Below are 54815 nucleotides of genomic sequence, written 5' to 3'. Positions count from 1 at the left end.
GTCGCCCAGCCCCTCGTCCTCGGCCGCACCCTCGACCTGCTGCTGGGCGGGGGCGACGCCGGTCCCTGGATCGCGGCGAGCGTCGCACTGCTCGTCGGCGAGATCCTGCTCGACTGTCTCACCGCGTTCCTGACCGGCCGGTGCACCGCCGACTGGACCGCCGCCATCCGCTCCCGCGCACTGCGCGGGCTCCTGCACGCCGTGCCGGACACGGTCCGCACGCACCCTCCCGGGGACGTCGCGACCCGGCTCACCCTCAACGCCTCGGACGCGGGAGCCGCACCGGCGGCCGGGGCGGCTCTTGCGGCCTCACTCGTCACACCGGCCGGCGCCCTGGTCGCGCTGGCCGTCGTCGATGTGTGGGTCGCCGTCTGCGTCCTCGTCGGGTTGCCGGCCCTGGCTCTGTTGCTGAGGGCGTTCGCGCGGGACACCGGGGTGTCGGTCGGGGCCTACCAGCGGGTGCAGTCGGACATCGCTTCCCGGCTGCTGGAGGCCGTCGAGGGCGCGGAGACCATCGCCGCCGCGGGCACCGCCGCCCGTGAACGCGACCGCGTGCTGCGCCCGCTGACCGAACTGGGTGCGCTCGGCGAGCGCATGTGGAGACTGCACGGGCGGGCGCTGGCCACCGGTGGTGTCCTCGTTCCGCTGCTGACCGTGGCCGCCACCGCCGTGGGCGGCCTCCGGCTCGGCGCGGGCGCGCTCAGTGCCGGCGACCTGCTGGCGGTGATCCGGTACGCCCAACTGGCCGCGGGGATCGGCGGCGCGGCCACGCTGGTCGGCGCGGTGGCCCGGGGCCGCTCGGCGCGGGAACGCACCCGGACCCTGGAGGAGCTGCCCGCTCTCTCCTACGGAACCCGCACGCTGCGCCCGGGAGGGCCCGGGACGCTGGAGTTGCGCGGGGTACGGGTGTCACGAGGCGGTGCGGAAGTCCTGCGGGCGGACCGGGTGACGGTGCCGGGCGGCCGCACCGCCGCGGTCGTCGGCCGCAGCGGCTCCGGCAAGTCGGTCCTGGCCGCGGTGGCCGGCCGGCTGACCGATCCCGACCGGGGGCGGGTCCTGCTGGACGGCACGCCTCTCGACGCGCTGACCCGGCCGAGTCTCCGCGCCGAGGTGGGCTTCGCCTTCGCCCGTCCGGAACTGGGCGACCGCACCGTCGCGGAGGCCGTGGCCGCCGGCCCTCGCGCCGTCTCCCCCGACCAGGTCCGGTCGGCCGTCCGCCTCGCCGGTGCCGACGCCTTCGTCGACCGGCTGCCGCAGGGGTACGACACACCGCTCGCCGAGGCGCCGCTGTCCGGCGGGGAGTACCAGCGCCTGGGGCTGGCGCGGGCGTTCGCGCACGCGGGCCGGGTGCTGGTCATGGACGACGCCACCTCCAGCCTCGACACCGCCACGGAGCACGCGGTGGAACGGGCTCAGCGGCGCTCCCCCTCCGTCGTCACCCGCCTGGTGGTCACGCACCGCCCGTCGGTGGCGGCACGGGCGGATCTGGTGATCTGGCTGGAGGACGGAGCGGTCCGGGCGGTCGGCCCCCATCGGCTGTTGTGGCGGGAAGCCGCCTACCGGGCGGTGTTCGGCGCGCGGGAGGAAGGCGGCGGAGCGTCCACCGGCGAAGGGACCGCTCAGGGGCGGGCCGGCGCCTTGGACAGGGAGGCACGGCCGTGACGCCCGCCGAGGAACGGGAGGACACGGCGGACTCCCGCCGCGGCCCGGGAGCCGAGCACCGGCTCGGGCCGTCCGCCCGTCGTTTCCTCGCCGGACGCAAGGGCGTGCTCGCGCGGCTCGCGGCGTGGTCGGTGGCGGAGTCGGTGCAGACCTTCCTGGTCGGCTACGGCGTGGCGCAGGCCCTCGACCGCGGATTCCTCGCCGGTGACACCGCCGTGGGCCTCGGCTGGCTGGCGGTCGCCGCCTGTGCGGTGGTGCTGGGAGCCCCGGTGATCAGAGGGGTCTTCGCCGGGCTGGCCGGGCTGACGGAACCGCTGCGGGACCGTCTCGTGCGCCGCGCGGTGGACCGGTCGCTGGCCCGCGCCCTGTCCCGGCCCGGGGGCGGGGACCGCGCGGCCGTCTCACGGCTCACCAACCAGGTGGAGATGGTGCGGGACAGCTTCGCCGGTCTCGTGCTCACTCTGCGCTCCTTCGTCTTCACGGCGGCCGGGGCACTGGCCGGACTGCTCTCGTTGCACCCGGCTCTCGTCCTGGTCGTCCTGCCACCGCTGGCCGGGGGCGTGGCCCTGTTCCTGCTGACGCTGCGTCCGATGGCGGCGGCCCAGCGTCGGGCCCTCGCCGCGGACGAGGCGCTGGGCGACCACGCCGCGCGCGTCCGGAAGGGGCTGCGCGACGTCACCGCGTGCGGAATCCTGCCGGAGACGTCACGGGACGGGGAACGCCTCGTCGCACATGCCGCGGCGACCTCCCGTGTGCTCGCCCGCTGGGCCGCGGTACGGGCCCTGGCGCTCGGGGCCTCGGCCCAGCTGCCCGTGCTGCTCCTGCTGGTGACCGTGCCGTGGCTGCGCGCGCGGGGCGTCACCACGGGCGCTCTGCTGGGGGCGTTCACCTACCTCGCGCAGGCGCTGCTGCCCGCGGTGCACTCCCTGGTGACCGCCATCGGCGCGGCGGGGAGCAGGCTGCTCGTCGTCCTCGAACGGTTCACCGGCCCCGAGGCGAGCCCGCCCGTCGTCGCCGTGCCCCCGCTCGGGCGGCGGCCGGGCCTCCCTCTCCCTCCGGCTCCGGCACGGTCGCGGGCGGCCGCCGCGGTGGAGCTGTGCTCGGTGACCGTACGGTACGGCGCTCGGGCGGAGCCGGTCCTCGACGCGCTGGACCTGCGTGTGGAGGAGGGCGAGCACGTGGCCGTCGTCGGCCCCAGCGGCATCGGCAAGTCGACCCTCACCCGGCTGGTCGCCGGCCTGTGCGTGCCGCAGACCGGTACCGTGCGGGTCGCGGGCCGGGAGGTCACCGGCCGCCCTCCGGCGGAACTCCGCGCGCTGCGGGTCCTGGCCCCCCAGCAGGCGTACGTGTTCACCGGGACGGTCCGCGACAACCTGACGTACCTGCGGCCCGGCGCCTGTCGGGCCGACATCGAGGCCGCCGCCCTGGACCTCGGCGCGGCGCCCCTCGTCGAGCGGCTGGGCGGGCTCGACGCGGGGCTGCGGCCCGACGAGCTGTCGCAGGGCGAGCGTCAGCTGATCGTCCTGGCGCGCGCGTATCTGTCCACGGCCCGGCTGCTCCTGCTCGACGAGGCGACCTGCCACCTGGACGCCGCGTCGGAGGAGCGCGCCGAGCAGGCGCTCGCACGACGCCCGGGAACGCTGCTCGTCGTGGCCCACCGTATGTCCTCGGCGGTCCGGGCCGACCGGGTCCTCCTCCTGGACGGCGTCCGGGCGGCGTTCGGCACGCACGAGGAACTGCTCGGACGCTCCCCCCTCTACCGCGATCTGGTGGGGCACTGGAGCCGCACCTGAGCGTGCGGGGGGGTACTCGTCCGCCCCGCCCACCGTCACAACCAGCCGGCGCTCTGGACGATGCGGATCGCGTCCACGCGGTTGCGTGCCCCGACCTTCCGGATCGCGCCCGCCAGGTAGTTGCGGACGGTTCCCCGGGACAGGTGCAGGCCGACGGCGATCTCGGCGACGGACGAGCCCCGTGCGGCCTCGGCCAGGACGCTCAGTTCGCGGGCCGTCAGCGGCATCTGCGACGCCCGCAGCAACGCGACCGTGAGCCGCTCGTCGAGGAAGCGTTCCCCCTTGGCCACCGTGTGCACGGCGTCGACCAGCCGCCGCGCGGACGCGTCCTTGTCCACGAAGCCGAGCACTCCCGCGTCGAAGGCCCTGCGCAGCACCCCCGGCCGCTCGGGCGCGGCGAGGACGACGAGGCGCGCCCCGCACCGGTCCCAGAAGGAGGCGCGGGCGACTTCCTCCCGCGGCCCCTCCAGACAGTCCCCGTCGACCACGCAGACGTCCACGGGTAAGTCGTGGTCGTCCGGTTCGTCGCCGCGGGCCGGCATGGACGACACCTCGAGTCCGTCGGCGGACCGCAGCAACTGCACCAACGCCGACCGCAGCAGCGTGGCGTCGTGCACCACGAGAACACGGACCATGTACAACCCCCTGCCTTCCCCGGCTGCCCCTGCGGACCACCGGGCTCGTCCCCCAGTCCCCCAGCCGTCTGCCCCTGGGCACCGCCCGAGAAGCACGGAGTCTGTCGCGTCGGGGCCGAAGCGATGCCAACGCGCCGTTCCCGGCGCCCGGGAGGCGGCTCCGGGCGACGCGGGATCCGGCCGGAACACGTCCGTGGCACACCAGGCTGTCCCGGCGCGTCCGACGGGCGGGGTGCGCCTTAGCTGCTCCGGTCGGATGCCGTGGCGGCGGGTGCCCGGCGGGCGGGGCGGCGCTGTGCGCCGGGCCGTTGTTACCGGAGCGTCACAGACTCAAAACAGGCGAAGTGAATGTGGCTCGAATGGCCCGCCCGCTCCGGCTCGCGGGGGGGGTGCGCCGGTATGGCCGCCGTGTCACTCGATCAGCGCGTCCGCGGCGATGACCACGAGCCCGATCAGCATGTCCGCGACTCCTGCCCGGCAGGAGGCCGGCCAGCCGAGCCCGGCGGTGCGGGCCGCCGAGACCCCCAGGCCGAACAGGGCGACGGTGTTGAACAGCAGGGCCACTTCGGCGGCCGTGTCCTCGCTCCACCACTGAGCCTCGGCGCCGAGCAGGAGCAGCACGGTGGGCAGTACGGCGGCGACCAGCGGCCACTCGGCGAGCACCGCCCGCGTCCTGCCGTGCCTCGCCGCTCCTTCCGTGGCGGCACGCTGGGCGATGACGTGCGCGTACCCGTGGGCGGCGCCCGCGGCCAGCGCGGTCAGGAGTACCCACAGCGCGTCCTGTCCGGGATCGGCCTCCTCACCCGGCACATCCAGCGCGGCCACCAGTGCGCTGGCCAGCACCAGGCCGTAGATGCCCCGGAACAGCCACCGTTCCGCCAGTCGAGGCCGCAGGCCGCCCCTCGGTGCGGTGGCCTCGGGAGGGAGGTGGTCGGCACGGTCGGGCATCGCATCGCCTCGGTACGGGTGGGAGCACTGGGTCGCTCCATGCTCACCCGGCTCGTCCTCGGCAGGCGTGATGCCACGCGGGCCGGACACTCACCGGTGTCCGCCGGTCGGATACCGAACGGTGGGAGGGGGCGTCGTCCGGCCGGACGGCCAGGCCCTTGACGGTGGCTGAACAGCCTTCCATACTGACGGCCAAATCGATTTGGCCAAATCGATTTGGCTCCCCGTCCGGGGCCGGATCGCGGCTGAAACCCGAGCGTTGTGCCCGTACGCCCGAACGGAGCCCGAGCGTGTCCGATCCCCGCAAGAGCCGGCCCGGAGCCGGCCAACCGCCCGTACCCGGCCAGACGACGGCCACCCAGCCGACCGGCCCGACCGTCACCGCCGACCCCACCGAAACCGATCACTCCGGCGAGGCCCGGGCCTCGGCCGGGACCGGCGCCCGGCCGGCGCCCCACCCGGTCGACGAGTCGCGTCCGCTCCTGCGGATCGTGCTCTTCGGCATCCAGCACGTCCTCGTCATGGCCGCGACCCCGATCTCGGCGATGTTCCTCATGAGCGCCACCCTCGGGCTCGGCGCCGAACTGACCGTCCAGCTGCTCTCCGCCGCCTTCGTGCTGTCCGGCGTCGGATCGCTGATCCAGTCGCTGGGGCCCTGGAAGTTCGGGCCGCGGCTGCCGTTCGTCATGCTGCCGGGCGGGGCGCCGCTCATCCTGTTCCTCTCGATCGCCGACCAGCACGGGCTGCGTACCGCCACCGGCGCGGTGATCCTGACGGCGGCGTTCTACTTCGTCGTGCTGCCGGTCTTCTCCCGGCTGCTGAGGTTCTTCCCCGCCCTGGTCATCGGCACCATGATCGTCATCGTGGGTGTCAATCTGGTGAAGGTCGGCGCGGTGCTCGTCACCGGACAACCCGGCACACCCGGCTTCGCCGACCCCTCCAACCTCGGTCTCGGCATGGCGACGATCGGGTTCACCGTCGCCTTCTACCTGGTCTTCACCGGCATCCTGCGCCAGCTCGCCGTGATGATGGGCCTGCTCGCCGGTACCGCCCTCGCCGGTGTGCTGGGGGCGATCGACGCCGGGAGCGCCGGGGGCGGCGGTCTGTTCAGCGTGCCGGAGCCGATGCCGTTCGGCTCGCCGGTCTTCAACCTCGTCGCCGCGCTGCCGCTGATGCTCTACAGCCTGGCCTCCATGGCCGAGGCCACCGGGCAGACCGTCATCAACGCCGAGGCCGTCGGCAAGGACATCGACGCGCGGACCGACGTACCCAAGACCGTCCGCGGTGACGCCTTCACCTCCCTCCTGGGCGGCTGCTTCGGGCTGCCGCTCATGGTCACCAGCGGGGAGAACATCGGCATCGTCCGCGTCACCGGCGTCCGCAGCCGGTTCGTCACCGCCGCGGCCGGGGTCGTCCTCATCGTGATCGGGTTCCTCGCGCCCGTCAGCCGCGCGATCAGCGTGATCCCGTCCGCGGTCGTCGGCGGCACCGCCATGGTCGTCTTCGCCGTCATCACCGTGCTCGGCATCCAGATGCTGGGCCGCTCCGACCTCGACAAGCACACCAGCACGTTCATCTGCGCCGTCGCCCTGGCCCTGGGGCTGCTGCCGATCCTCGTGCCCGGGGTGTACGGCGGGTTCCCTCCGAACGTCCGCATCCTCCTGGAGAGCGGCGTCGCTGTCGGCGCGTTCGTCGCCGCCGTCCTCAACATCCTCTTCCACCACATCCGTCCGGGCCTCGCGGCCCGGCTGACCGCAGCACGCACAGAAAGCGACCGATGACCCACTCCGAACGCGATCTCCTCGCCGCCCCCGGCCCGCTGCTCCTCGTACCGGACAAGCTCCTGCTCCCCGAAGGGCCCGTCGACGGCTGGTCCGTCGTGGTCCGCGACGGCCGTTTCGAGGCCGTCGGTCCGGCGGAGGAGGTGCGGCGCGCCCATCCCGGGCTGCGGGCCGTGCGGTTGCCCGGCCGGCTGCTGATGCCCGGTTTCGTCGACGCCCACCATCACCTGACGCAGAGTTTCGGCGCCGCGCTCGCCTTCGGTGAGCCGTCGGAGATCTTCCGCCGGGTCTGGGTGCCGCTGGAGGGCGCGCTGGACGAGGAGTCGGCGTACACGGCGGCCAAGCTGGCCGCGCTGGAGGCGCTGCGCGGGGGCTTCACCACCGTCGCCGACGCCGGCACCCGCGCCGGCGTGGACGTCGACGTGGTCGCCTCGGCGGCGCGCGACGCCGGGATCCGCTGCGTCCTCGGCCTCGTCTGCAACGACGCCGACGAGGCCGGCGGCGGTGACGGCTCTCCTGCCGTCCTGGAGCGGGCCGAGAAGCACCTCGCCCGTTACGACGGCGACCCGCTCGTCCACGCGTCCCTGGCCGTCTCCATCCCCGAGGCGGCCACCGAGCGGACCCTGCGGGCGACCGCCCGCCTGGCCGCCGAGGCCGGGGCCGTCGTCCAGATCCACGTCAACGAGCACCTGGCGGGCGTGGAACGCTCCCTGGTACGGCACGGGTCGCGGCCCCTGGAGCACCTGCACGCCGTCGGCGCGCTCGGCCCGCAGCTGCTCGCCGCGCACGCCACGCTCCTCACCCCCCGCGAGCTGACCCTGCTCGCCGACACGGGCACCGCCGTCAGTTACAACCCGGTGGCGAGCGCGTGGAAGGGCAACGCGGTCGCGCCCGCCACCGCGATGGCCGAGCGCGGCATCCGCTTCGGGCTCGGCACCGACGGCACCCGCGGCGACGGCTTCCGGCTCGCGGAGGCGGCCGAGTTCGCCCAGCGGCTGGCGTACGGTCTCGTCAACGGGGACTCCTCGTGCGGTGCCGGCTGGACCTGGCTGGAGCACGCCACCAGCGGTGGCGCCGACGCCGTCGGTCTCGGTGCCCGCACCGGCACCATCGCCCCGGACATGGCGGCCGACTTCCTCCTCGTCGACGTCGACACCCCGGAACTGGCGCTCTCCTGGGACCTGCCCTGGGAGCTCGTCCGGCGCGGCAACCGGGACCAGATAGCGGCCGTATTCGTCGCCGGGCGGCTGCGTCTGTGGCACGGCATGCCCGTCGACTGGGACGGTCCCGCGCTGGTGCGGCGCGCGACCGAACTCGCCCGCGCCGCCGTGGACCGGGCCGACGTGACCCGGGTGCACCCCACCTCCACGGCGGCACGCGCACTGCACGAGGCAGGGGAACGGGGCGCGGCACGGTGACGTTCGCAACACTGGCGGTGCTCGCCGTCACGGTGGCCGTGGCCGCGTTCGTCCAGGGCAGCAGCGGCCTCGGCTTCGCGCTGATCGTCGCCCCCGTGGCCGGCATCATCGATCCCCACCTGGTCCCGGTCTTCGTCCTGGCGTCGATGATCCCGCTCAACCTGTACGTCGCCTGGCGGGAACGGGCGTCGCTCGACCTGCGGGGCGCGGGCTGGATCACCGGCGCGCGGCTCGCCGCCACGCCGGCCGGGCTGGCGGTGCTCTGGCTGATCCCGGAGCGCAGCCTCGGTGTGTTCGTCGGCGTGGCCACCGTGCTCGCGGCCGTCGTGAGCCTGGCCGCGCCCGCGTTCACGCCCGGCCGGGCCGCCTATGTCGGCGCGGGCGCGGTGACCGGGCTGACCGAGACCGCGACCGGCGTCGGCGGGCCTCCGCTGGCGCTGGTCTACCAGCACCGGCCGCCCGCCGAGCTGCGCTCCACCGTCGCCGCCTGCTTCCTCGTCGGCGAAGTGGCCTCCCTGGCCCTGCTGTTCGGCACGGGGGAGGCGCAGGCCGCGGAGCTCGGCCAGGCCGTCGTACTGCTGCCGGCGATCGCCCTGGGCGCATGGCTCAGCCGTCTGGTGCACCACCGGCTGGACGCCCGCAGGACGCGCCTGTTCGTCCTGGTCTTCGCACTGGTCTCGGGGCTCGTGCTGATGCTGGGAGTGTGACGGGCCGGTACCGCCCGGGTTCAGGCCCGGGCGGTACGCAGCGACGACGCGCGGGCGATCACCCGTGGCTCGGGTGACACCGCCACCGAGGGTGCGGCGGTGTCCCCGCGCAGCCGTCCCAGCAGCAGTTCCACGGCGTCCGACGCCGCGCGGTCCAGGTGCAGGTCGACGGCCGTGAGCGGTGGTTCGCAGGTGCGGGCGCGCAGGCCGTCGTAGCGGGTGACGACCATGACATCGTCCGGTACGGCACGCCCGCTGTCGCGGATCGCCCGGACGGCGCCCACCGCGAAGGCGTCGACCAGCGCGCAGACGGCGTCGGTGCCGGGGTGCTCGGCGAGCAGGGCGGCGCAGCACTCGTACCCGGCCTGCTCACCGCCCGACTCCGGCACCCTCGTCACGACCGGCGGCCAGCCGTGCTCCTTCGCGTGCGCCTCGTAGGCGGCGACCGCCTCCACGGACGAGTGCCGGGAGCCGGCGCCCACGATCAGCGCCGGACGGACGGCGCCCTGCTCGCGCAGGTGGTCCAGGAGCAGGTCCGCGACCAGGTGGCCGCGCAGGTCGACGTACGGGGCGTCCTCCTCGGGCGACACGGGCCGGCCGAGCGCCACGTACGGCAGTCCGCGCTCGCGCAGTTGGGCGGCGGCCGCGTCCTCGACGTCCGGTTCGACCACGATGGCCCCGTCGATGTCGACGGAGTACAGCGCCGAGCCCGACTGCACGGGCGGCACGAGCACGAGTGCGTAGTCGTGGAGCAGGGCGCTCTCCGCGGCGGCGGCGGCGACCTCCATGTAGAACCCGAGCCGGGACGGCCCGCCCGCCACGGCGAACGGCATCGAGGAGGCGAGCGCGATGGCCTTCGCCTGCCCGCGCCGCAGCCGCTGCGCCCGCAGATTGGGCCGGTAACCGAGCTCCGTCGCGACCTGCCGGATGCGCTCGCGCGTGCGGGGGTCGACCTTGCCCAGCCCGTTGAGGGCGTGCGACACGGTCGTACGGGAGACCCCTGCGACGCGTGCGACGTCCGTGATCGTGGGCGGCCTCGGAACCGAGGCGGACGGAGCCATGTGGAACGGACACCCCTCACCGGCAGTTGTGGCTGACCCAGCCATCTTCGCCGATCAGCCTACGGCCACTGGTCGCGGGTGGGGGGCGGGAGTTCCCAGGGCGCCGCCTCCTCCAGCTGCGCCGCGAGGGCGAGCAGCACTCCCTCCCCGCCGAGGGGCGCGGCGAACTGGACGCCGAGCGGCAGGCCCTGGGTGTCGTGGCCGAAGGGGACGGACATCGCCGGCATCCCGGTGACGTTGTGGACGCTGGTGAAGGCGGAGTACACGGAGGCGTGCCGGTAGATCGACTCCGGGTCGGACGTGTCCAGGGTGCCGAGCGGGGGTGTCGGCTGTGCGAGCGTCGGGCTGAGCAGTACGTCGACCTCGCGGAACGCGGTGCCGACCTCCCAGCCGATCTCCTGGGCCCGGCGCAGCGCGCGGCTGACGTCGGCGGCGGGCAGTGCCCGGTAGGTCTCGTGGAGGAGGCGGGTGAAGGGCTCCAGGTCGTCGTCGGCCAGGGGTCTGCCGAGGGTGGCGAGGCGGGCGTCGATCTGTGCGACGAGGTCGGCGCCCATCAGTACGCCCGAGGTGCGGCCGACGTCGGCGGGCCGGTAGCGGGCGGTGGTCTCGACGACCTCGTGGCCGAGGCGTTCGCACAGCAGGGCGGCGGCGCGTGCGGCTCCGGCGCAGTCCGGGTGCACGTCGGGGCCGTCCGGGAGGCAGGTGAGCAGGCCGATCCGCAGCCGGCCCGGGTCGCGGCGGGCGAGGTCGGCGAAGGGTGCTTCCGGCTGGGGCGCGGCGTACGCGTCGCCGGGCAGCGGTCCGGCGGCGACGTCGAGGAGCAGCGCGCTGTCGCGGACGGTGGTGGTGACGGCGTGGTGTCCGGAGACCAGGCCGGACAGGGTGGTGGGCCGGGGTGCCGGTGAGACGCGGCCACGGCTGGGCTTGAGGCCGAAGAGCCCGCAGGCCGCCGCCGGTATGCGGATGGAGCCGCCGCCGTCGCTGGCGTGCGCGACCGGGACCAGGCCGGCCGCCACCGCCGCCGCCGAGCCGCCGCTGGAGCCGCCCGGTGAGTGCGCGGCGCTCCAGGGATTGCGGGTCGGTCCGAAGAGGGCCGGTTCGGTGGAGGCGTTGAGGCCCAGCTCGGGTGTGTTGGTGGTGCCGAGGACGACGGCGCCGGCGCGGCGGTAGCGGGCGACCAGTTCGCTGTCGCGGCGGGCCGTGGTGGCTGCGAAGAGGCGGCTGCCGCCGGTCGCGGGCAGGCCCTCGACCTCGGTGCCGAGGTCCTTGACCAGCATGGGCACGCCGTGCAGCGGGCCGTCGGGCAGGCCGGCGGCCACGTCGGCGAGGGCGGCGTCGAACCGGGTGTGGATCACCGCGTTGAGTGCGGGGTTCAGCTTCTCGATGCGGGCGACGGCCTGCTCGGTGACGGTGCGGGCGTCGCTCTCACCGTTCCGGACGGCGGCGGCCGTGGCGACCGCGTCGGGGCCCTTCACGCCACGTACGTCGGGGCCCCTCATGCCACGTACCCGGCGGGCTTGCCCCAGGTCTCGCGGCGGGTGGTGCCGCGGTCGACCAGGACGCAGCGGGTGCCGGTGAAGTTGGTCGGCATGCACTTGTTGCAGTGGATGCACAGGGACGGCGTGGCGGCGTCCTCCCGCAGGCGGTTGACCAGGTCGGGCTCGCGCAGCAGGGCCCGGGCCATGGCGACGAACTCGAAGCCCTCGCGCATGGCGAGGTCCATCACGGGTTTGTCGGTGATGCCGCCGAGCAGGATCATCGGCAGCTTCACGGCGGCGCGGATCTGCCGGGCGTCCTCCAGGAGGTAGGCGTCCCGGTAGGGGTAGCTGCGCAGGAACCGCTTGCCGACCGTCTGGACGCCGAGCTTGATCGGCTGCGGCATGATCGCGGCGAACTCCTTGAGCGGTGCGTCGCCCTTGAAGAGGTACATGGGGTTGAGCAGGGAGCTGCCCGCGGTCATCTCCAGGGCGTCGACGGTGCCGTCCTGTTCGAGCCACTGGGCCACCGGGATGGCCTCGTCGAGCCAGAAGCCGCCGGGGACGCCGTCGTCCATGTTCATCTTCGCGATGACGGCGATGCGCCCGCCGGCCGCGTCGCGGACGGCCCGCATGATCTCGCGGGCGAACCGGGCGCGGTTGGCCAGGCTGCCGCCGTAGGCGTCGGTGCGGTGGTTGACGCGGGGGCTGAGGAAGGAGCTGGCCAGGTAGTTGTGACCGAGGTGGACCTCGACGGCGTCGAAGCCGGCCTCGATCGCGCGGCGGGTGGCCTGGGCGTGGGCCTCGGTGATGCGGTCGATGTCGGCGAGGGTCGCCTCCTGGGCGAAGGACAGGGTGGTGGCGTGGAAGTGCCGGGACGGGGAGAGGGCGGGTGCGCCGTTGCCCTTGGGGTTGGCGACGGGGCCGCCGTGGCCGATCTGGGCCGAGACCGCGGCGCCCTCGGCGTGCACGGCGTCGGTGAGGGCCCGCAGGCCGGGCATCGCCTCGCCGGTCCAGTGGATCTGGTGGCGGTCGGTGCGGCCCTCCTTGGCGACGGCGCAGTAGGCGACGGTGGTCATGCCGACGCCGCCTCGCGCGTAGGCGACGTGGAAGTCGACGAGGTCCTTGGTGACCAGGGACTTGTGGCTGAGGCCCTCGTAGGTGGCGGCCTTGATGACGCGGTTGCGCAGTTCGACGGGGCCCAGCTTGGCGGGGGCCAGCACGTCGGGGGCGGCCGGGGTCTGAGGGGTGGCGGGGCTCTGCGCGGCGGCGGGGGTCTCGCTGGTGGTCACGGGGTGTTCCTCCTCGGTTCGGCGTGGTGGCAGGCGATCCGGTGGCCGGGGCGGATCTCCCGCTGGGCGGGCTCCTCGGCGGCGCACCGTTCGGTGGCCAGCGGACATCGGGTGCGGAAGCGGCAGCCCGACGGCGGGTTCAGGGGTGAGGGCAGTTCGGCCGCCGGGGTGTCGCCGGCGGCGGCTTCGGGTGTGGCGGGGCCGAGCTGTGCCTCGGGGAGGGAGGCGAGCAGCAGCCGCGTGTAAGGGTGGGCGGCCTCGTGCTGCATGTCGTCGGAGGGCAGTACCTCGCAGACCTTCCCGAGGTACATCACCATCACGCGGTCGCTGATGTTCTTCACCACGGACACGTCGTGCGCGATGAAGACCATGCTCAGCGAGCGCCGACGGGCCGTCGTCTCCAGCAGGTTGAGGATCTGCGCCTGGACCGACACGTCCAGGCTGGAGACGGGTTCGTCGCAGATCAGCACCTCGGGGTCGAGCATGAGGGCGCGGGCGACGCAGACCCGCTGGCACTGTCCGCCGGAGAGTTCGTGCGGTCTGCGGTCCCGTACGGTCGCGGGGTCGAGGCCGACGTCGCGCAGGGCGGCGTCGACGCGGGTGTCCTTGTCGCGCGTGTCGCCGCCGTCGCCCCAGATCGACGGGCCCTCCCACACCAGGTCCTTCACCCTGCGGCGGGGGTTCAGAGCGGAGACCGGGTCCTGCATGATGATCTGCATCCGGGCGCGGGCGCGGCGCAGTTCGCGCGGGGCGAGCCCGGTGAGGGTGACGTCGCCGAGGCTCACGGTGCCGGAGTCGGGCGGCGGCAGCTGGATCAGGGAGCGGCCGACGGTGGACTTGCCGCAGCCGGACTCGCCGAGGATGCCGAGGGTTTCGCCCGCCGCGACCTGGAGGGAGACGCCGGAGACGGCGTGCACCTTCTGCCCGCGGCCGGCCGGGAACTCCACGACGAGGTCCCGCGCCGTCAGGGCGGCGGCGTCCTGGACGGTGGTCATACGGTCGCCTCCTCGGTGGCGTCCAAGGGGTGGTGGCAGGCGACGACTCCCCCACTGTCGCGGTCAACGGCGTATCCGGTGAGCGGCGGGGCCTCGGTGGCACAGCGGTCGGTGGCGGTGTCGCAGCGCGGGGCGAAGCGGCATCCGGCGGGCGGGTGCAGCAGGTTGGGCGGGCGGCCCTCGATGGTGGGCAGCAGGGTGTGCGGGGGCAGATCGAGGCGCGGGATCGAGGCGATGAGCGCCCGGCTGTAGGGGTGCCGGGGGCGGTCGAAGACGGCGGCCGTGTCCGCGTACTCGACGAGGCGGCCCGCGTACATCACCGCGACACGGTCGGTGCGGCCGGCGACGGTGGCGAGGTCGTGGCTGATGAGGACGGTGGCCATGCGCAGTTCCTCGGTGAGGGAGCGCAGCAGGTCCAGGATCTGCTTCTGCACGGTGACGTCGAGCGCGGTGGTCGGCTCGTCGGCGATGAGGAGCCGGGGGCCGCAGGCGAGGGCCATGGCGATGACGACGCGCTGGCGCATGCCGCCGGACAGTTCGTGCGGGTACTGCCCGGCCCGTCGGGACGGTTCGGGGATGCCGACCTGGCGGAGCAGGTCGGCGGCCCGCTCGCCCGCGTCGGCGCGGCTGAGACCGAGGTGCAGGCGGAGGCTCTCGGTCAGGTGGGTGCCGACCTTCTTGACGGGGTTGAGGGAGGTCATCGGGTCCTGGAAGACCATGGCGACGTCGGTCCCCCACAGGGCGCGCCGCCCGGCGGGGCTCAGGGCGTGGACGTCCTTGCCGCCGATGAGGACCGTGCCGGACACGCTGGTGCCGGGGCCGTCGGTGATCAGCCCCATGAGGGTGCGGCCGAGCACGGACTTGCCCGAGCCGGACTCGCCGACGATGCCGAGGGTCTCGCCCTCGGCGAGGGTGAGGGACACGCCGTCGACGGCCCGCACGGGTCCGCGGGGGGTGTGGAAGGCGGTGTGTACGTCGGTGGCGGTGAGCAGCGCGGGCGGGGTCACAGTTTCACGCTCCGGGAGTCCCAGCGTCCGCGAGCCTTCTCGCCGACGATGTTGAAGGCGAACACGGTGAGGAAGAGGAAGGCGCCGGGCACGAGGACGATGTGCGGGTGCTCCTCGAAGACCTGGCCCTCCCCCTCGGCGATCATGTTTCCCCAGGTGGGTTCCGGCGGCTGGATGCCGAGACCGAGGAAGCTGAGGGAGGCCTCGGCGACGATCAGCACGGAGATCATCACGACGGCGAGGGACAGCACCGGCAGCAGCACGTTGGGCAGCAGCTCGCGCAGCAGGATGCGGGAGCGGGTGGCGCCCATGGCGCGGGCGGCGACGACGAACTCCCGGTTGGCGTAGGCCATGGTGGTGGCGCGGGCCAGGCGCACCATGCCGGGGACGGTGAGCAGGGCCAGGGAGAAGGCGACGTTGCGCAGGTGCGGCTCCAGGACGGTGGCGAGGGCGATGAGCAGGATCAGCGGGGGCACGGCGAGCAGGGAGTTGGTCGCGATGCCCACGGCCCGGTCGACGGACTTCTGGAAGTAGCCGGCGACCATGCCGATCGCGCCGCCGACCACGGTGCCGAGGGCGACCGCGGACAGGGAGATCAGCAGCGAGGAGCGGGCGCCGTAGAGGGACCTGGCGAGCAGGTCGAGGCCGAAGGCGTTGGTGCCGAGCGGGTGCGCGCCGGTGAACGTGGGGGTGGCGAAGACGGGTTCGGCGACCGTGCTCGCGACGTCGCGGTCCTCGGCGAGCGGCAGCCACGGCGCGCACAGGATCGCGAGGCCGAGCAGCAGCAGCCAGCCGGCGCCGAACCAGAACACGACGTCGAAGCCGGGGCCCGCCCAGAGTTTGCCGAGCCGGGAGGCGCCGGCGAACAGCAGGCCGAGGCCGAGGAGGGCGACGGCGGCCTTGGCGGGCGTGACGAGTTGGGGTGTGGTCGCGCCGAACACCAGCAGGACCAGGCCGACGACGGTGAGGCCGGCGCCGACGAGCAGGGGCGGCGGGAAGGCGGTCCGCGTGCGCGGGGCGATGTCAGATATGGACACGTCGCGTCCTCGGGTCGAGGTAGCCGTAGGAGAGGTCGATGCCGGCGTTGATCACCACGTAGATCACGGCGATGGTGAGCACGGCGCCCTGGACCATCGGGTAGTCGCCCTGGCCGGCGGCGTTGACGATGAGGGTCCCCATGCCGGGCAGCGAGAAGAGGTACTCGACGACGACGGTGGAGCCGATCAGCCGGCCGAGGCTCAGGCCGAGCAGGGTGACCAGGGAGAACGAGGAGGGGCGCAGGGCGTCGGTGAACAGGATGCGCAGCGGGTTCATGCCCTTGGCGCGGGCGGCGAGGATGTAGTCCTCGCGGAGGGTGACGATGAGGTCGCCGCGCAGGACCCGGGTGAACATGGCGAGTTCGGCGAGGGCGACGGTCAGGGCGGGCAGAAAGGCGTGGTGCAGGTTGGCCGGCAGGTCGCCGTCGCCGATCCGCACCCACTCGGAGCGGGGGAACCAGCCGGCCGAGTTGACCAGGACGAGGATCAGCAGCAGCCCGGCGAGGAAGCTGGGCACGGACAGCACCCCGAAGGTACCGGCGCCGATGATCCGGTCGGCCACCGAGCCTTCGCGGTACGCCGACCACATGGCCAGCGGCACCGCGATCAGCAGGGCGATGAGCAGGCCGAGGGCCGCGATCTCGAGGCTGACCGGCAGGGCGGACAGCACCCGGTCGGTGACGTCGCTCTGCGGCGGGACGACGGACCGGCCCAGGTCGCCGGTGAGGACGCCGCCCAGCCAGTCGAAGTAGCGGCTGACCAGCGGCTCGTCGAGGCCGAGTTCCGTGCGGAGCGCGGCGTACTCGGCGGGTGCCCGGCCGGGGCCGAGGATGTCGACGGCCGGGTCGCCGGGCATGAGGACCACCAGGGAGAACACCCCGATGCTCGCGATGAACAGCACGCCGACGAGTTCCAGCACCCGAAGGGCCGGCCGGCGCAGCGCGGCGGGACTCATGGTTCTCCTCCAGATCTGCCCGGTGCCGCCGGGCCGACGGCGGCGAGGGCGGCGGGCTTCACTTGCCGATCCAGGCCTCGCCGAAGAGGGCCATGTACTCGTCGGTCGGCACGATGCCGTGCACGTTCTCGCCCCAGGCGGTGAACGCGGCGCTGGCGCCGAGGTTGACGAGCGGGACGTCCTCGTTGAAGAGCTTCTGGATGTCGTCGAGGACCCGCTGGGTCTCCGCCTCGCCCTGCGCGCCCTGCAACTCGACGAGGAGGCGGTCCATGTCGGGGTTGGCGTAGCCGCCGGGGTTGCCGTAGCTCTTGGAGTTCAGGACGCTCTGCAGGCGGTGGTAGGGGTCGCTCTCGGAGACGCTGGCCGCGCCGCGGCTGATGTCGAAGTCGTGCTCGACGTAGGTCTTCGCGGTCCGGTCGGCGATGGAGGAGACCATGTCGAGTTCGACCTTGAAGCCGACCCGTTCCAGCATCGCCTTGGTGACGACGGCCTTGGCCCGGGAGACGGGGTCGGTGCCGTCCATGTAGGTGATGGTGCCGTCGTAGCCGTCCTTCTTGGCCTCGGCCAGCAGTTTCCTGGCCCGGTCGAGGTCGACGCCGATCGGCTTCACCTCGGAGTGCCAGCGCGATTCGGGCGGGAAGATCTCCTGGCCGGGCAGGCCCTTGCCGCCGTAGGCGCGTTCGGTGTCGAGGGCCGGGTCGAGGGCCAGGGCCATGGCCTTGCGGACGCGCAGGTCGGCGCCGGGCCGGCCCTCGCGGGTGTTGATGACGACCATGTTGCCGAGCCCGGTGAGGGTCAGCTCACCGGGGTGGCCTTCCTTCACGGCGTCGTCGACGACGTCCGGGCTGCGCATGTACACCACGTCGGCCGTGCCGTCGTTCAGTGCCTCCAGCTTGGCGCGGTCGGCCTGCGGCCAGGTGAAGCGCAGGGCGTCGAGGTACGGCTCGCCCTTCCAGTAGTTCTTGTTCGCCTTGAGGACCATCTCCTCCTGCGGCGCGTACGTGCCCAGGGTGAACGGTCCGGCGCCGATCGGCTCGAACGTCTTGCCGGCGTACGCGGCGGGCGCGACGATCATGCCGGGTGCCTGGGCGAGCATCGCGGGGAAGGTGGCCCAGGAGTTGCGGAGGGTAAAGACGACGGTGGAGTCGTCGGTGGCCTCCATCTTCGCGAGGTTGGGCGCGAGCAGGGCCGTGTCGGCGCCCCTGTTCTCCTGGTACCACTCGATGCTGCCGACGACGGCGTCGGCGTCCAGCGGGGTGCCGTCGGAGAACTCGACGCCGTCGCGGAGCTTGAGCGTCCACGTCTTGGCGTCGTCGGTGGACCGCAGCGATTCGGCCAGCCACGGTTCGTACTTCTTGGCGGCGGTGTCGTAGCGCATCAGCACGTCGTAGACGGCGGCGAGCGCGGAGCCGCCGGAGGCACCGGTGGCGTAGGTCGCGGCGGGGCTGAGGCTGCGGGCCTCGGCGTAGTCGGCGAAGTGCAGGGTTCCGCCGCGGACCGGCTCGCTCCCGCCGGGCTGCTTGCCGACCTTGCCGAAGGTGTAGCGGCCGCGTTCGGACTTCTGTTCGCCGCTGCCGGCGTCGTCGGGCGAGGCGCATGCGGAGGTGAGCAGCGCCGCGGCGGCCAGGGCCGCGGCCAGTCGGGCTCGCGCCCGTGGTGCTCGCTTCATGGTGTCCTCCAGGTGTCCGGTGGCGGGAGCGGAGACGAACCGGGGCCGGATCGGGTGGGGGGACGCTACGGCGGGCGAAATCCGGCCGACGTGACGCATCCCACTCACCGGGAGCCCGGCGTTGCGCGGCCCGTCGGTGCGGCCCGGTGGTTCTCGCCGCGCAGGCGTCGTGGCACGGTGTCCCGGTGACCGGAACCGGCCGGGAACGCGTCCGCTCCCCGGCCGACACTGGCCCCGACCGCGATCACCAGTGGAGTTCCCGACGCACCAGGAGTCCCCCGATGCCCAGCGACACGGACCACCGCTCCGCCGCCCGCGACCGAGCCGGCCGGCTCACGGCTCCGGGCGGGCGGTTCGAGCTCATCGACGACGACGTGCTGGGCACCCGGCTGCCGGTCTTCGCCCACCGGCAGCGGGCCCTGCACGAGGTACTGCACGCCTCCGTCGCGTACGGCGACCGCACCTACGTCGTCACCGCGCGCGAGCGCCTCACCTTCGCCGAGCACGCCGCCCGGGTGTCGTCGCTGGCGCGGGTGCTCAGTGAGGAGTACGGGATCTCGCGGGGCGACCGGGTCGCCATCGCGGCCGCCAACTCCCCGGAGTGGATCCAGACGTTCTGGGCGACGGTGTCGCTGGGCGCGGTGGCGGTCGGCTTCAACGCCTGGTGGTCCGCGCGGGAGACGGGGTACGGCCTGGAGAACGCGGAGCCCGCGCTGGTGGTGGCCGACGCGAAGCAGGTGGCGAAGCTCAGTGGCTGCCCGGTGCCGGTGCTGTGGCTGGAGGACGACGTCCGCCGTTTCCTCACCGCGCACGCGGACGCGCCGCTGCCGTCCGCCGACGTCGCCGAGGACGATCCGGCGGTGATCCTGTACACCTCCGGCACCTCGGGGCGTCCCAAGGGGGCCGTGCACACCCACCGCAACCTGCTGGCCGTCGTGGAGTACCACCGTCTCAACGACGCCCTGCTGCGGGAGTACGGCGACCCGCTGGCGCCCGAGGACCGGGTCTACCTGCTCACTCTGCCACTGTTCCACATCGCGAGCCTGCACAATCTGGCCGTGCCGCGGCTGGCCACGGGCAGCCGGATCGCGCTGCACCAGGGCGCCTTCGACGCCGACGCGGTCCTGGGCATGGTCGAGCGGGAACGCGTCACCAACTGGGGCGCGGTGCCGACGATGGCGCACCGGCTGCTGGAGCACGGCGGTGCCGACCGGTACGACACGTCGTCGCTGACGGCGTTCGCCCTGGCCTCGGCGCCGTCGTCGACGGAGTTCAAGGAGCGGCTGCGCAAGGAGCTGCCGTTCGCGAAGAACTCGCTGGTGGACAGCTACGGGCTGACCGAGTCCTGTACGGCGGTGGCCGCGGCGAGCCCGCAGGAGCTGGCGGTGGCGCCGGGCACGCTGGGCCGGCCCGTCACCGGGGTGCGGCTGGAGATCCGGGGGCCGGGCGGGGAGGTCCTCGGCGAGGGCGAGGAGGGCGAGGTGTGGGCGCGCAGCATGTACAACATGCGGGGCTACTGGCGTGATCCCGAGGCCACCGCGAACGCCTTCGACGCGGACCGCTGGCTGCGCACCGGGGACCTGGGTTGTCTGCGGGAGGGCCGGCTGTACCTCAGCACGCGCCGTTCGGACCTCATCATCCGGGGCGGTGAGAACGTCTATCCGGCGGAGATCGAGACGGTCCTGACTGAACACCCGGCCGTCAGGGAGTGCCTGGTGATGGGTGTGCCGCATCCCGACCTCGGGCAGGAGGTGGCCGCCGTCGTGGTGCTCCGGCCCGGGGCGGCCGTCACTCAGGAGGAGCTGCGGGAGTACGCGGCGGGCGCGCTGGCCTACTTCAAGGTGCCGAAGCACTGGCGGCTGACCACCGACGCGCTGCCGCGGAACGCGACGGGGAAGGTCGTCCGGCGCGCGGTGCGGGTCTGACCCGGGTGTGAGGGTGCCCCCGGTCGCGGTGTGCGGCCGGGGGCACCGTGGTGAGGAACGCCGAGGAACGCCGGAGCTGTGGCGCTGTGGCTCAGAAGTCCTCGGGTCCGCGCAGCACCGTCTCGGCGCCGCCGTCGACGTAGAGCACCTGACCGGTGATGTGGCTGTTGTCCTCGGCGGCGAGGAAGAGCACGGTGCGGGCCACGTCCTCTGGCTGGAGGTAGCCGTTGAGCGGCATGGGCACCGCCTCGTCCATGACCTTCTTCATCTTCGGGTCGTCGAAGATGCCCGCGCTCATCGGGGTGAGGACGATGCCGGGTGCCACCACGTTCAGGGGGATGCCGGCGCCGGCCCAGCCGTCGGTGACGGCGGTGCGCCGCGCCCACTGGGCGAGCGCCGCCTTGGAGGACGGATACAGCTGCCGTGCGCGTCCGTCGGCGACGGCCCGGTCGGCGTGGGCCAGGGCGGCGGGCTCGTCGGCGGCGAGGCAGGCGGCGACCACGTCGCCGTCGTGGGGCTGGGTGCCGGAGATGGAGCCGATGAGGACGGCCCGCGGCTGCGGGGAGGCGGCGAGGGCCGGACGCAGGGCGGTCACGAACTCGGTGGTGCCGAAGTAGTTCACCGTGACCATCGCCGGCCCCGGCACCGAGGTGCCGGCGCAGGTGACGACCGCGTCCACCGCGCCGCCGGCCGCCGCGACGGCACCCTCGGCGGCCGCGGCCCGGCCGTCCGGGGTGGACAGGTCGGCCTCGATGTCGGCCCCGCGCAGGTCGACGCCGATGACGCGGTCGCCGCGGGCGCGGAGCATGGCGGTGAGGGCGGCGCCGATTCCCGAGCCGGATCCGGTGACGACGACGTTGCGTGGCATGGGGTACTCCTCGGTCTGCGGCCGGTGATCTCGGCGCACCGTAGCCGCGTGCGGGGGCGGGGGCCGGGTGCGGTCCCGGTGACCGGACGGGCCCCGGCCTTCTGAGGGGGGTGTCACTCCCGGCGGTCCTCGAAGACCGGGCCGAGCAGCAGGCGGCAGGCCAGCCGGATGCCGTCCTGGGCCGCCTCGGGCGAGGAGCGTTCGTAGAGGACGGTGGTGAGCAGTCCGTACCAGGCCTGCTCCAGGATGCGGACCACCCGGCGGTCCCGCTCCCCGGGATCGCTCACTCCCGCGGTGCGCAGCACCAGGTCGGCGAGGATCTCGTCCGTGCCCCGGGACGGTCCGCCGCCGACGGCGAGCGCCGCGTTGTTGGCCTGCATCATCGCGAGCGCCAGCCTGGGCTGTCCGAACAGCTGCCGGCTCGCGCCGGTGAGCAGGTCCGTCACGGCGTCCACCGGTCCGGTGCCCGGCGCGGGCGGCGGGGTGTCGGCGGCGAGGCGCAGCACCTGGGCGCGCATGACCGCGGCGAACAGGTGGGTCTTGGACGGGAAGTAGCGGTACAGGGTGGCGATCGCGACGCCGGACTCCCTGGCGACGTCGTGCATCTGCATCCGTTCGAGGCCGTGCCGGGCACCGAGGCGCGCCGCGACCCGCAGGATGCGGGCGTAACGGCGGTGCTGTGCGGCGGAGTTCGGATGCGCGGGGATTCTGTCGCCGGTCGTCCGGGGCACGGGGGTGTCCTTCCGTCGGCCGCCGATGGTCTCGCGCGCGGTACGGGCCCGGTGCGGGCGTTCCGTTCAGTGGGACCCGGGCCCGCGCCGGGCGGGGGCCGGTGACTTGATGGCCCTGACCCGCCCCCTGACGTCCTGTTCCGAGAGAGGTGCCCTCATGCGGATCGGCATCACCAGTCCCGTCGTCACTGCCGTGCCCGGCGCCCATTCCCCGTGGGAGCGCACCGCCGGGATCGAGGAGCTGGGGGCGGTCGCCGAGGTCGCCGACCGGCTCGGCTTCCACCATCTGACCTGCTCGGAACATGTCGCCGTGCCCGCGGACGTGGCCGAACAGCGCGGTGGCACCTACTGGGATCCGCTCGCCACCTTCGGTTACCTCGCCGCCCGCACCCGCCGTATCCGGTTCGCCACCCAGGTCCTGGTCCTCGGCTACCACCACCCGCTGGCGGTGGCCAAGCGCTACGGGACGCTGGACCGGATATCGGGCGGACGGCTCCTCCTGGGGCTCGGCGTGGGCAGTCTGGAGGAGGAGTTCCGGCTGCTGGGCGCGGCCTTCGAGGGACGGGGCGCCCTCGCCGACGACGCGCTCGCGGCGCTGCGGTCCTCGCTGTCCCGCCGCGAACCCGCCTACCGCGGTGAGCACTTCGGCTACGAGGGCTTCGTGGTGGAGCCGCACGCCGTGCAGGAGAGGGTGCCGCTGTGGATCGGCGGCCGTACCCCGCGTTCGCTGCGCCGGGCGGTGGCCCACGGCGACGGGTGGGTGCCGTTCGGGCTGGGGCTGGACCGGCTGCGCGAGATGCTCGGTGCGGTGGAGCTGCCGGAGGGCTTCGAGGTGGTGCTGAGTGCGGGCCGCCCGCTCGATCCGGGCGGGGACCCGGACGGTACGGCGGCGACGCTGCGGAAGGTGTCCGGGGCGGGGGCCACGCTGGCCGGCGTGTCGTTGGCCGCCGAGTCCGCGAGCCACTATGCCGAGCAGCTGGAGGCGCTCGCCAAGCTCGCCGGTGTCGGGCCGGCCGGGGAGGTCCGGGTATGAGCGGGGACCGGCTGGCCGCCGTCGAGGCACGGCTGCGGCGCCTGGAGGACGAGCGGGACATCGCCAGGATGATGGCGTCCTACGGGCCGCTGGTGGACGGCGGTGACGCGGACGGTGTCGCCGCGCTGTGGGCCCTCGACGGGGTCTACGACATCGACGAGTTGTTCCTCGCGGGCCGGGAGCAGGTCCGCGAGATGGTGCGGTCCGCAGCTCACCAGGGGTGGATCCGGCAGGGCTGTGCGCACGTCGTGGGGCCGCCGCACATCACGGTCGACGGCGACGAGGCGATCGCGGTGTGCCACTCGCTGATGGTGGTGCACGAGGCCGGCCGGTACGTGGTGCGCCGGGCCACCGCGAACCACTGGCGGCTGCGCCGCGCGGCCTGCGGCACCGGGTGGCAGGTGGTGACGCGCACGAACCGGATCCTGGACGGCCGTCCGGAGTCGCCGGCCCTGCTGGCCGGCGGAGTGCGCGGCGAACCGGCGGGCGGCTGACGGCAGACCGCCGGACCGGGGCGGTGACGGGTCGTCACCGCCTCGTTCGGCGCGGGTCAGCGTGCCCCGTACACCGGCTGGGGCGTCTCCGCCTCGGCCAGCAGCTTCAGCGCCGCCTCCCCCGCCTCGGCCGGGCTCCAGCGGGCGCCCTTGTCCGCGGTGGGGCCGGGGCGCCAGCCCTCCATCACCGTGATCCGGCCCGCCTCGGCCTCGAAGACCCGGCCGGTCACTCCGGCGGACGCCGCCGAGCCCAGCCAGACGACGAGCGGCGAGACATTGTCCGGGGCCATCGCGTCGAAGGCGCCCTCACCGGGCACCGCCATGGTCTGGGCGAAGGTCTCCTCCGTCATCCGGGTGCGCGCGGCCGGGGCGATCGCGTTGGCCTGGACGCCGTACCGGCCCATTTCGGCGGCGGCGACCAGGGTCAGGCCCACGATGCCGGCCTTGGCGGCGGAGTAGTTGCCCTGGCCGACGCTGCCCAGCAGACCCGCCCCGGAAGCGGTGTTGACCACGCGGGCGGTGGGCACCCGGCCCGCCTTGGCCTCGGCGCGCCAGTGCGCCGCCGCGTGCTTCAGCGGCAGGAAATGCCCCTTGAGGTGGACGCGCAGCACCGCGTCCCAGTCGTCCTCGTCCAGGTTCACCAGCATCCGGTCGCGCAGGAACCCCGCGTTGTTGACGAGGGTGTCGAGCCGGCCGAAGGAGTCGAGCGCGGTGGCGACGAGCGAGGCCGCGCCGTCCGCCGTGGCGATGTCCCCGACGTGCGCGACGGCCTCGCCGCCCGCCGCGCGGATCTCCTCGACCACCTGCTGCGCGGGGCCGCCGCCCGAGCCGGAGCCGTCGAGGCCGACGCCGAGGTCGTTGACGACGACCTTCGCGCCCTCGGCGGCGAAGGCGAGGGCATGGGCGCGGCCGAGGCCGCGGCCGGCGCCGGTGACGACGACGACGCGGCCGGCGCACAGGGCGGACGGTGAGGTCATGGCGGGTTCCTTCCGTAAGGGGCGGGGCCGGGTGCCGTACCGCTCAGTGGCACGGCACTCCCCCGGCGTGGGCATCGCTGCTACCTTCAGCCCTAACAAACGTTTGGTGGAAAGGTAGCTGATCTGCTCATGGGTGTCTCCACCTCCGTCCCGGAAGAGGGCGTGGCCGTCGTCACCGTGGACTTCCCCCCGGTCAACGCCCTGCCCGCGCAGGGCTGGTACGACCTCGCCGCGGCGGTGCGCGCCGCCGGCGCCGACCCGAAGGTGCGCTGCGTGGTGCTCGCCGCCGAGGGCCGCGGCTTCAACGCGGGCGTGGACATCAAGGAGATGCAGCGCGCGGACGGGCACGGGGCGCTGATCGGCGCCAACCGGGGCTGCTTCGAGGCGTTCGCCGCGGTCTACGAGTGCGAGGTGCCGGTCGTGGCCGCCGTGCACGGCTTCTGTCTGGGCGGCGGCATCGGTCTGGTGGGCAACGCGGACGCGATCGTGGCGAGCGACGACGCCACCTTCGGGCTGCCGGAGCTGGACCGGGGAGCGCTCGGCGCGGCCACGCACCTGGCCCGGCTCGTCCCGCAGCACCTGATGCGGGCCCTGTACTACACCTCGCGCACCGCGACGGCCGAGGAACTGCACCGGCACGGCTCGGTGTGGCGGGTCGTCCCGCGCGAGGGCCTGCGGGCGGCGGCGCTCGAACTGGCCGGTGAGATCGCCGCCAAGGACGGCTACCTGATCCGCCTGGCCAAGGCCGCGATCAACGGCATCGATCCGGTCGACGTGCGCCGCAGCTACCGCTTCGAGCAGGGCTTCACCTTCGAAGCCAACCTCAGCGGGGTCGCCGACCGCGTGCGCGACACCTTCGGAACCGGTAAGGAGCAGCGAGCGTGACCCACGACAAGACGATGACGGCCGACGACGTCGTCGGCCGGCTGGAGAGCGGCATGACGATCGGCATCGGCGGCTGGGGCTCGCGCCGCAAGCCGATGGCTCTGGTACGGGCGTTGCTGCGCTCGGACCTCACGGACCTGACCGTGGTCTCCTACGGCGGCCCGGACGTCGGTCTGCTGGCCGCCGCCGGGAAGATCCGCAAGCTGGTCGCGGCGTTCGGCACGCTCGACTCGATACCGCTGGAGCCGCACTTCACCGCCGCCCGGCAGCGCGGGGCGTTCGAGATGACCGAGTACGACGAGGCGATGCTGATGTGGGGGCTGACCGCCGGGGCGCAGCGGCTGCCGTTCCTGCCGGTGCGGGCCGGTCTCGGCTCGGACGTGATGCGGGTCAACCCCTCGCTGCGCACCGTCCGGTCGCCGTACGCCGACGGTGAGGAGCTGGTCGCGGTCCCGGCCCTGCGCCTGGACGCCGCCCTGGTCCACCTCAACCGCGCCGACCGGCACGGCAACGGGCAGTACCTGGGGCCCGACCCGTACTTCGACGACCTGTTCTGCGAGGCCGCCGACCACGCCTACGTCTCCTGTGAGCGGATCGTCGACACGGCAGACCTGCTCAAGGAACACGGGCCACAGACCCTGCTGGTGAAGCGGCTGTTCGTGGACGGCGTGGTCGAGACGCCGAACGGCGCGCACTTCACCTCGTGCGTGCCCGACCACGACCGGGACGAGGAGTTCCAGCGCGCCTACGTCCGGGCCGCCCGCGATCCCGAGCAGTGGGCGGCGTTCCGCGAACGGTTCCTGTCCGGCGACGAGGCCGCCTACCAGGCCGCCGTCACGGCGTTCCACCAGGAGGAAGCATGAGCGCCACCACCAAGACGGGCCCCTCCACCGCGACCCGCGCCGAGCACTGCGTGGTGGCCTGCGCGGAGGTGTGGCGCGACGCCGGCGAGATCCTCGCCAGTCCGATGGGCACGGTGCCTTCCATCGGCGCGCGCCTGGCGCGGCTCACCTTCTCGCCGGAACTGCTGCTCACCGACGGCGAGGCACTGCTCATGGCGGACGTGCCCGCCGTCGGACAGCGGCCGGGTGCCGTGGAGGGGTGGCTGCCGTTCCGCCAGCACCTGGCGCTGACCGCCACCGGGCGCCGGCACGTGATGATGGGCGCCAGCCAGCTCGACCGCCACGGCAACCAGAACATCTCCTGCATCGGCGACTGGGCCAGGCCCGTCCGGCAGTTGCTCGGGGTGCGCGGTGCACCGGTGAACACGCTCAACAACCCGACGAGTTACTGGGTGCCGAAGCACTCGGCGCGGGTCTTCGTGGAGCGCGTCGACATGGTGAGCGGCGTCGGGTACGACCGCGCCGCGGCGGCCGGCCCCTCGGCGACCCGCTACCACCGCGTCCCCGACGTCGTCACCGACCTGGGCGTCTTCGACTTCGAGACCCCGGACCGCTCGATGCGGCTGCGTTCCCTGCACCCGGGGGTCACCGTCGAGGAGGTCGCCGAGGCCACCGGCTTCCCGCTGGTGATCCCCGACGAGGTCCCCTTCACCCGTACGCCCGACGCGGCGGAGCTGCGGCTGATCCGTGAGGTCATCGACCCGAAGGGACTGCGTGAGCGGGAGGTCCCGGCGTGAGCGCGTCGGAAGCGCCGGCGACGATCCCGACGGCGCTCACCGAGCTGACCGGGGTGCGGTACCCGATCGTGCAGACCGGCATGGGCTGGGTGGCCGGCGCCCGGCTGGTGTCCGCCTCCGCGAACGCGGGGGCGCTCGGCGTCCTCGCCTCCGCCACGATGAGCGTGGAGGGGCTGCGGGCCACGGTGCGGGAGGTCAAGTCCCGTACGGACGCACCGTTCGGTGTCAACCTGCGGGCGGACGCGGGGGACGCCGTGGACCGGGTGCGGGTCATCGTCGAGGAGGGGGTGCCGGTGGCGTCCTTCGCGCTCGCCCCGTCGAAGGACCTGATCGCGCGCCTGAAGGACGCGGGCGTCGTCGTCATCCCGTCCGTGGGCGCCCGGCGGCACGCCGAGAAGGTCGCCGCGTGGGGCGCCGACGCGGTGATGGTGCAGGGCGGGGAGGGCGGCGGCCACACCGGTGACGTGGCCACCTCGGTGCTGCTGCCCCAGGTGGTGGACGCCGTCGGCATTCCGGTGATCGCGGCGGGCGGCTTCCGCGACGGGCGCGGTCTGGTCGCCGCGCTGGCCTACGGGGCGGCCGGCATCGGGATGGGCACGCGGTTCCTGCTCACCTCCGACAGCACCGTCCCGGCGGCCGTGAAGGAGAAGTACCTGGCCGCGTCCGTCAAGGACGTCACCGTCACGACCAAGGTCGACGGGCTGCCGCACCGGATGCTGCGCACCGAGCTGGTCGACTCCCTGGAGCGGTCGGGCCGTGCGGCCTCGCTGCTGCGGGCGCTGCGGCACGCGTCGGCGTTCCGGAAGGAGTCCGGGACCAGCTGGCCCCGGCTGGTGCGGGACGGGCTGGCGATGAAGCACGGCAAGGACCTGACGTGGGGCCAGGTGCTGCTGGCCGCCAACACGCCGATGCTGCTGAAGGCGTCGATGGTCGAGGGACGCACCGATCTGGGGGTGATGGCCTCCGGGCAGGTGGCGGGGCTGATCGATGACCTGCCGTCCTGCGCGGAGCTGGTCGGGCGGATCATGGAGGAGGCGCGGGCGGCCCTGAAGGCGCTGCCCGAGGCCGGCTGACGGTCCCCGCACACGGCGGAGGGGCGGTCCGGACTCCGGACCGCCCCTCCGCCGTCGTCGTACGAGTCGTCATATGAGTCGTCGGGTCAGAGGCGCTCGATGATGGTGACGTTGGCCTGGCCGCCGCCCTCGCACATCGTCTGGAGGCCGTAGCGGCCGCCGGTGCGCTCCAGTTCGTGCAGCAGGGTCGTCATCAGCTTGGTGCCGGTGGCGCCGAGCGGGTGGCCGAGCGCGATGGCGCCGCCGTTGACGTTGACCCGGTCGGGGTCGGCGCCGGTCTCCTTCAGCCAGGCCAGGACGACCGGCGCGAACGCCTCGTTGATCTCGACCAGGTCCATGTCGTCGATGGACATGCCGGCCTTCTTCAGCGCGTACGCCGTCGCCGGGATCGGCGCCGACAGCATGCGGATCGGGTCCTCACCGCGCACCGACAGGTGGTGGACGCGGGCCCGGGGGGTGAGCCCGTGTTCGGCGACGGCCCGTTCGGAGGCGATGAGCAGCGCCGAGGCGCCGTCGGAGACCTGGGAGGACACCCCGGCGGTGAGCCGGCCGCCCTCGACGACCGGCTTCAGGGCCGCCATCTTCTCCAGGGAGGTGTCGCGGCGCGGGCCCTCGTCGACGGTGACGTCCCCGTAGGCGACGGTCTCGCGGTCGAAGCGGCCCTCGTCGATGGCGCGCAGGGCCCGCTGGTGGGAGCGCAGCGCGAACTCCTCCATCGCCTCCCGGCTGATGTCCCACTTCCCGGCGATGAGTTCGGCACCGTGGAACTGGTTGACGGGCGCGTCGCCGTAGCGGGCGCGCCAGCCCTCGGAGCCGGCGTAGGGACCGTCGGTGAGGCCGAGGGGTTCGGCGGCCTGGCGGCTGGCGAAGGCGATGGGGATCATCGACATGTTCTGCGTGCCGCCCGCGACGACCAGATCCTGGGTACCGGAGAGCACGCCCTGGGCGGCGAAGTGGACGGCCTGCTGAGAGGAGCCGCACTGCCGGTCGACGGTGGTGCCGGGCACCTCCTCGGGCAGGCCGGCGGCCAGCCAGGCGGTGCGGGCGATGTCCCCGGCCTGCGGACCAACGGTGTCCAGGCAGCCGAAGACGACGTCGTCGACGGCGGCCGGGTCGACGCCGGTGCGCTCGACCAGCGCCTTGATGACGTGCGCGCCGAGGTCGGCGGGGTGGACGGCACTGAGCCCGCCCTTGCGCCGGCCGACCGGCGTGCGGACCGCTTCGACTATGTAGGCCTCGGCCATGGCTGCTCCTAAGTGGTGGGTCGGGAGGGCGGGGTCAGTCCCGCGGGGTGATGCCTTCGAGGACCATGGACAGGTACTGGCGGGCGATTTCCTCCGGGCTGTGGGTGCCGCCGGGGCGGTACCAGGAGGCCGCCACCCACACCGTGTCGCGCACGAACCGGTAGACGAGCCGGACGTCCAGGTCGCCGCGGAAGACCTTCTCGGCGACGCCCCGCTCCAGGGTGCGCAGCCAGGCGTCCTCGAACTTGACCTGGGAGTCGGCGAGGTAGGCGAAGCGCGGCTGGGCGGCGAGGTGCCTGGACTCCTTCTGGTAGATGGCGACCGCCGGTCCGTGCCGGTCGATCTGCCGGAAGGACTCGGTGACGAGCGCCTCGATGGTCTCCCGGGGGCCGAGACCGGCGGCGAGCACGGTGTCGTAGCCGGCCCACAGTTCGTCCAGGAAGGCGGAGAGGATCTCGTCGAGCATCGACTCCTTGGAGTCGAAGTGGTAGTAGAGGCTGCCGGCCAGGAGTCCGGCGGCGTCCGCGATCCGGCGGACGGTGGTGGCGTTGTACCCCTGGTCGGCGAAGACCTGGGCGGCGGTGGCGAGGATCTCGGCGCGGCGCTCGGCGGCGGAGTTGGTGCTCATCGGGTCATGCTCTCTGACTGCTGACGGAAACGGTCTCACCGGTCAGGTAGGAGGAGTAGCCGCTCGCCAGGAAGACGATGACGTTGGCGATCTCCCAGGGCTCGGCGTAGCGGCCGAAGGCCTCCCGTTCGGTGAGTTCGGCGAGGAGTTCGGGCGTGGTGACCTTCACCAGGTGCGGGTGCATGGCGAGGCTCGGCGCGACGGCGTTGACCCGGACGCCGAAGTCTGCGGCCTCCAGGGCGGCGCAGCGGGTGAGGGCCATGACGCCGGCCTTGGCGGCGGCGTAGTGGGACTGGCCGCGCTGGGCCCGCCAGCCGATGACGGAGGCGTTGTTGACGACGACACCTCCCCCACCCTGTTCCTTCAGGCGGCGCAGGGCGGCGCGGGTGCAGCGGAAGGTGCCGCCGAGGGTGACGTCGAGGACCTTGGTCCACTGTTCGTCGGTCATGTCGACGAGGTCGGCGGTGCCGCCGAGTCCGGCGTTGTTGACGACGACGTCGAGGCCGCCGTGCCGCTCGGCGGCGAGCGTGAACAGGGCGTCGACCTGCTGTTCGTCGGTGACGTCGCAGGGCAGTCCGGCGACCTTGTCGGCGCCGAACTCGTCGGCGAGCGCGGCGGCGCTCTCCTTGAGGCGCCGTTCGTGGGCGTCGCCGATGACGACGCGGGCGCCCTCCTCCAGGAATCTGCGGGCGGTGGCTCCGCCGATGCCGGCGCCGGCGGCGGCGGTGATGACGGCGGTGCGGCCGGCCAGGAGGGAGTGTCCCGGTTCGTAGGGCGGCGGCTGGGGGGTCACGGTCATGGGCGGCTCTCCTTCGGCAGGCCGAGGACGCGTTCGGCGATGATGTTGCGCTGGATCTCGTTGGACCCGGCGTAGATGGTGTCGGAGCGGGAGAAGAGGAACAGCCGCTGCCAGTCGTCGAGGTCGTAGGGTTCCCCGGCGGCGAGCAGGCCGCCGGCGCCGCACACGTCCATGGCGAGTTCGCCCAGTTCACGGTGCCAGGTGGCCCAGAAGATCTTGCCGATGGAGGCCTCGGGTCCGGGTACGCCGGCGGCCACGCCGTCCAGCATGCGCAGGGCGTTGCAGCGGATGGTCTCCAGTCCCGTCCAGGCGCGGGCGAGGCGGTCGCGGACGAGCGGGTCGTCGGCCGCTCCGTTGCGCCGGGCCAGGTCGATGAGGGCCTCCAGTTCGCGCCGGAAGCCGACCTGCTGGCCCAGGGTGGAGACGCCGCGTTCGAAGCCGAGGGTGGCCATGGCCACGCGCCAGCCGTCGCCGGGGGCGCCGACGATGTGGCCGGCGTGGGTGCGGGCGCCGTCGAAGAAGACCTCGTTGAACTCCGAGGTGCCGGTCAGCTGGGTGATGGGGCGGACCTCGACGCCGGGCTGGTCGAGCGGGACCAGGAGGTAGGACAGACCCCGGTGGCGGCGCGAGCCCGGTTCGGTGCGGGCGACGACGAAGCACCACTGCGCCTCGTGGGCGAGTGACGTCCAGGTCTTCTGCCCGGTGACCACCCACTGGTCGCCGTCCCGCTCGGCCCTGGTCCGCACGTTCGCCAGGTCCGACCCGGCGTCGGGCTCGCTGTAGCCCTGGCACCACAGTTCCTCGGCCGCGACGATCGGCGGCAGGAACCGGGCCCGCTGCTCGGGCGTGCCGAAGGCCACCAGGGTCGGCCCGAGCAACTGCTCCCCGATGTGGTTGACCCGGGCGGGCGCCCCGGCCAGGGCGTACTCCTCGTGGAAGGCGACCTGCTGCTCGATGGTCGCGCCCCGGCCGCCGTACTCCTCGGGCCAGCCGACGCAGGTCCAGCCGGCGGCGGCCATGTGCCGCTCCCACTCCAGCCGTTCGGCGAAGGCCTCGTGCTCACGGCCCGGGCCGCCGCGGCCGCGCAGGGCGGCGAAGGCGCCGGTGAGGTTGGCGGCCAGCCAGCCGCGGATCTCGGCGCGGAACTCCTCGACGCTGCTCATGCCGTTACGTTAATCTACCAAACACTTGTTAGGGAAGGAGGGCCGATGTCCGCTGCCCACGACGAGACCGGCGAGCCCGTGCGCTACGAGAAGCAGGGTCCGGTCGCGACGGTCACCATGAACCGCCCCGAGTACCGCAACGCCCAGAACTCCGCGATGACCTACGCCCTGGACCGGGCGTTCTACCGAGCGGCCGAGGACGACGAGGTGAAGACCGTCGTGCTGGCCGGGGCGGGCAAGCACTTCTCCGCCGGCCACGACATCGGTACCCCGGGGCGCGACGCCCACCTGCCGTTCGAGCGCCGGGCGGGGCTGTGGTGGGACCACTCGGACAAGCAGGGCGCGGAGAGCCGGTTCGCCCGCGAGTCCGAGGTGTACCTGGGCATGTGCCGCCGCTGGCGCGAGCTGCCGAAGCCGGTCGTCGCCTCCGTGCAGGGGGCGTGCGTGGCGGGCGGGCTGATGCTCGCCTGGGTGTGCGACCTGATCGTGGCCTCACAGGACGCGTTCTTCGCGGACCCGGTGGTGCGGATGGGCATACCGGGGGTCGAGTACTTCGCCCACCCGTGGGTGATGCCGCCGCGCGTCGCGAAGGAGTTCCTCTTCACCGGCGACCGCATGAGCGCCCGGCGCGCCTACGAGGTCGGCATGGTGAACCGGGTCGTCCCCCGCGAGGAACTGGCCGAACGCACCCAGGAGCTGGCGCTGCGCATCGCCGAGATGCCGCGCCTCGGGCTCGCCCTGACCAAGCGGGCCGTCAACCAGGCCGAGGACCTCCAGGGCCTGCACACCGGCATGGACTCGGTGTTCGGCCTGCACCACCTGGCGCACGCGCACAACGCCGAGACCGCGCCGGACGCGCTCGGCGGCATGGACATCCGGGCGATGAAGAAGGCGGGCGGCTGATGGACCTCGACTTCAGTGAGGCGGACGACACGTTCCGCGCCGAGGCCCGCGACTGGCTCGCCGCCCATGTGCCGGCCACTCCGCTGCCGTCCCTGGAGAGCGCCGAGGGCTTCGCGGCGCACCGGGAGTGGGAGGCCGAGCTGTCCGCCGACCGGTGGTCGGTGGTGTCCTGGCCCCAGGAGTTCGGCGGGCGGGGCGAATCGATCCTGCGGTGGCTGGTCTTCGAGGAGGAGTACTTCGCGGCCGGCGCCCCCGGACGCGTCAGCCAGAACGGCATCAACCTCCTCGCCCCCACCCTTTTCGAGCACGGTACGCCCGAGCAGCGGGCGCGGCTCCTGCCCTCGATGGCGCGCGGCGAGGTCATCTGGGCGCAGGCCTGGTCCGAGCCCGAGTCCGGCTCCGACCTGGCCTCGCTGAAGTCGACGGCCCGGCGCACGGACGGCGGCTGGCTGCTGAGCGGCCTCAAGACGTGGTCGTCGCGGGCCGCCTTCGCCGACCGGGCCTTCGGCCTGTTCCGCAGCGACCCGGACGCGGCGAAACCGCACCGCGGACTGACGTACCTGATGTTCCCGCTGGACGCCGAGGGTGTCACGGTGCGGCCCATCGGCCGCCTCGACGGCAGGCCGGCCTTCGCGGAGCTCTTCCTGGACGACGTGTTCGTGCCGGACGAGGACGTCATCGGTGAACCCGGCCAGGGCTGGCGGGTCGCGATGAGCACCACCGGCAACGAGCGCGGCCTCACCCTGCGCAGCCCCGGCCGCTTCACGGCCGCCGCCGGACGGCTGGCCGAGCTGTGGCGCGAGCACGGCGACCGGGCCGACACCGCGCTGCGCGACCGGGTCGCCGACGCGGTGATCGGCGCCCACGCCTACCGGCTGTTCTCCTACGCGGGCGCCTCGCGCGTCCTGCACGGCGAGGACGGACCGGCGGGCGCCGCCTCCAGCCTCAACAAGGTCTTCTGGTCGGAGCTGGACATCGCCCTGCACGAGACGGCCCTGGACCTGCTCGGCCCGTACGGCGAACTCGCCGACCACGCGGACGAATCACCGGCGCACGGCGCCTGGGCCGAGGGCCACACCTTCTCCCTGGCCGGACCGATCTACGCCGGCACCAACGAGATCCAGCGCGACATCATCGCCGAGCGCCTGCTCGGCCTGCCGAAGGGACGCCGGTGATGCGGTTCCTCCTCGACGCCGAACAGCGGGAGTTCGCCCGCTCCCTCGACGGCCTGCTCTCCGCGTCGGACACGCCGGCCGTGGTGCGGTCCTGGGCGGCCGGTGACCACGGTCCCGGGCGAGCCGTCTGGGCGCGGCTGGCGAACGCCGGGCTGTTCGCGCTCGCCGTGCCGGAGCGGTACGACGGCTTCGGCGTCCTGCCGCTCGAACTCGCCGTCGCCTTCACCGAACTGGGCCGGCACGCGGTCCCCGGCCCACTGGTCGAGACGGTCGCGACGGCCGCCCTGCTGGAGCGGCTCGGCGACACGGACACCGCCGACGCGCATCTGCCCGGCATCGCCTCCGGCAAGACCGTCGCCTCCCTCTGCCTGACCGACCGGGGCCCGTACGCCCTGGACGGCGACGCGGCCGACGCGGTGTTCGTCGTGGACGGCGACACCCTGCGTGTCGCGGACGGCGTCGGCCCCGTGCAGCCGTCGGCCGACCCGGGGCGGCGCCTGGCCCGGCCGTCCGGCGGCACCGTCCTCGCCTCGGGGCCGGCCGTGACCGCCGCGGCGCGCCACGCGGCCGACCTGGCGGCGCTCGCCACTGCGGCGCAGTGCCTGGGAGTGGGCCGCGCGCTGCTGGACCGCACCGTCGCGTACGTCAAACAGCGCACCCAGTTCGGGGTCGCCGTCGGCTCCTTCCAGGCCGTCAAGCACCGCCTAGCGGACACCCTGATCGCCCTTGAGTTCGCCGAGCCGCTGGTGCACGGCGCCGCGCTGGCGCTGGCCTCCGGGGATGCCGACCGGGCGGGCCGGGAGATCGCCGCCGCCAAGGTCACCGCCGGCGAGGCCGCCCACCGGGCCGCCCGCACGGCCCTCCAGTTGCACGGGGCGATCGGCTACACCGACGAACTGGACCTGTCCCTGTGGCTGCGCAAGGCCCGTCCGCTGCGCGACGCCTGGGGCACCCCGGCCGCCTGCCGGGCCCGCGTACTGGCCGTCTGACGCGCGCCGCGTGCGCGCCGCACCGAGGGGAGCAGCCCGATGAGGCTGACGGAGGAGCAGGAAGAGCTGAGGTCGGCCGTGCGGTCGCTGCTGACCCGGCACGAGGGGACCGCGGCCTGGGCGCCGCTGGCCGAGCAGGTCGGCGTCGCCGGGCTGGCCGTGCCCGAGGAGTACGGGGGCGCGGGCGGCGGCGCCCGGGACGTGCACGTGGTGATGGAGGGGCTGGGCCGCGCCCTGAGCCCGCTGCCGCTGCTCGGGTCGGCGGTTCTGACGTCCGGGGCACTGCTGGCCTCCGGTGACAAGGAGGCCTGCGGGCGGCTGCTGCCGCCGCTCGCCGAGGGCCGTGCGGTGGGCGCCCTGGCCTGGGCCGAGGCCGGCTCCTGGGACCCGGCGGCGGTTCGCGCCGAGGCGGTCCCCGGGCCCGGCGGCGCCTGGCGGATCACCGGGACCAAGGAGCTCGTACTGGACTGGCCGCACCTGGACGTGCTGCTGGTCGCCGCCCGCACGGCGGCCGGCGTCTCGCTCTTCGAGGTCGCCGTGGACGCCGCCGGGGCGCGCCGCGAACCCCTCGTCACCATGGACACGACCCGAGGACTGGCCCGGTGGGTGCTGAGCGGCGCCGAGGGCCGGCTCCTCGGCGTGGACGGCGACGCGGAGCGCGCCTTGGCACACGTACGGGACCTGGCCTGCACCGCGCTCGCCGCCGAGCAGGTGGGTGCCGCCGAGCGCTGCCTCGGGACGACCGTCGCCTACGCGCGCGACCGCGTCCAGTTCGGCCGCCCCATCGGCTCCTTCCAGGCGGTCAAGCACCGCCTCGCGGACGCCTACGTGCTGGTGGAGTCCGCGCGGTCGGCGGCGCTCGGCGCCGCGTTCGCCGCCGACCGGGACCCGGCGGCGCTGCCGCGGGCCGCCGCCGTCGCCAAGTCGGTCTGCTCCGAGGCGTTCTCGGCGGTGGCCGGCGAGACCATCCAGCTGCACGGCGGGATCGGCATCACCTGGGAGCACGACGCGCACCGCTTCTTCAAGCGGGCGCACGGGGCGGGCGAGCTGTTCGGCGCGCCCGCCCGCCACCGGGCGCGACTGGCCGCCGGGCTCGGTCTGGGCCCGCGCTGAACCCGTACACGTACACACACCCCTGTCGACCGGAGAGGCCGGAACACATGGACATCGGCAACCCGTTGGACTTCACCGGCCGCGTCGCGCTCGTCACCGGCGGCACCAAGGGCATCGGCGCCGCCGTCGCCGAGGCGTTCCTCGGTGCCGGGGCCGACGTCGTCGTCTGCGGCCGCAACGCCCCTGCAGATCTGCCGGCGGCACGAGGTCGGAAGGCGGTCTTCGTCGCCGCCGACGTGCGCGACCCCGAGGCGTCGGCCGGGCTCGTCGACAGCGCCGTGGAGCGTTTCGGCCGCCTCGACGTGCTCGTCAACAACGCGGGCGGCTCCCCGGACGCCGACGCGGCGACCGTCTCGCCCCGCTTCGTGGAGAAGATCGTCGCGCTCAACCTGCTCGCGCCGTTCTACGTGGCGCAGGCGGCCCACCGCGTGATGCGGACCCAGCCGGGCGGCGGCTCGGTCGTCAACATCGGCAGCGTCTCCGCGCACGACCCGCAGCCGGGCACCGCCGCGTACACGGCGGCCAAGGCCGGGCTGCTGGCGCTCACCAGGGCCCTGGCGCTGGAATGGGCGCCCGGGGTGCGGGTCAACCACATCACCACCGGGCTGATCCGCACCGAGAGCGCGGCCGCCGTCTACGGGGCGGACGGCGGGGCGTCGGTGGCCGGCGTCATCCCGATGGAGCGGATGGCGGTGCCCGGGGACGTCGCCCGTGCCTGCCTGTTCCTCGCGAGCGACCTTGCGGGATACGTCAACGGAGCGGACCTCGCGGTGCACGGGGGCGGGGAGTTCCCAGCCCGCTACCTCGCCGCGAGGTCCGCCGGCGGAGTGGCGTGAGGGAAGGAAGTCAGGGCAGGTCGGGGGCCCAGGCGACGCCGTTGATGTGCGAACCGCCGTCGACGAAGAGCGTGTTCCCGGTGACGTAGCCTGCGTCCTCGCCGACGAGGAACAGGACGGCCGGGGCGATGTCCCGGTCGGGGTCGCCCATCCGTCCCATGGGGTTCAGGGCCCCGACCTGCTTCTCCAGTTCGGGGTTCTCGCTCATCCGCCGCCGGAAGGCCGCGCTCGTCTTGTTCTCGACCCGTCCGAGATCGCCGGTCGCCCAGGCGTTGTTGACGAGGATGTCCACCCCGCCCAGCTCCCGCACCGCGCAGTCGATCACCGCGAGCACCTGTGCCTTGTCGCCGACGTCGGTGCGCAGGAAGCGGCCGTCGATCTCGTCGGCGACCGCACGGCCGGTCTCCTCGTTCACCTCCGCGACCAGTACCCGGGCCCCCTCGGCGGCGAACCGCCGGGCGACCGCCGCGCCTATGCCGTCACCGGCGCCGGTGACGACCGCCACGCGTCCTTCGAGCCGCATGCCTTGTCTCCTCTGTGTTCCTCAGACCAGGTTGTCCTCCACGGTCAGCCCGAAGGCCCCGCGGCCGTACATGGCGAGGGCGCGCTCGACGTCGTTGGCGACGTGGACGCTGCCCGCGTGGGCGTCGCGCCAGGCCCGTTCGATCGGGTTGCCGCGGCGCAGGGCGTTGCCGCCGGCGGTCTTGAAGAGCAGGTCGATGGCGGCGACGGCACGTTCGGTGCCGCGGACCTGGTCGCGCCGGGTGCGCAGCCGCAGCTCCATGGGGATCTCCTGGCGGGCGGCGGCGAGTTCGGACAGTTCGCGCATGTTGCGGTCCATCTGCACGACGGTCGCGTCGATGTCGGAGGCGGCGCGTGCGATGGCGACCTGGGCGAACGGGTCCTCGGTGAACCTGCCGCCGCCCAGGCTGAGCCGCACCCGCTCCTTCATCAGCGACGCGTACGACTCGTAGCCGCCGGACACGGCGCCGATCACCGGTGCCGTGATGGCGCTGGTGAAGATCGCCCCGAAGGGCAGCCGGTACAGCGGTCCCTTGTTGACCTGCTGTCCCGGTACTTTCAGCTGGGCCTGCTCGTAGTTGCGCAGGACCCGGTGGCCGGGCACGAAGGCCGACTCGACGATGATGTCGTTGCTGGCGGTGCCGCGCAGGCCGACCACGTCCCAGGCGTCCTCGATGGTGTAGTCGGACCGGGGCACCAGGACGGTGAGGAAGTCCACCGGCCGCCCCTGGGCGCCGACGACCAGGGCACCCAGCAGCGCCCAGCCGGCGTGCTCGCAGCCGGAGGAGAAGCTCCAGCGGCCGGTGAGCCGGTAGCCGCCGTCGACGGGGGCGAGCCGTCCCACCGGGGCGTACGAGGAGGAGATGCGGGTGTCGGGGTCCTCGCCCCAGACGTCGTCCTGCGCCCGGCGCGGGAACAGGCCCAGCTGCCAGGGGTGGACGCCGAGGACGGACGCCACCCATCCGGTGGAGCAGCAGACCGCGGAGATCGCGCGTACCACCTGGTAGAAGTCGACCGGGTCGCTCTCGAGGCCGCCGTAGCGGGCCGGCTGCAGCATCCGGAACACTCCGGCCTCGGTCAGTTCCCGGACCGTGGAGCGCGGTATGCGCCGCGCCTCGTCCGCGGCCACGGCCCGCTCGGCGATGCCGGGGAGCAAGGCGCGCACCGACTCCAGAACCTGATTGCCCATCGTCCGTCCCTCTCGGCCCTCGCGAGCCGTGTCCGTGCGGCGCGTCGCGGCGCCGCGTCCGTCAGTCGGTCCGCAGGGCGGCCTTGTCGACCTTGCCGGAGGCGTTGCGCGGGAGCGCCCCCAGGACGACGACCTCGCGGGGGACCTTGAAGTTGGCGAGCCGCTCGCGGCACCAGCCGACGAGGGCGTCCGGGTCGGCCCCGCCGCCCGGGCGCGCCGTCACGTACGCGCGTCCGACCTCGCCGAGCCGCGCGTCGGGGACTCCGACCACCGCGGCCTCGGCGACGGCGTCGTGCCCGGTGAGTACCTGCTCGACCTCGGCCGGGTAGACGTTGAAGCCGCCGACGACGAACATGTCCTTGGACCGGCCGGTGACGACCAGGTTGCCGCGCTCGTCGAAGTGGCCGACGTCCCCGGTGGCCAGCCAGCCGTCCGCGTCGACGGCCGCCGCGGTGGCCGCCGGGTCGTCCAGGTAGCCGAGCATCACGTTGTAGCCGCGGACCATGATCTCGCCGTCGCTTCCCGACCGGGGCGAGTGCGGGTCGCCGCCCGCGATCCGCACCTCGACGCCGTCGATGGGGCGGCCCGCGGTCAGCGCCACCGTCTCCGCGTCGTCGTCCGCCGAGCAGGCGGTGACCGTGCCGCAGGACTCGGTCAGCCCGTAGGCGGTGACCACCTCGGGGAACAGTTCGGCCCGGATGCGCCGGACCAGGGCGACCGGCACCACCGCGGCCCCGGTCACCGCCAGCCGCAGCGACGACAGGTCGAACCTCTCCCGGTCGGGGGCGTTCAGCAGCTCGGTGTAGATCGTGGGCGGGCCGGGCAGGACGGTGATCCGTTCGGCCTCGACGGCGCGCAGGGCCCGGTGCACGTCGAAGACGGGTTGCAGCACCATCGTGGCGCCCCGCAGCAGACAGGCGAGTACGCCGGCCTTGTAGCCGAAGCAGTGGAACAGCGGGTTGACGATCAGGTAGCGGTCGTCGCCGGCGAGGCCGGTCCGCCCGCACCAGGCCCGGTAGGTGGTGAGGTTCTGCCGGTGGGTGGTCAGCGCGCCCTTGGGCCGGCCGGTGGTGCCCGAGGTGAAGAGCAGGTCGGACGGGTCGTCGGGGCGCACGGTGGTGGTCCGGACGGTGACCTCGTCGTCCGGCAGGTGGGTACCGTAGGCGAGGAAGTCCTCCCAAGTCAGTGCGCCGGGGCGGGCGGCGCCGTCGAGTGTCACCACGGCGGCCAGGCCGGGCAGGGACGGCACCGGGTGGGTCCCGCCGTCGTCGCCCTCCCCGGTGTCCCCGTCGTCCAGCATGGCCAGGTAGTCCTTGCCCAGGAAGCCGTTCTCGACGAACAGGAGGCGGGCCGCGCCCCGCTCCAGGAGCCAGCGTGCCTCGCCGCCCTTGTAGCGGGTGTTGACGGGCACCAGCACCGCCCCGGCCGAGGTGACGGCGAGGGCCGTCACCACCCAGCGGTGGCTGTTGGGCGCCCAGACGGCGATCCGGTCGCCGCGTCGGGTGCCGAGCGCGATCAGCGACTTGACGGCCGCCCGCACCTGGTCCCGCAACTGGGCCCAGGTCAGCCGCACTTCGCCGTCCACCAGTGCCTCCCGGTCGGGGGCGCGGGCGGCGGCGAGATCGAGGGCCGCGGGGATCGTCAGTGGGGGCTCTGGCTCGGTCTGGCTCATCAGCTCTCCGGGAAGGGACGACGTGCGCGGTCGGTAAGGGGTCAGGAGGACGCCGGCAGCAGTCGCCGCGAGGCCTCGTGCGCGCCGAGAACCAGCTCGGCGCGGGGGAAGCCGCTGCGCCGCTCGGCGGTGTCGGCGTTCCCCCCGGCGACCCACACCGGCCCGTCGGCGAGGTGCTCCAGCCCCTCGCGGGCGACGTCGTCCGGCTCGGCGACCCGCAGGCCCGGCAGGTCCATGCGCAGCCCGGCGCGTTCCATGGCGGGGGTGCGGGTCACGCCGAGGACGAGTTCCAGGACGTGGACGCCGTGGGGGCGCAGCTCCAGCCACAGGCCCTCGGCGAAGACGCGGCTGAACGCCTTCGCCGCCGAGTAGACGCTGATCCGCGCCTGGCCCATGAACCCGGAGAGCGAGCCGACCAGCACGATGCCGCCCGCGCGCCGTTCCTTCATCAGGGCGCCGAAGTGGTGAGTGAGGGCGAGCTGCGCGCTGATGTTCAGGTCGAGCACGCCCTGGACGCGGTCGAGGTCCCCGGTGACGAACTCGTGGCCGTAACTGTTGGCCCCCGCGTTGAAGATCAGCAGGCCGACGTCCAGACCGTCGGTGACGGTGCGGACAGCGGCCAGGGCGCCCGGGTCGAGCAGGTCGAGAGTGAGGGTGCGCACCTCGACGCCCTTGGCGCGGGCCCGGTCCGCCGTCTCGTGCAGGGGGCCCGGCTTGCGGGCGATGAGGACCAGGTTGATCCCGGCGTCCGCGAGCCGGTCGGCGAACGAGGCGCCGACGCCCTCGGAGCCGCCGGCGACGACCGCCCACGGCCCGTACACACTGCTGTCGATCATCGGGTACCTCTCCTCAGTCCTGGGCCGGCGGTGCCGTGACGGTAGAACGCGGCCCGTCGGTGGCGCCGCCGGTGATCCCACTGGCCGGGAGCGTCATGTCCCGCACGGCCAGCGAGGCGAACACCATCGCGGTGCCGATGGGGACGCCGGGGCCCGGGTAGACGCCGCCGGTGAAGGAGGCGCTGGTGTTGCCCGCGGCGTACAGGCCCGGGATCGGGCGCTGCCGGGTGTCGAGGACGCGGGCGTGGGCGTCGGTGCGCAGTCCGCCCTTGGTGCCGAGGTCGGCGAGGACGAGGCGGGCGGCGTAGTAGGGCGGGTGGTCGAGCGGGACCAGGCACGGGTTGGGGCCGGGGGCGTCGTCCTGGCCGCCGGCGAAGAAGCGGTCGTAGGGGTCCTCGCCCCGGTGGTGGTCCGCGTCGGTGCCTGAGGCGGCGAAGCCGTTGAAGCGGGCCACGGTGTCCGTGAGCGTGCCGGCCGGTACGCCGATGAGGCGGGCGAGTTCCGGCAGGGTGCCCGCCCGGACCCAGGTGCCGGCGGCCAGGTGCCGGGCGGGGTCGGCGGGCGGCACGGTGATGGCGGGCAGGGCGCCGCCCTCGCGGGAGTCGAAGACGAGGTGGGCGCCGGCCCCGGCGGCGGCGAGGGCGCGGCCCATGCGGTCGTAGGGCAGGGACTCGTTGGCGAAGCGACGGCCGGTGGCGTCGACGACAATGCCGCCGCGCAGGCCGAGGGTGAAGGCGGCCGTGCCGTCCGGCCGTTCGGTGCCGGGGCACCACCAGGCGTCGTCCAGGAGGCCGGTGGCGGCACCGGCCCGGACGGCGGCGCGCAGCAGGTCGCCGGTGTTGGTGCCGCGCGGCGCCATGGTCCACGCGGCGCCGCCCGGCACTCCGTGCTCGGCGCGCAGCGCGTCGTCGCCCTCGAAGCCGCCGCCGGCCAGCAGCACCCCGTGCCGGGCCCGCACGGTGACCGTGCCGTGCGCGGTCTCGGCCGTCACGCCGGTCACCCGGCCGTCCTCGGTGACCAGCCCGGTCACGCGGTGTCCGGTGCGCAGCGTCGCGTTTCCGGTGCGGGTGGCGGCGAGCAGGAGGCGGCCGATCAGGGCGCGGCCCTGGGCGAGCGGGCCGTCCGGATGGCCCTGCCCGGCGCGGTCCCGGTCGACGGCGGGGCGGACCAGTGGCAGCAGGTCGCCCATGCGCTCGGCGGGCAGGTCGAGCGGGACGAAGGAGCGTCCGGCGTCCATCCGGCCGGGCGCGGGGACGTAGTCGGGGAAGGCGCGCCACTCGAACTCGACGTCGGGGTGGCCTTCGAGGCGGGCGACCAGTTCGGGCGCGTGCCCCAGGAACGCCTCCCGGTGTTCCGCTCCGGTGTCGCCGAGCAGTGCCCGCAGATAGGTGCGGGCCGCGTCGGTCGAATCGCCGAGTCCCGCCCGTTCCTGCACCCGGGTGCCGGGCAGCCAGCAGGCGGCCCCCGAGTAGGCGGAGGTACCGCCGAACAGGTCCGTGCGCTCCAGTACGACGGTGTCCAGGCCGTCGGCGGCGGCCGTCAGGGCCCCGGTCAGCGCTCCGGCGCCGGATCCCACGACGATCACGTCGTGGGTGGCGTCCTGCGCACGGTCCCCTGTACGTCGGCCGTCCCGCATCGATGGTCCTCCTGCCGCTCGGTGGTGTGGGGCCCAGCAGATCGCGCGGGCGGGGTCCGCAGGCGCGGGCGTCCCACTGACCGGTACGGCGTGGTGAGGGGGCGTCGCCGGATGCCGCACCGCATGACCGTGCCGCCGGTGGAGAGGACCTCGCCCGGCACCTGACGCGGTGCCGCGCCGCGCGTATTGTCGGAGGCCGTTGACGCGAGCGAACGCCGGAGGGATGGAGAGCGTGCCCAGAATCGCCGAGGCCAGGGCGGGGGCGGAGCCCAGTTCGCCCCGGCAGCACGCGCGCCGGCAGAGCATCCTGCGGGCGGCGGCGGAGATCGCCGCCGACACGGGGCTCGAACGGGTGCAGATGCAGGAGGTGGCCCGGTCCGCGGGGGTAGCGATCGGCACTCTGTACCGTTACTTCCCGTCGAAGACGCACCTGTTCACCGCGGTGATGGCCGACCAGATCGAGGGGCTCGCGGCGCGGCTGCCGGACCGGACGGCACACGAGTCGGCGGAGGACTCGGTCTTCGCGACGCTGTCGGCCGCCACCCGGAACCTGCTGCGGCGGCCGGCGCTGGCCACCGCGATGATCCAGTCGGCGAACGCCGCCCGCGCCGCGACCGTCCCGGACCTGGCGAGGGTCGACACCGGCTTCCTGGAGCTGCTGCTGCGGGCCTGGGGCGTCGAGTCGCCCACGGAGCACCATGTCGCGCGGCTGCGGCTGCTGATCCTGCTCTGGTACGGCGTCCTGCAGTCCCGGCTCAACGAGCGGTTCACGCCCGAGGAGGCGGACACCGACCTGCGGATGGCCTGCCGTCTGCTGCTCGCGCCCGAGGCGGACGCGGGCTGACCCCTGCCCCCCCGGGGGGGCATCGGAGGAGGCCGGCCCGCGCCGCGCTCAGCCCGCGGCGGTCTTCTGCGTGCCCGTGGTGTCGAGCCCGGCGACGCTGTAGGCCGCGTAGGTCCGGTGCGGGTCGCGGCCGCTGAAGTACGGGGTCAGCTGGGCGTCGAGTTCCTCGGGGGAGAAGGTGCCGTCGGCCGCGGTGAACTTGTGCTCCACGGTGGGCGGGGCCAGCAGGGCGACCATGTCGCCGTAGACGACGAAGACCTGCCCGTTGATCTCGTCGGCGGCGGGGGAGGCCAGGTGGGCGACGAGGGTGGCGACCCGCTCGGGCGCCATGATGTCGAGGCCGCCGGGCGCGGTGGCGCCCTCGCCGAAGGAGTCCGCGGTCATGGCGGTGCGGGCGCGCGGGCAGATCGCGTTGGCGCGCACGCCGTAGCGGGCCAGGCCCTGCGCGGTGGCCAGGGTGAGCGCGGTGATCCCGGCCTTGGCCGCGGAGTAGTTCGGCTGTCCGGGCGCGCCGAAGAGGAACGCCTCGGACGAGGTGTTGACGACGCGGCCGTAGACGGGTGCGCCTGACGCCTTGGACGCGGCGCGCCAGTGCACGGCCGCGGCCCGGGAAAGGCCGGCGTGTCCCTTGAGGTGGACCCGGAGGACGTCGTCCCAGTCGGACTCGGACAGGTTGAACAGCATCCGGTCGCGCAGGACGCCCGCGTTGTTGACGACGACGTCGAGGCCGCCGAAGGTCTCCACGGCGGCGCCGACCAGGCGGTCGCCCATGGACCAGTCCCCCACGTCCCCGGTCACCGCGACGGCCCGGGCGCCGAGGGCCTTGATCTCGGCGACCACGTCGTCGGCGGCCGGGCCGACGTCGTTGACCACCACGTTGGCGCCGAGTCCCGCCAGCGCGAGCGCCTCGGCCCGGCCGAGTCCCGCGCCGGCACCGGTGACGACGGCGGTACGTCCCTCCAGGGTGGTGTTCGTGGAGCTCATGCTGCCTCTTTCCGTGTTCCTGTTTCTTGTGACGTGATCGGTCGAGCCGCTGTGGTCGAAGACGGACGGCGCTCAGACGAAGGCGACCGACACGGAGCCGAGTCCCTCGAAGTCGGCCCGGAACTCGTCCCCCGGCCGCGCGTCCACCGCCCGGGTGCACGAGCCCGGCAGCACGACGTGCCCGGCCTCCAGACGGACCCCGTAGGAGGCCACCTTGCGGGCCAGCCACGCGACGGCCTCGGTCGGGTCGCCCAGTACGGCGCTGGTGTTGCCCCGGGCGATCTCCTCGCCGCCCCGGTACAGGACGGCGGCGACGTCGGCCGGGTCGAGGTCGGCCGGGCGGACCCGGGCGGCGCCGAGGAGCACACCGGCGGAGGACGCGTTGTCGGCGATGGTGTCGGCGAGGCCGATCTTCCAGTCCCTGATCCGGCTGTCGATGAGTTCGATGCTCGGCACGACGTACTCGGTGGCGGCGAGGACGTCCGCCGTGGTGCACCCCTCTCCGGGCAGGCTCCGGCCCAGCACGTACCCGATCTCGACCTCGATGCGCGGTTGGCAGTAGCGGCCGGTGTCGACGGGTGTCCCCTCGGTCAGCACCATGTCGGAGAGCAGGTGGCCGTAGTCGGGCTCGTCCACGCCCATCATCTGCTGCATGACCTTGGAGGACAGGCCGACCTTGTGCCCGTGGACCGTGACGCTCTCTTGCTTCAACTGCTCCCTGATGTTGAGGAGCTGGATCTCGTACGCGTCGGTGGCGTCGATCTCCGGGTGGGTGGTGGTCAGCGGCGCGACGGGGGCCCGGTCGCGTTGTGCGGTGCGGAGCAGTTCGGCGGCCTCGGCGCGTCGTGCGGCGTCAAGCATCGGGGGTCTCCTCGCGGGTCGGTGCGGCGGGGGCGAAGCGGGCGCGGCCGCCGGAGAGCACGGTGCGTCCGTCCTCGGCCGACGCCTCGAAGCGGACGCCGGTGTCGTCACCGGTCCAGCCGTGCAGGGCGAGCGGGTCGCCCGGGAAGACGGGGGCGGCGAACCGGGCCTCCAGCTCCGTCAGGTCGGCGGGGTGCGCGCCGAGGGTGTCGGCGAGGGGGAGCAGAGCCGCGGCGAGGGTGCACAGTCCGTGCAGGAACGGCCGGGGCATGCCCGCGGCCTTCGCGGCCTCGGGGTCGATGTGCATGGCGTGCCGGTCGCCGAGCAGCCGGTAGAGGGCCGCCTGCCGGGAGTGCGTGGGCGCGGTCAGCCGGTGGTCGGCCGGCCGGTCCGGGCGGCGCGGTGCGGAGGGCCCGCGCTCGCCGCCGAAGCCGCCTGTGCCGGGGGCGAAGATCGACCAGGTGGCCGTGAAGCGGTCGCAGTCCACCTCGACGTCGAAGACGGCGGCGGAGCCCTTGTCCCACACGCCGGAGACCCGGGCGGACGTCGTCAGCTCTCCGGAGCGCTCCAACGGACGCTTCACGGTGAGGCGTTGGCTGCCGTGCACGGCGGTGGTGACGTCGAAGGCGCCGAGGGTGCCCAGGGCGTCGGGCGCCCACTGGGCGAGGGTCAGCGCGAAGGTGGGCAGCACGCGCAGGTGCCGCTCGTACACGAGGTCCAGCCGGTCGGCTCCGGCGCCGACGGCGAGCGCGTACAGGATGGCGTCGCGTTCGGTGTAGGAGACCGTGCGGGTGCCGAGGCCGTGCCCCTGCCAGGCGTGGGTGGTGGTCATCGGTCGGCTCCCAGGATCAGGCCGCTGGTGGGGACTCCGGTGCCGGCGGTCACGAGCACGTGGCCGACGTCGTCGGGCTGGTTGACGGAGGTGCCGCGGACCAGGCGGACGCCCTCGGCGATGCCGTTCATGCCGTGCAGGTACGCCTCGCCGAGCTGTCCGCCGTGGGTGTTGAACGGCAGCCTGCCGCCGAGTTCCAGGTGGCCGTCGGCGATGAAGTCCTTCGCCTCGCCGGGCCCGCAGAAGCCCAGTTCCTCCAGTTGGGGCAGGACCAGCGGGGTGAAGTGGTCGTAGAGGACCGCGGCGTCCACGTCGTCGGGTCCGAGCCCGCTCTGCCGGTACAGCTGCCGTCCGACCAGGCCCATCTCGGGGATGCCGGTGATCGTCGGCCGGTAGTAGCTGGTCATCATGTGCTGGTCGGCGCCGAGTCCCTGGGCGGCGGCGCGGATCAGGGCGGGCCGGTGGGGCAGGTCGCGGGCCCGTTCGGCGGAGACGACGACCAGGGCCTGGCCGCCGTCGGTCTCCTGGCAGCAGTCGAGCAGTCGCAGCGGCTCGGCGATCCACCGTGAGTCGCGGTGGTCCTGGAGGGTGATGGGGCGGCCGTGGTACCAGGCGGCGGGATTGTTCGCGGCGTGCTTGCGGTCCACCACGGCGACGCGGCCGAAGTCGTCGGTGGTGGCGCCGTACTCGTGGAGGTAGCGGCGGGCGAACATGGCCACCCACTGGGCGGGGGTGCTCAGTCCGAACGGTGTCATCCAGGCGTACGCGGCCCGGTCGGCGGTGGTGTCCATGGGGCGGGCGGCCTGGCCGAGGCCGTAGCGCTCGCCGGAGCGCTCGTTGAACGCCCGGTAGGCCACGACGACTTCGGCGACGCCGGTGGCGACGGCCATCGCGGCCTGCTGGACGGTGCCGCAGCCGGCGCCGCCGCCGTAGCCGACGCGGGAGAAGAAGGTCAGGTCGCCCATGCCGGTGTTGCGGGCGACGTGGATCTCGGAGTTGGTCTCGGCGGTGAAGGTGACCAGGCCGTCCACGTCGGCGGGGGCCAGCCCGGCGTCGGCGAGGGCGGCGAGCACCGCCTCGCAGGCCAGCTGGAGTTCGCTGCGCCCGGAGTTCTTGGAGAACTCGGTGGCACCGATACCGGCCACGGCGGCGGCACGGGAGAGCGCGGGGGAGGTCATAGGTCCTCCCCCGGCAGCTGTACGGTCACGGTTCCGGTGACGTGGGCGCCGAGGCCGTTGGTGCCCTTGACGGCGACGTCGACGCGGCGGTCCTCGTCGGACTTCGCGGTCACCGTCCCGGTGAGCACCATGGTGTCGCCTGGGTGGTTGGGGGCGCCGAGCCGGATGCGGATGCCCTTGACGACGGCGGCGGGGCCGGCCCAGCCGGTGACGTACCGGTCGACCAGGCCGTTGCTGGTCAGGATGTTCATGAAGATGTCCTTGGAGCCGCGCTCGCGGGCGAGTTCGGGGTCGTGGTGGACGTCCTGGTAGTCACGGCTGGCGAGGGCCGTGGCGACGATCAGGGTGCGGGTGACCGGGATCGTCAGATCGGGCAGGACGTCGCCGACGGCCACCTGGTGGTACCCCCGGGTGCGGGTCATGCCGTCACCGCCTGGCCGGTCAGCAGGGCGCCGAGGCGTTCCAGGTCGGCGCCCGCCCCGCCGAGGGTGGTGGAGACCTGCTTGCCCCACAGGAAGTGGCGGTGCACCGGGTAGTCGGTGTCGACGCCGATGCCGCCGTGGACGTGCTGGACCCGGTGGACGGTGTTCAGTCCGCCCTCGGTGGCCCACCACTTGGCGACGAGGGCGGCCTTGTCGGCGTCACCGGCGGCGTCGGCGGCGTCGTCGAACGGCTCCTTCGACGCGTCCACGGCCTGCCACAGGGTGACCCGCATCGCCTCGATGTCGACGTAGCAGTCGGCGAGCTGGTGCTGGACGGCCTGGAAGGTGGCCAGCGGACGGCCGAACTGGTCGCGTTCACGCAGGTGGTCGGCCGCGTACCGGAGCGCGCCCCCGGCCACGCCGAGCTGTACGGCGGCCAGCGCCACGAAGACGTCGCGGACCAGGTGGCCCACGGTCCCGTCGCCCGGGGTGCCGACGGGTTCGCCGACGGCGTGGTGGAGGGTGAGGTGGGCGCTCAGGTCGTGGCTGGTGGTCTCCGCGTGCTCCCAGGAGACGCCCGGGGCGTCCGGGGCCACCAGGAACAGGCCCGGCCCGGCCGCCGTACCGGCGGTGACCAGGACGTGCCGGGCACCGGACGGCGACGGCACCACGGCCTTGGTGCCGGTCAGCCGCCACCGCGGGCCGTCGGCCACCGCCTGGGTCCGGGGGGCGAGCGGGTCGGCGGGGCCGAACTCCTCCAGGGCGAGGGTCGGGCGGGAGGTTCCGTCCGCGAGGCTCGGCAGCAGGTCGGCGCGCTGCCGTCCGCTGCCGTGGGCGGCGACGGCGAGTGCGCCGGCCAGTGCCGGCCACAGCGGCACCGGCGCCACCCGCCGGCCCTGCTCCTCCAGCAGTACGGCGAGGCCCGCGAGACCGAGTCCGGCGCCGCCGTCCGCCTCGGGCAGCACGGCGCCGAGGAGGCCGGCGGCGGCCAGGTCGTGCCACAGGTTCTCGTCGACGCGTCCCGGCGAGGTCTCCACCTGGCGCAACCGCTCGGGCGTCGCACGGTCGGTGAAGATCTCCCGCGCCAGGTCACGGACGGCTTCGAGCTCTTCTCCCAGGGAGAAATCCATCAGGGCGCCTCCGTCGGGGCGGGCCGGAGCACCGGCAGGGTCAGATCGGGATCGGCGTCCAGCCAGTCCAGGACGACGGGCATGCCGACGCCCACGTCCTCGGGCGCGACGCCGGTCAGGTTGGTGATGAGGCGGGTGCCCTCGGCGAGTTCGACGACGGCGACGACGTACGGGAGGTCGAAGGCGGGGTGCCTCGGGTGGTGGTTGACGACGAAGCTGTACACGTGGCCTCGCCCGGAGGCTTCCACGGTGTCCCACTCCAGCGAGTTGCACCGCGGGCAGCAGGGGCCCGGGGGGTGGCGCAGGGCGGCGCAGGCGGCGCAGCGCTGGATGAGCAGGCGGTGCTGTTTCGCGCCGTCGAAGAAGAAGGCGTTGTCGCGGTTGATCGCGGGGCGGGGGCGCGGGGCCGGCCGCGATCGCGCGGCCGGGCGGAACCTGAGCGTGCGCCAGCGTTGGGTGGCGACGGTCTCGCCGTGCTGGTCGGTGTACGTCTTGAGGGTGGTGACGAACCGCCCCACGCCCAGGCCGGTCTTCTTCTCCCCGGAGATCGACTCCACGGTCTCGCGGACGGCGACGTGGTCCCCGGGCGTCAGCTCCCGTTCGAAGGTGAACTCGGAGTCGGTCGCGACCACGGAGGAGTAGCCGCCCTCGTCGAGGAGGTCGGCCAGTTCGTCGAAGGCGGTGCGTGCGGCCGGCGGGGAGACGGTGGCCGCGTAGCCGCGCATCGTCCACGCCTGGACCATCGAGGCCGGTGCCACCACCCCCGTGCGCCCGGTGGCACGGGCCGCCGCCGGGTCGGTGTAGACGGGGTTGGTGTCGCCCATCGCCTCCGTCCAGTGCCGGATCATCGGCTGGTTGACGGGGTCCTGAGCGGGCGTGCGGGGGCGCAGTTCGCGCCCGGTGAAGGCCTGGAGCCGCTCCTCGTACCCGGGGCCCGGGCCGGTGCCGTCGTGCCCGCTCACGCGCCACGCCCCTTGCGCGGCAGTCCGAGTCCCTGAGTGGCGACCATGTCGCGCAGGACCTCGTTGACGCCGCCGCCGAAGGTGTTGACGATGCCCTGCCGGGAGAGCTGCTCCACCTGCCCGGCGAGCACCGCGCCGGGCGACTCGGGGCGGATGCGGCCGGCGGCGCCGAGGATCTGGGTCAGGGCGCGCTGGACGTCGATGTGGGTCTCGGTGCCGTAGGCCTTGGCGGCGCCCGCGTCGGCGCCGGTCAGGGTGCCTGCCGCGACGGCGGTGGTCATCCGCCAGTTCATCAGCCGCATGGCCTCCAGCCGGGCGTGGGTGCGGGCGAACTCCCGCCGCACCCAGGGAAGTTCGGTGGTGCCGTTCTCCGTGGCCCAGTCCAGGACCCGCTCCCAGAGCTGGATCATGCGGCCGCCGAGGGCGGCGAGGCCGATCCGCTCGTGGTTGAGCTGGGCGGTGATGAGCTTCCAGCCGCCGTCGACCTCCCCCACCACGTCGCCCGCCGGGACCCGTACGCCGCTGTAGTACGTCGCGGTGACGACCATGCCGCCGACCGTGCGGATGGGGCTCCAGGAGAAGCCGTCGTCGGTGGTGGGCACGATGAGGATCGAGATGCCCTTGTGCTTGGGGGCGTCCGGGTTCGTGCGGGCGGCGAGCCACACGTAGTCGGCGGTGTTGGCGCCGCTGGTGAAGATCTTGCTGCCGTCGACGACGTACGCGTCGCCGTCCCGGACGGCGCGGGTGCTCAGCGCGGCGAGGTCGGTTCCGGCCTCGGGCTCGGTGTAGCCGATCGCGAAGACGATGTCGCCGGAGAGGATGCCGGGCAGGAAGCGCCGCTTGTGTTCCTCGCTGCCGTGGGACATGAGGGTCGGTCCGACGGTGTTGACGGTGACGAACGGGAAGGGCAGTCCGGCCCGCTGTACTTCGTCGAAGAAGACGTACTGGTCCTCGACCGGCCGGCCCTGGCCGCCGTACTCGGTGGGCCAGCCGATGCCCAGCCAGCCGTCGGAGCCGAGCCGCTTGACGACCTCGCGGAAGCGGTCTCCGCCGACGCCCTCCTCGCCGACGCGCCGGCGTTCGTCCTCGGGCATCAGTCCCGAGAAGTACGCCCGCAGTTCCCGGCGCAGCTCGCGGTGCGCGGCGCTCTCGCGCAGTTGCATGTGGTTCTCCTTGGTTGTCGCCGCCGTCAGGGCAGGAAGCGCCCGCGCCCGTTGGCCAGGAACTCGTCGCGCAGCGCGGCCTTGTCCTCGTCGGTCATCGGCGTGTACGCGGGCGTGCCGCGGCCGGCCCAGCGGTACACGGGGTCGTCCGTGCGCCAGCCGTCGAGCTGCATCTCCTTCTTGCGCAGCTTGTTGGAGCCGGTGGTGGGCAGCGCGTGCGAGACCCGCACGAACCGCGGGGCGCCCTTGGTGCCCAGGTCCTCCTGGGCGGCCAGGAAGCCGGGCAGGTCCAGGTCCTCGAAGCGGGTGCCGTCGGGCAGTTCCACGGCGGCCATCACCTGGTCGCCGGAACGTGGATCGGGCACGCCGAAGACGCCGGCGGCGACGACCCGGGGGTGTCTGCGCAGGACGCGTTCGGTGAGCAGGGCGGAGATGTTCTCGCCGTCCACGCGGATCCAGTCCCCCGAACGGCCCGCGAAGTAGAAGTAGCCGGCCTCGTCGACGTAGCCGAGGTCCCCGGTCCAGTACCAGCCGTGCCGGACCCGTTCGGCGTTGGCGGCCTCGTTGTTGTAGTAGCCCTCGAAGCGGGCGGCGCCCTCGGTGTCGACGATCTCGCCGATGGCCTCCTCAGGGTTGCGGACCCGGCCGTGGACGTCGAGCAGCGCGGGCGGGCAGGTCTCGCGGGTGGTGGGGTGCACGATGCGGACGCCGTCGCGGGCGGGGACGCCGAGCGCGCCCACCGGTCCGTCGGTCACGCGCTTGAGCATGCCGGCGCCCTCGCTGGAGCCGTACCCCTCGACGAGCCGGCAGCCGAAGCGGCGCAGGAAGCGGTCGGCGTCCTCGGGGGACGCCTCGGTGCCGAAGGCGTGGGTGAGCCGGTTGTCGGCGTCTTCGGTCGTCTCGGGGCGGGCCAGGATGTAGCCGATGGCCTTGCCGACGTAGGTGAAGTAGGTGGCGCCGAAGTGTCGGACGTCGGGCAGGAATCCGGAGGCGGAGAACTTGGGGGTGAGGGCGATGCCGGCGCCCGTGGTCAGGGCCGGCGCCCACAGGGCCATCAGCGCGTTGCCGTGGAACAGCGGCATCGGGCAGTAGCAGGTGTCGGCGCGGGTGATGTCGTACTTGGCGCTGTTGGCGGCGCCGAGCGCGGCGAGCCTGCCCTGCGAGCAGATCGCCGCCTTGGAGGTGCCGGTCGTGCCGGAGGTCAGCAGGAGCAGCATCGTGGTGGTGGCGGTGACGTCGGGTGCGGCGCGCACGGGGGCCGGGCGTGCGGCGTGTGCGGCGAGACGGGCCGGGTACTCCGGGTCGTCGACGACCAGGAAGCGGTCGCGCTTCACGCCGGTGTCCAGGCCGTCGAGCAGGCCGAGGCCCGCCCGGTCGGTGACGATCAACTGGCAGTCGGTGTGCCGGACCTCGCGTTCGAGTTCGGCTCCGCGGCGGGTCGGGTTGATGCCGACGACGGCCCCGCCCGCGAGGGCGGCGGCGCCGAGCCAGAAGACGTACTCGGGCACGTTGTCCAGCAGGACGCCGATGTGGAAGGGCCCGTCGGTCCGCAGGTCGACGGCCCAGGCGGCGCGGGCGGCGCTCTCGGCCAGCACCTCGTCCCAGGTCCAGGTCCGTTCGCGGGTCAGCAGACCGGGATGGCCGTCGCCGGCGCGGGCGAGCAGCAGGTCGGCAATCGTCTGGTGTGGCAACGTCGGTCCCTCTCACCCGGTGGACGGGTTGCGGAGTCGGTACGGAGACGGGGGCGCGCGGACACGCCGGGTGCTCCGCGGTGGTCGTGGCGCACCGGACGGGGCGGCCGGTGTCGCCCGCCGTCGGCGAAGCTAGCCGCGGGTGGGCCGCCCCGGCGGGGGCGGTCCCGCTGACCGGGAGGCTTCCCGGGCGGGCCGGGCGGCGTCGGTGTCAGTCGAAGTTGGCCTGGCCGCCGTCCAGCGGCACCGTCGCCCCCGTCAGGTAGCGCGCGTCCGGGCCGCAGAGCATCACCACGGCGCGGCCGATGTCCTGCTCGCAGTCGCCGACGTAGCCCAGCGGGATGGACGCGCAGAACTCGGCGGCCTCCTCGGGGCGGGCCGCCTGCCACTTCGCGTAGGCGGGCGACACCGCGTGCGGGGCGATCGCGTTGACCCGGATCCCGTCGCGGCCCCACTCGTTGGCGGCCGCCCGGGTCAGGGTGCGCAGCGCGGACTTGGCGGCGGCGTACGCCCCGTAGGTGCTCAGGTCCCAGCGGACCATGGCCGAGGTGACCAGGTTGACGATCACTCCTCCGCCGGCCCGGCCGAGATGGGGGTGTGCCGCCTTCATGAACGCGAACGCGGCGAACGGCCCGCTCTCGAAGCCCCTGCGGAACTGCTCGTCGTCCAGGGACAGGAGCGGTCCGTAGCAGCCGGTGTAGGCGTTGTTGACCAGGATGTCGATGCCGCCGAAGCGTGCGGCGACGGCGTCGACGACGGCGGGGATGCGGTCCGTGTCGAGCACGTCTAGGACGAAGGGCTCCGCGCGTGCTCCTCTGGCCCGCAGCAGTGCGCAGGTGCTCTCCAGTTTCGCCGCGGTCCGCCCGAGTACGGCGACCGAGGCGCCCTCGGAGGCGAGGGCGAGGGCGATGCCCTGGCCCACGCCCTGGCCGGCCCCGGTGATGACGGCGACCTTGCCGTCGAGCGTGCGCGCCGGGTCTCCCATGGCGGTGCCCCTCCCTCAGCTCGGCCTCGGCAGCTGCTTGTTGACGAACAGGCCCTCCGCGGTGACGCAGACCTTGCCGCCGGCCGAGATCTCGCCGGAGGTGCGGATGCGGGAACCGTCCACCGAGTCCTGCCGGCCGGTGACGGTGAGCGGCTCGAACAGCGGGGTGGGCCGCAGGTACCGCAGGGTGAGTTCGGCGGTCATGCCGGACGGGCCGGCCCAGTGGTTGGCCACGCCCAGCGTGTGGTCGAGGAGCAGCGCGGAGACGCCGCCGTGCACGTGGCCGGGTGGCCCCTGGTAGGGCAGGTCGAGCGTGACGGTGCCGGAGACGGAGCGGTCCTCGGCGCCGTGCAGGGCCAGCGGCGGGGCGAGGGCGTTCTCCGGGCCGGTGACGGGGTCGTGGCGGGTGACGCCCTCGCCGCGCCACATCTCGGCGAGGCGTTCCGGGACGGTGGGGGCCTTCTCGGTGAGCTCGTCGGCGAGGGCGTCGAGGCGGGCGGCGATGCCGTCCATGTCGGCGCCGGTGCCGTCGCCGGCCCGCAGCAGCGCGGTGACGAGCCGGCGGGCGGCTGCGACGGCTGTGTCGACGCCGTCCGGGTGGCGTTCGGCCACCAGGCGGGGGCCGGTGGCCGGGCCTGTGGTCGGGCCGGTGGTGTCGTGGGCGGGGACGTTCATGGGCGCACCGTCGCCTTCGCGTGGGTCAGGACGGGCGCGCCGTCGCGTTCGGGGCAGGCGGTGTGCAGCAGGAGCCGCTCGGTGCCGTCGTCCGCCGGTCCGTCGCGCCATACCGAGGTGGTGAGGGACTCGCCGGGCACCAGGGGGCCGGCGAAGCGGACGGCGAGGCCGGTGAGGCGGGTGACGTCGCCGTCGAGGAGTCCGTCGACGAGGGTCTTGGCGAGCAGCCCGTAGGAGGCGAGTCCGTGCAGGACGGGCCGTTCGAAACCGGCGGAGCGGGCGAAGGACGGGTCGGCGTGCAGCGGGTTGAGGTCGCCGTTGAG

Annotated in this window: 52 protein-coding genes (2 of these 52 running past the window's edge); 18 read left to right on the top strand and 34 right to left on the bottom strand. The window is 73.9% G+C overall.

Annotated features, from left to right (window positions below):
- Window positions 1-1662, top strand: the 3' portion of a protein-coding gene (locus tag AMK11_RS16655) for an ABC transporter transmembrane domain-containing protein (RefSeq protein WP_073727768.1). It extends 120 nt beyond the left edge of the window; the window shows 1662 of its 1782 coding nt (coding positions 121-1782); its start codon lies off the left edge, out of view; its stop codon occupies window positions 1660-1662.
- Entirely contained in the window at window positions 1659-3455 is a 1797-nt protein-coding gene (locus AMK11_RS16650; protein WP_073727766.1) for an ATP-binding cassette domain-containing protein, read from the top strand. Before AMK11_RS16655 ends, AMK11_RS16650 begins: the two co-directional genes overlap by 4 nt.
- A 35-nt stretch (window positions 3456-3490) precedes the next feature.
- On the opposite strand, the gene AMK11_RS16645 is transcribed toward AMK11_RS16650, so the two are convergent.
- Window positions 3491-4090 carry a response regulator transcription factor gene (locus AMK11_RS16645; RefSeq protein ID WP_073727983.1) on the bottom strand — a complete coding sequence of 200 codons (600 nt, stop codon included), beginning with the start codon at window positions 4088-4090 and terminating at the stop codon, window positions 3491-3493.
- A gap of 411 nt (window positions 4091-4501) precedes the next feature.
- Window positions 4502-5038 (bottom strand): hypothetical protein, encoded by a 537-nt coding sequence (locus tag AMK11_RS16640; protein ID WP_073727764.1) that lies wholly within the window; start codon window positions 5036-5038, stop codon window positions 4502-4504.
- A 290-nt stretch (window positions 5039-5328) separates the two neighbouring features.
- On the opposite strand from AMK11_RS16640, the gene AMK11_RS16635 reads away from it, so the two are divergent.
- From AMK11_RS16635 to AMK11_RS16625, 3 genes are read left to right on the top strand one after another with little or no spacing between them, the layout of a single operon-like run.
- Entirely contained in the window at window positions 5329-6819 is a 1491-nt protein-coding gene (locus AMK11_RS16635; protein WP_241846994.1) for a uracil-xanthine permease family protein, read from the top strand.
- The gene (locus AMK11_RS16630; protein ID WP_073727762.1) at window positions 6816-8237 is read left to right on the top strand and encodes an amidohydrolase family protein; all 1422 of its coding nucleotides are present in this window, start codon (window positions 6816-6818) and stop codon (window positions 8235-8237) included. The genes AMK11_RS16635 and AMK11_RS16630 overlap by 4 nt, the downstream gene beginning before the upstream one ends.
- A complete protein-coding gene (locus AMK11_RS16625; RefSeq protein WP_073727760.1) occupies window positions 8234-8944 on the top strand; it encodes a sulfite exporter TauE/SafE family protein in 711 nt (236 codons plus the stop codon). Before AMK11_RS16630 ends, AMK11_RS16625 begins: the two co-directional genes overlap by 4 nt.
- Window positions 8945-8964: 20 nt before the next feature.
- Here AMK11_RS16625 and AMK11_RS16620 read toward each other — a convergent pair whose 3' ends face one another.
- From AMK11_RS16620 to AMK11_RS16585, 8 genes are read right to left on the bottom strand one after another with little or no spacing between them, the layout of a single operon-like run.
- Window positions 8965-10005, bottom strand: coding sequence for a LacI family DNA-binding transcriptional regulator (locus AMK11_RS16620; RefSeq protein ID WP_073727758.1), 1041 nt, complete (start codon window positions 10003-10005; stop codon window positions 8965-8967).
- Between the two features lie 59 nt (window positions 10006-10064).
- The gene (locus AMK11_RS16615) at window positions 10065-11504 is read right to left on the bottom strand and encodes an amidase (RefSeq protein ID WP_073727756.1); all 1440 of its coding nucleotides are present in this window, start codon (window positions 11502-11504) and stop codon (window positions 10065-10067) included.
- Window positions 11501-12772, bottom strand: a complete 1272-nt coding sequence (locus AMK11_RS16610; protein ID WP_073727754.1) for an NADH:flavin oxidoreductase — start codon at window positions 12770-12772, stop codon at window positions 11501-11503. Before AMK11_RS16610 ends, AMK11_RS16615 begins: the two co-directional genes overlap by 4 nt.
- Window positions 12769-13767 carry an oligopeptide/dipeptide ABC transporter ATP-binding protein gene (locus AMK11_RS16605; RefSeq protein ID WP_073727752.1) on the bottom strand — a complete coding sequence of 333 codons (999 nt, stop codon included), beginning with the start codon at window positions 13765-13767 and terminating at the stop codon, window positions 12769-12771. Before AMK11_RS16605 ends, AMK11_RS16610 begins: the two co-directional genes overlap by 4 nt.
- Window positions 13764-14774, bottom strand: coding sequence for an ABC transporter ATP-binding protein (locus AMK11_RS16600; RefSeq protein WP_079187478.1), 1011 nt, complete (start codon window positions 14772-14774; stop codon window positions 13764-13766). The genes AMK11_RS16605 and AMK11_RS16600 overlap by 4 nt, the downstream gene beginning before the upstream one ends.
- Window positions 14771-15811, bottom strand: coding sequence for an ABC transporter permease (locus AMK11_RS16595; RefSeq protein ID WP_241846993.1), 1041 nt, complete (start codon window positions 15809-15811; stop codon window positions 14771-14773). Before AMK11_RS16595 ends, AMK11_RS16600 begins: the two co-directional genes overlap by 4 nt.
- Window positions 15798-16766: an ABC transporter permease gene (locus AMK11_RS16590; RefSeq protein ID WP_073727750.1), complete on the bottom strand. Its 969-nt coding sequence runs from the start codon at window positions 16764-16766 to the stop codon at window positions 15798-15800. The genes AMK11_RS16595 and AMK11_RS16590 overlap by 14 nt, the downstream gene beginning before the upstream one ends.
- Window positions 16767-16824: 58 nt before the next feature.
- Window positions 16825-18435 carry an ABC transporter substrate-binding protein gene (locus AMK11_RS16585; protein ID WP_073727976.1) on the bottom strand — a complete coding sequence of 537 codons (1611 nt, stop codon included), beginning with the start codon at window positions 18433-18435 and terminating at the stop codon, window positions 16825-16827.
- Between the two features lie 281 nt (window positions 18436-18716).
- Between AMK11_RS16585 and AMK11_RS16580 the strand changes: the two genes are divergently transcribed.
- Window positions 18717-20360, top strand: a complete 1644-nt coding sequence (locus AMK11_RS16580; protein ID WP_073727748.1) for a class I adenylate-forming enzyme family protein — start codon at window positions 18717-18719, stop codon at window positions 20358-20360.
- 91 nt (window positions 20361-20451) lie between these two features.
- Here the strand turns inward: AMK11_RS16580 and AMK11_RS16575 are convergent, their stop codons facing one another.
- Complete coding sequence (locus tag AMK11_RS16575) at window positions 20452-21228, bottom strand: SDR family oxidoreductase (protein ID WP_073727746.1); 777 nt, start codon at window positions 21226-21228, stop codon at window positions 20452-20454.
- Between the two features lie 113 nt (window positions 21229-21341).
- The gene (locus tag AMK11_RS16570) at window positions 21342-21959 is read right to left on the bottom strand and encodes a TetR family transcriptional regulator (protein ID WP_073727744.1); all 618 of its coding nucleotides are present in this window, start codon (window positions 21957-21959) and stop codon (window positions 21342-21344) included.
- A 157-nt stretch (window positions 21960-22116) separates the two neighbouring features.
- Here AMK11_RS16570 and AMK11_RS16565 point away from each other — a divergent pair, with 157 nt between their 5' ends.
- Together AMK11_RS16565 and AMK11_RS16560 are read left to right on the top strand one after the other, a co-directional pair.
- Window positions 22117-22992, top strand: a complete 876-nt coding sequence (locus AMK11_RS16565; protein ID WP_073727743.1) for a TIGR03619 family F420-dependent LLM class oxidoreductase — start codon at window positions 22117-22119, stop codon at window positions 22990-22992.
- On the top strand, window positions 22989-23486 hold the full coding sequence (locus tag AMK11_RS16560) for a nuclear transport factor 2 family protein (protein ID WP_073727741.1): 498 nt from the start codon (window positions 22989-22991) through the stop codon (window positions 23484-23486). The genes AMK11_RS16565 and AMK11_RS16560 overlap by 4 nt, the downstream gene beginning before the upstream one ends.
- Window positions 23487-23542: 56 nt before the next feature.
- Here AMK11_RS16560 and AMK11_RS16555 read toward each other — a convergent pair whose 3' ends face one another.
- Window positions 23543-24463: an SDR family oxidoreductase gene (locus AMK11_RS16555; RefSeq protein WP_073727739.1), complete on the bottom strand. Its 921-nt coding sequence runs from the start codon at window positions 24461-24463 to the stop codon at window positions 23543-23545.
- 129 nt (window positions 24464-24592) lie between these two features.
- Between AMK11_RS16555 and AMK11_RS16550 the strand changes: the two genes are divergently transcribed.
- From AMK11_RS16550 to AMK11_RS16535, 4 genes are read left to right on the top strand one after another with little or no spacing between them, the layout of a single operon-like run.
- Window positions 24593-25348 carry an enoyl-CoA hydratase family protein gene (locus AMK11_RS16550; RefSeq protein ID WP_073727737.1) on the top strand — a complete coding sequence of 252 codons (756 nt, stop codon included), beginning with the start codon at window positions 24593-24595 and terminating at the stop codon, window positions 25346-25348.
- Window positions 25349-25362: 14 nt separating this feature from the next.
- Window positions 25363-26211: a CoA transferase subunit A gene (locus tag AMK11_RS16545; RefSeq protein ID WP_073727974.1), complete on the top strand. Its 849-nt coding sequence runs from the start codon at window positions 25363-25365 to the stop codon at window positions 26209-26211.
- Window positions 26208-26987, top strand: coding sequence for a CoA-transferase subunit beta (locus AMK11_RS16540; RefSeq protein WP_073727735.1), 780 nt, complete (start codon window positions 26208-26210; stop codon window positions 26985-26987). The genes AMK11_RS16545 and AMK11_RS16540 overlap by 4 nt, the downstream gene beginning before the upstream one ends.
- 23 nt (window positions 26988-27010) lie before the next feature.
- Entirely contained in the window at window positions 27011-28060 is a 1050-nt protein-coding gene (locus AMK11_RS16535; protein ID WP_073727972.1) for an NAD(P)H-dependent flavin oxidoreductase, read from the top strand.
- Between the two features lie 86 nt (window positions 28061-28146).
- On the opposite strand, the gene AMK11_RS16530 is transcribed toward AMK11_RS16535, so the two are convergent.
- The 4 genes from AMK11_RS16530 to AMK11_RS16515 are packed head-to-tail and all read right to left on the bottom strand — an operon-like array spanning window position 28147 to window position 31894.
- Complete coding sequence (locus AMK11_RS16530) at window positions 28147-29304, bottom strand: acetyl-CoA C-acetyltransferase (RefSeq protein WP_073727733.1); 1158 nt, start codon at window positions 29302-29304, stop codon at window positions 28147-28149.
- A 34-nt stretch (window positions 29305-29338) separates the two neighbouring features.
- A complete protein-coding gene (locus tag AMK11_RS16525) occupies window positions 29339-29932 on the bottom strand; it encodes a TetR/AcrR family transcriptional regulator (RefSeq protein WP_073727731.1) in 594 nt (197 codons plus the stop codon).
- Between the two features lie 4 nt (window positions 29933-29936).
- Entirely contained in the window at window positions 29937-30731 is a 795-nt protein-coding gene (locus AMK11_RS16520) for an SDR family oxidoreductase (protein WP_073727729.1), read from the bottom strand.
- Entirely contained in the window at window positions 30728-31894 is a 1167-nt protein-coding gene (locus AMK11_RS16515) for an acyl-CoA dehydrogenase family protein (RefSeq protein ID WP_073727727.1), read from the bottom strand. Before AMK11_RS16515 ends, AMK11_RS16520 begins: the two co-directional genes overlap by 4 nt.
- A gap of 45 nt (window positions 31895-31939) precedes the next feature.
- Between AMK11_RS16515 and AMK11_RS16510 the strand changes: the two genes are divergently transcribed.
- From AMK11_RS16510 to AMK11_RS16490, 5 genes are read left to right on the top strand one after another with little or no spacing between them, the layout of a single operon-like run.
- Window positions 31940-32797 carry an enoyl-CoA hydratase gene (locus AMK11_RS16510; RefSeq protein WP_073727725.1) on the top strand — a complete coding sequence of 286 codons (858 nt, stop codon included), beginning with the start codon at window positions 31940-31942 and terminating at the stop codon, window positions 32795-32797.
- Complete coding sequence (locus AMK11_RS16505; protein WP_073727723.1) at window positions 32797-33972, top strand: acyl-CoA dehydrogenase family protein; 1176 nt, start codon at window positions 32797-32799, stop codon at window positions 33970-33972. Before AMK11_RS16510 ends, AMK11_RS16505 begins: the two co-directional genes overlap by 1 nt.
- On the top strand, window positions 33972-34961 hold the full coding sequence (locus tag AMK11_RS16500; protein ID WP_073727721.1) for an acyl-CoA dehydrogenase family protein: 990 nt from the start codon (window positions 33972-33974) through the stop codon (window positions 34959-34961). Before AMK11_RS16505 ends, AMK11_RS16500 begins: the two co-directional genes overlap by 1 nt.
- Window positions 34962-35000: 39 nt before the next feature.
- Window positions 35001-36074: an acyl-CoA dehydrogenase family protein gene (locus tag AMK11_RS16495; protein WP_079187476.1), complete on the top strand. Its 1074-nt coding sequence runs from the start codon at window positions 35001-35003 to the stop codon at window positions 36072-36074.
- Between the two features lie 47 nt (window positions 36075-36121).
- Window positions 36122-36910, top strand: coding sequence for an SDR family oxidoreductase (locus AMK11_RS16490; protein WP_073727719.1), 789 nt, complete (start codon window positions 36122-36124; stop codon window positions 36908-36910).
- Window positions 36911-36920: 10 nt separating this feature from the next.
- On the opposite strand, the gene AMK11_RS16485 is transcribed toward AMK11_RS16490, so the two are convergent.
- The 5 genes from AMK11_RS16485 to AMK11_RS16465 all read right to left on the bottom strand — a co-directional run bounded on the left by AMK11_RS16485 (window position 36921) and on the right by AMK11_RS16465 (window position 42765).
- Entirely contained in the window at window positions 36921-37433 is a 513-nt protein-coding gene (locus tag AMK11_RS16485) for an SDR family NAD(P)-dependent oxidoreductase (protein ID WP_073727717.1), read from the bottom strand.
- A gap of 21 nt (window positions 37434-37454) precedes the next feature.
- On the bottom strand, window positions 37455-38621 hold the full coding sequence (hsaA, locus tag AMK11_RS16480; RefSeq protein WP_073727715.1) for a 3-hydroxy-9,10-secoandrosta-1,3,5(10)-triene-9,17-dione monooxygenase oxygenase subunit: 1167 nt from the start codon (window positions 38619-38621) through the stop codon (window positions 37455-37457).
- A 61-nt stretch (window positions 38622-38682) separates the two neighbouring features.
- Window positions 38683-40293 carry a FadD3 family acyl-CoA ligase gene (locus AMK11_RS16475; protein ID WP_073727713.1) on the bottom strand — a complete coding sequence of 537 codons (1611 nt, stop codon included), beginning with the start codon at window positions 40291-40293 and terminating at the stop codon, window positions 38683-38685.
- Between the two features lie 41 nt (window positions 40294-40334).
- Complete coding sequence (locus AMK11_RS16470) at window positions 40335-41129, bottom strand: SDR family NAD(P)-dependent oxidoreductase (protein ID WP_073727711.1); 795 nt, start codon at window positions 41127-41129, stop codon at window positions 40335-40337.
- A 13-nt stretch (window positions 41130-41142) separates the two neighbouring features.
- Window positions 41143-42765 (bottom strand): FAD-dependent oxidoreductase, encoded by a 1623-nt coding sequence (locus AMK11_RS16465; RefSeq protein ID WP_079187475.1) that lies wholly within the window; start codon window positions 42763-42765, stop codon window positions 41143-41145.
- A 232-nt stretch (window positions 42766-42997) separates the two neighbouring features.
- On the opposite strand from AMK11_RS16465, the gene AMK11_RS16460 reads away from it, so the two are divergent.
- Entirely contained in the window at window positions 42998-43609 is a 612-nt protein-coding gene (locus tag AMK11_RS16460; RefSeq protein WP_073727969.1) for a TetR family transcriptional regulator, read from the top strand.
- A 48-nt stretch (window positions 43610-43657) separates the two neighbouring features.
- On the opposite strand, the gene AMK11_RS16455 is transcribed toward AMK11_RS16460, so the two are convergent.
- The 12 genes from AMK11_RS16455 to AMK11_RS16400 form a co-directional block, all read right to left on the bottom strand.
- Complete coding sequence (locus tag AMK11_RS16455) at window positions 43658-44593, bottom strand: 3-oxoacyl-ACP reductase (RefSeq protein WP_073727709.1); 936 nt, start codon at window positions 44591-44593, stop codon at window positions 43658-43660.
- Window positions 44594-44665: 72 nt separating this feature from the next.
- A complete protein-coding gene (locus AMK11_RS16450) occupies window positions 44666-45454 on the bottom strand; it encodes a 2-keto-4-pentenoate hydratase (RefSeq protein ID WP_073727707.1) in 789 nt (262 codons plus the stop codon).
- Window positions 45447-46286 (bottom strand): MaoC/PaaZ C-terminal domain-containing protein, encoded by an 840-nt coding sequence (locus AMK11_RS16445; RefSeq protein ID WP_073727705.1) that lies wholly within the window; start codon window positions 46284-46286, stop codon window positions 45447-45449. Before AMK11_RS16445 ends, AMK11_RS16450 begins: the two co-directional genes overlap by 8 nt.
- Window positions 46283-47464 (bottom strand): lipid-transfer protein, encoded by a 1182-nt coding sequence (locus AMK11_RS16440; protein ID WP_073727703.1) that lies wholly within the window; start codon window positions 47462-47464, stop codon window positions 46283-46285. The genes AMK11_RS16445 and AMK11_RS16440 overlap by 4 nt, the downstream gene beginning before the upstream one ends.
- Window positions 47461-47886: a MaoC family dehydratase gene (locus AMK11_RS16435; RefSeq protein ID WP_073727701.1), complete on the bottom strand. Its 426-nt coding sequence runs from the start codon at window positions 47884-47886 to the stop codon at window positions 47461-47463. Before AMK11_RS16435 ends, AMK11_RS16440 begins: the two co-directional genes overlap by 4 nt.
- Entirely contained in the window at window positions 47883-49016 is a 1134-nt protein-coding gene (locus tag AMK11_RS16430) for an acyl-CoA dehydrogenase family protein (RefSeq protein WP_073727699.1), read from the bottom strand. Before AMK11_RS16430 ends, AMK11_RS16435 begins: the two co-directional genes overlap by 4 nt.
- Window positions 49016-49978, bottom strand: a complete 963-nt coding sequence (locus tag AMK11_RS16425; RefSeq protein ID WP_073727697.1) for a bifunctional MaoC family dehydratase N-terminal/OB-fold nucleic acid binding domain-containing protein — start codon at window positions 49976-49978, stop codon at window positions 49016-49018. Before AMK11_RS16425 ends, AMK11_RS16430 begins: the two co-directional genes overlap by 1 nt.
- Window positions 49975-51141 carry an acyl-CoA dehydrogenase family protein gene (locus tag AMK11_RS16420; RefSeq protein ID WP_073727695.1) on the bottom strand — a complete coding sequence of 389 codons (1167 nt, stop codon included), beginning with the start codon at window positions 51139-51141 and terminating at the stop codon, window positions 49975-49977. Before AMK11_RS16420 ends, AMK11_RS16425 begins: the two co-directional genes overlap by 4 nt.
- Before the next feature lie 26 nt (window positions 51142-51167).
- Window positions 51168-52832, bottom strand: coding sequence for an AMP-binding protein (locus tag AMK11_RS16415; protein ID WP_073727693.1), 1665 nt, complete (start codon window positions 52830-52832; stop codon window positions 51168-51170).
- A gap of 211 nt (window positions 52833-53043) precedes the next feature.
- Complete coding sequence (locus tag AMK11_RS16410) at window positions 53044-53817, bottom strand: SDR family NAD(P)-dependent oxidoreductase (RefSeq protein ID WP_073727691.1); 774 nt, start codon at window positions 53815-53817, stop codon at window positions 53044-53046.
- A 15-nt stretch (window positions 53818-53832) separates the two neighbouring features.
- The gene (locus AMK11_RS16405) at window positions 53833-54492 is read right to left on the bottom strand and encodes a PaaI family thioesterase (protein ID WP_079187474.1); all 660 of its coding nucleotides are present in this window, start codon (window positions 54490-54492) and stop codon (window positions 53833-53835) included.
- Window positions 54489-54815, bottom strand: partial view of a MaoC/PaaZ C-terminal domain-containing protein gene (locus tag AMK11_RS16400; RefSeq protein ID WP_073727689.1) — the 3' portion only. It continues 564 nt past the right edge of the window; only the last 327 of its 891 coding nucleotides appear in the window; its start codon lies beyond the right edge, outside the window; its stop codon occupies window positions 54489-54491. The genes AMK11_RS16405 and AMK11_RS16400 overlap by 4 nt, the downstream gene beginning before the upstream one ends.

The organism is Streptomyces sp. CB02414, from assembly GCF_001905385.1.
Classification (GTDB): Bacteria; Actinomycetota; Actinomycetes; order Streptomycetales; family Streptomycetaceae; genus Streptomyces.
Note: the sequence above shows the minus strand (reverse complement) of the source record. Positions and strands in the feature narration are given on the sequence as shown.

Excerpts from the sequence above, each read along its gene's own strand:
- AMK11_RS16505 (WP_073727723.1), top strand. The coding sequence starts at position 32,797 with ATGGACCTCGACTTCAGTGAGGCGGACGACACGTTCCGCGCCGAGGCC.
- AMK11_RS16500 (WP_073727721.1), top strand. The coding sequence starts at position 33,972 with ATGCGGTTCCTCCTCGACGCCGAACAGCGGGAGTTCGCCCGCTCCCTC.
- AMK11_RS16575 (WP_073727746.1), bottom strand. The coding sequence starts at position 21,228 with ATGCCACGCAACGTCGTCGTCACCGGATCCGGCTCGGGAATCGGCGCC.
- AMK11_RS16565 (WP_073727743.1), top strand. The coding sequence starts at position 22,117 with ATGCGGATCGGCATCACCAGTCCCGTCGTCACTGCCGTGCCCGGCGCC.
- AMK11_RS16580 (WP_073727748.1), top strand. The coding sequence starts at position 18,717 with ATGCCCAGCGACACGGACCACCGCTCCGCCGCCCGCGACCGAGCCGGC.
- AMK11_RS16630 (WP_073727762.1), top strand. The coding sequence starts at position 6,816 with ATGACCCACTCCGAACGCGATCTCCTCGCCGCCCCCGGCCCGCTGCTC.
- AMK11_RS16490 (WP_073727719.1), top strand. The coding sequence starts at position 36,122 with ATGGACATCGGCAACCCGTTGGACTTCACCGGCCGCGTCGCGCTCGTC.
- hsaA (WP_073727715.1), bottom strand. The coding sequence starts at position 38,621 with ATGGGCAATCAGGTTCTGGAGTCGGTGCGCGCCTTGCTCCCCGGCATC.
- AMK11_RS16510 (WP_073727725.1), top strand. The coding sequence starts at position 31,940 with ATGTCCGCTGCCCACGACGAGACCGGCGAGCCCGTGCGCTACGAGAAG.
- AMK11_RS16410 (WP_073727691.1), bottom strand. The coding sequence starts at position 53,817 with ATGGGAGACCCGGCGCGCACGCTCGACGGCAAGGTCGCCGTCATCACC.
- AMK11_RS16530 (WP_073727733.1), bottom strand. The coding sequence starts at position 29,304 with ATGGCCGAGGCCTACATAGTCGAAGCGGTCCGCACGCCGGTCGGCCGG.
- AMK11_RS16590 (WP_073727750.1), bottom strand. The coding sequence starts at position 16,766 with ATGAGTCCCGCCGCGCTGCGCCGGCCGGCCCTTCGGGTGCTGGAACTC.
- AMK11_RS16550 (WP_073727737.1), top strand. The coding sequence starts at position 24,593 with ATGGGTGTCTCCACCTCCGTCCCGGAAGAGGGCGTGGCCGTCGTCACC.
- AMK11_RS16450 (WP_073727707.1), bottom strand. The coding sequence starts at position 45,454 with ATGCTTGACGCCGCACGACGCGCCGAGGCCGCCGAACTGCTCCGCACC.
- AMK11_RS16645 (WP_073727983.1), bottom strand. The coding sequence starts at position 4,090 with ATGGTCCGTGTTCTCGTGGTGCACGACGCCACGCTGCTGCGGTCGGCG.
- AMK11_RS16445 (WP_073727705.1), bottom strand. The coding sequence starts at position 46,286 with ATGACCACCACCCACGCCTGGCAGGGGCACGGCCTCGGCACCCGCACG.
- AMK11_RS16560 (WP_073727741.1), top strand. The coding sequence starts at position 22,989 with ATGAGCGGGGACCGGCTGGCCGCCGTCGAGGCACGGCTGCGGCGCCTG.
- AMK11_RS16605 (WP_073727752.1), bottom strand. The coding sequence starts at position 13,767 with ATGACCACCGTCCAGGACGCCGCCGCCCTGACGGCGCGGGACCTCGTC.
- AMK11_RS16620 (WP_073727758.1), bottom strand. The coding sequence starts at position 10,005 with ATGGCTCCGTCCGCCTCGGTTCCGAGGCCGCCCACGATCACGGACGTC.
- AMK11_RS16470 (WP_073727711.1), bottom strand. The coding sequence starts at position 41,129 with ATGATCGACAGCAGTGTGTACGGGCCGTGGGCGGTCGTCGCCGGCGGC.
- AMK11_RS16540 (WP_073727735.1), top strand. The coding sequence starts at position 26,208 with ATGAGCGCCACCACCAAGACGGGCCCCTCCACCGCGACCCGCGCCGAG.
- AMK11_RS16615 (WP_073727756.1), bottom strand. The coding sequence starts at position 11,504 with ATGAGGGGCCCCGACGTACGTGGCGTGAAGGGCCCCGACGCGGTCGCC.
- AMK11_RS16585 (WP_073727976.1), bottom strand. The coding sequence starts at position 18,435 with ATGAAGCGAGCACCACGGGCGCGAGCCCGACTGGCCGCGGCCCTGGCC.
- AMK11_RS16520 (WP_073727729.1), bottom strand. The coding sequence starts at position 30,731 with ATGACCGTGACCCCCCAGCCGCCGCCCTACGAACCGGGACACTCCCTC.
- AMK11_RS16435 (WP_073727701.1), bottom strand. The coding sequence starts at position 47,886 with ATGACCCGCACCCGGGGGTACCACCAGGTGGCCGTCGGCGACGTCCTG.
- AMK11_RS16515 (WP_073727727.1), bottom strand. The coding sequence starts at position 31,894 with ATGAGCAGCGTCGAGGAGTTCCGCGCCGAGATCCGCGGCTGGCTGGCC.
- AMK11_RS16640 (WP_073727764.1), bottom strand. The coding sequence starts at position 5,038 with ATGCCCGACCGTGCCGACCACCTCCCTCCCGAGGCCACCGCACCGAGG.
- AMK11_RS16420 (WP_073727695.1), bottom strand. The coding sequence starts at position 51,141 with ATGCAACTGCGCGAGAGCGCCGCGCACCGCGAGCTGCGCCGGGAACTG.
- AMK11_RS16455 (WP_073727709.1), bottom strand. The coding sequence starts at position 44,593 with ATGAGCTCCACGAACACCACCCTGGAGGGACGTACCGCCGTCGTCACC.
- AMK11_RS16475 (WP_073727713.1), bottom strand. The coding sequence starts at position 40,293 with ATGAGCCAGACCGAGCCAGAGCCCCCACTGACGATCCCCGCGGCCCTC.
- AMK11_RS16405 (WP_079187474.1), bottom strand. The coding sequence starts at position 54,492 with ATGAACGTCCCCGCCCACGACACCACCGGCCCGACCACAGGCCCGGCC.
- AMK11_RS16525 (WP_073727731.1), bottom strand. The coding sequence starts at position 29,932 with ATGAGCACCAACTCCGCCGCCGAGCGCCGCGCCGAGATCCTCGCCACC.
- AMK11_RS16430 (WP_073727699.1), bottom strand. The coding sequence starts at position 49,016 with ATGGATTTCTCCCTGGGAGAAGAGCTCGAAGCCGTCCGTGACCTGGCG.
- AMK11_RS16465 (WP_079187475.1), bottom strand. The coding sequence starts at position 42,765 with ATGCGGGACGGCCGACGTACAGGGGACCGTGCGCAGGACGCCACCCAC.
- AMK11_RS16440 (WP_073727703.1), bottom strand. The coding sequence starts at position 47,464 with ATGACCTCCCCCGCGCTCTCCCGTGCCGCCGCCGTGGCCGGTATCGGT.
- AMK11_RS16495 (WP_079187476.1), top strand. The coding sequence starts at position 35,001 with ATGAGGCTGACGGAGGAGCAGGAAGAGCTGAGGTCGGCCGTGCGGTCG.
- AMK11_RS16545 (WP_073727974.1), top strand. The coding sequence starts at position 25,363 with ATGACGGCCGACGACGTCGTCGGCCGGCTGGAGAGCGGCATGACGATC.
- AMK11_RS16555 (WP_073727739.1), bottom strand. The coding sequence starts at position 24,463 with ATGACCTCACCGTCCGCCCTGTGCGCCGGCCGCGTCGTCGTCGTCACC.
- AMK11_RS16485 (WP_073727717.1), bottom strand. The coding sequence starts at position 37,433 with ATGCGGCTCGAAGGACGCGTGGCGGTCGTCACCGGCGCCGGTGACGGC.